The 53625-nt window shown below is 64.5% G+C and carries 58 protein-coding genes (2 of these 58 only partly in view); 25 read left to right on the top strand and 33 right to left on the bottom strand.

Annotated features, from left to right (window positions below; translation table 11 throughout):
* The 3 genes in view from BCCGELA001_RS16135 to BCCGELA001_RS16125 are tightly spaced (at most 29 nt apart) and all read left to right on the top strand, a layout consistent with a single transcriptional unit that may run on beyond the window.
* On the top strand, nucleotides 1-111 hold the 3' end of the coding sequence (locus BCCGELA001_RS16135) for a glycoside hydrolase family 172 protein (RefSeq protein ID WP_008552541.1). It extends 999 nt beyond the left edge of the window; 111 of the gene's 1110 nt are visible here — the last part of the coding sequence; its start codon lies off the left edge, out of view; it ends in the stop codon at nucleotides 109-111.
* A 29-nt stretch (nucleotides 112-140) separates the two neighbouring features.
* Nucleotides 141-1352: an acyl-CoA dehydrogenase family protein gene (locus BCCGELA001_RS16130; protein ID WP_060735775.1), complete on the top strand. Its 1212-nt coding sequence runs from the start codon at nucleotides 141-143 to the stop codon at nucleotides 1350-1352.
* 7 nt (nucleotides 1353-1359) lie between these two features.
* Nucleotides 1360-2253 carry an HpcH/HpaI aldolase/citrate lyase family protein gene (locus BCCGELA001_RS16125; protein WP_008552550.1) on the top strand — a complete coding sequence of 298 codons (894 nt, stop codon included), beginning with the start codon at nucleotides 1360-1362 and terminating at the stop codon, nucleotides 2251-2253.
* Nucleotides 2254-2278: 25 nt separating this feature from the next.
* On the opposite strand, the gene BCCGELA001_RS16120 is transcribed toward BCCGELA001_RS16125, so the two are convergent.
* Entirely contained in the window at nucleotides 2279-3187 is a 909-nt protein-coding gene (locus BCCGELA001_RS16120) for an amino acid ABC transporter substrate-binding protein (RefSeq protein WP_008552552.1), read from the bottom strand.
* 349 nt (nucleotides 3188-3536) lie between these two features.
* Here BCCGELA001_RS16120 and BCCGELA001_RS16115 point away from each other — a divergent pair, with 349 nt between their 5' ends.
* The 5 genes from BCCGELA001_RS16115 to BCCGELA001_RS16095 are packed head-to-tail and all read left to right on the top strand — an operon-like array spanning nucleotide 3537 to nucleotide 8050.
* The gene (locus BCCGELA001_RS16115) at nucleotides 3537-4331 is read left to right on the top strand and encodes an ABC transporter ATP-binding protein (RefSeq protein WP_236840874.1); all 795 of its coding nucleotides are present in this window, start codon (nucleotides 3537-3539) and stop codon (nucleotides 4329-4331) included.
* Nucleotides 4328-5071 (top strand): ABC transporter ATP-binding protein, encoded by a 744-nt coding sequence (locus BCCGELA001_RS16110; protein WP_060735773.1) that lies wholly within the window; start codon nucleotides 4328-4330, stop codon nucleotides 5069-5071. The genes BCCGELA001_RS16115 and BCCGELA001_RS16110 overlap by 4 nt, the downstream gene beginning before the upstream one ends.
* A complete protein-coding gene (locus BCCGELA001_RS16105; RefSeq protein ID WP_008552563.1) occupies nucleotides 5068-5922 on the top strand; it encodes a branched-chain amino acid ABC transporter permease in 855 nt (284 codons plus the stop codon). The genes BCCGELA001_RS16110 and BCCGELA001_RS16105 overlap by 4 nt, the downstream gene beginning before the upstream one ends.
* Complete coding sequence (locus BCCGELA001_RS16100; RefSeq protein WP_060735772.1) at nucleotides 5919-6890, top strand: branched-chain amino acid ABC transporter permease; 972 nt, start codon at nucleotides 5919-5921, stop codon at nucleotides 6888-6890. Before BCCGELA001_RS16105 ends, BCCGELA001_RS16100 begins: the two co-directional genes overlap by 4 nt.
* Nucleotides 6891-6910: 20 nt before the next feature.
* On the top strand, nucleotides 6911-8050 hold the full coding sequence (locus BCCGELA001_RS16095; protein WP_008552575.1) for an ABC transporter substrate-binding protein: 1140 nt from the start codon (nucleotides 6911-6913) through the stop codon (nucleotides 8048-8050).
* A 68-nt stretch (nucleotides 8051-8118) separates the two neighbouring features.
* On the opposite strand, the gene BCCGELA001_RS16090 is transcribed toward BCCGELA001_RS16095, so the two are convergent.
* From BCCGELA001_RS16090 to BCCGELA001_RS16075, 4 genes are read right to left on the bottom strand one after another with little or no spacing between them, the layout of a single operon-like run.
* The gene (locus BCCGELA001_RS16090; protein ID WP_060737681.1) at nucleotides 8119-9552 is read right to left on the bottom strand and encodes an amidohydrolase family protein; all 1434 of its coding nucleotides are present in this window, start codon (nucleotides 9550-9552) and stop codon (nucleotides 8119-8121) included.
* A gap of 16 nt (nucleotides 9553-9568) precedes the next feature.
* Nucleotides 9569-10594, bottom strand: a complete 1026-nt coding sequence (locus tag BCCGELA001_RS16085; RefSeq protein ID WP_060735771.1) for an ABC transporter substrate-binding protein — start codon at nucleotides 10592-10594, stop codon at nucleotides 9569-9571.
* 43 nt (nucleotides 10595-10637) lie between these two features.
* Nucleotides 10638-11414, bottom strand: a complete 777-nt coding sequence (locus tag BCCGELA001_RS16080) for an ABC transporter permease (RefSeq protein WP_008552589.1) — start codon at nucleotides 11412-11414, stop codon at nucleotides 10638-10640.
* Nucleotides 11414-12277, bottom strand: coding sequence for an ABC transporter ATP-binding protein (locus tag BCCGELA001_RS16075; RefSeq protein ID WP_083543511.1), 864 nt, complete (start codon nucleotides 12275-12277; stop codon nucleotides 11414-11416). The genes BCCGELA001_RS16080 and BCCGELA001_RS16075 overlap by 1 nt, the downstream gene beginning before the upstream one ends.
* Before the next feature lie 191 nt (nucleotides 12278-12468).
* On the opposite strand from BCCGELA001_RS16075, the gene BCCGELA001_RS16070 reads away from it, so the two are divergent.
* Nucleotides 12469-13227 carry a GntR family transcriptional regulator gene (locus BCCGELA001_RS16070; protein WP_008552593.1) on the top strand — a complete coding sequence of 253 codons (759 nt, stop codon included), beginning with the start codon at nucleotides 12469-12471 and terminating at the stop codon, nucleotides 13225-13227.
* Here BCCGELA001_RS16070 and BCCGELA001_RS16065 read toward each other — a convergent pair.
* Nucleotides 13224-13640 carry a hypothetical protein gene (locus BCCGELA001_RS16065; protein ID WP_008552595.1) on the bottom strand — a complete coding sequence of 139 codons (417 nt, stop codon included), beginning with the start codon at nucleotides 13638-13640 and terminating at the stop codon, nucleotides 13224-13226. The genes BCCGELA001_RS16070 and BCCGELA001_RS16065 overlap by 4 nt on opposite strands.
* A 148-nt stretch (nucleotides 13641-13788) precedes the next feature.
* Here BCCGELA001_RS16065 and BCCGELA001_RS16060 point away from each other — a divergent pair, with 148 nt between their 5' ends.
* Nucleotides 13789-15030 carry an amidohydrolase family protein gene (locus BCCGELA001_RS16060; protein WP_008552598.1) on the top strand — a complete coding sequence of 414 codons (1242 nt, stop codon included), beginning with the start codon at nucleotides 13789-13791 and terminating at the stop codon, nucleotides 15028-15030.
* Between the two features lie 226 nt (nucleotides 15031-15256).
* Complete coding sequence (locus tag BCCGELA001_RS16055) at nucleotides 15257-15577, top strand: hypothetical protein (protein ID WP_060737679.1); 321 nt, start codon at nucleotides 15257-15259, stop codon at nucleotides 15575-15577.
* Here the strand turns inward: BCCGELA001_RS16055 and BCCGELA001_RS16050 are convergent, their stop codons facing one another.
* The 6 genes from BCCGELA001_RS16050 to BCCGELA001_RS16025 all read right to left on the bottom strand — a co-directional run bounded on the left by BCCGELA001_RS16050 (nucleotide 15578) and on the right by BCCGELA001_RS16025 (nucleotide 20443).
* Entirely contained in the window at nucleotides 15578-16471 is an 894-nt protein-coding gene (locus BCCGELA001_RS16050; protein WP_008552600.1) for a DUF1932 domain-containing protein, read from the bottom strand.
* Entirely contained in the window at nucleotides 16471-17340 is an 870-nt protein-coding gene (locus tag BCCGELA001_RS16045; protein ID WP_008552601.1) for a hypothetical protein, read from the bottom strand. The genes BCCGELA001_RS16050 and BCCGELA001_RS16045 overlap by 1 nt, the downstream gene beginning before the upstream one ends.
* 19 nt (nucleotides 17341-17359) lie before the next feature.
* Entirely contained in the window at nucleotides 17360-18043 is a 684-nt protein-coding gene (locus tag BCCGELA001_RS16040) for a 4-carboxy-4-hydroxy-2-oxoadipate aldolase/oxaloacetate decarboxylase (protein ID WP_008552602.1), read from the bottom strand.
* Nucleotides 18040-18753 carry a PIG-L deacetylase family protein gene (locus tag BCCGELA001_RS16035; protein ID WP_008552603.1) on the bottom strand — a complete coding sequence of 238 codons (714 nt, stop codon included), beginning with the start codon at nucleotides 18751-18753 and terminating at the stop codon, nucleotides 18040-18042. The genes BCCGELA001_RS16040 and BCCGELA001_RS16035 overlap by 4 nt, the downstream gene beginning before the upstream one ends.
* 63 nt (nucleotides 18754-18816) lie before the next feature.
* On the bottom strand, nucleotides 18817-19701 hold the full coding sequence (locus BCCGELA001_RS16030) for an amidohydrolase family protein (protein ID WP_060735770.1): 885 nt from the start codon (nucleotides 19699-19701) through the stop codon (nucleotides 18817-18819).
* A 31-nt stretch (nucleotides 19702-19732) separates the two neighbouring features.
* Nucleotides 19733-20443: a TetR/AcrR family transcriptional regulator gene (locus BCCGELA001_RS16025; RefSeq protein WP_060735769.1), complete on the bottom strand. Its 711-nt coding sequence runs from the start codon at nucleotides 20441-20443 to the stop codon at nucleotides 19733-19735.
* 111 nt (nucleotides 20444-20554) lie between these two features.
* On the opposite strand from BCCGELA001_RS16025, the gene BCCGELA001_RS16020 reads away from it, so the two are divergent.
* Complete coding sequence (locus tag BCCGELA001_RS16020) at nucleotides 20555-21532, top strand: tripartite tricarboxylate transporter substrate binding protein (RefSeq protein ID WP_060735768.1); 978 nt, start codon at nucleotides 20555-20557, stop codon at nucleotides 21530-21532.
* 54 nt (nucleotides 21533-21586) lie between these two features.
* On the opposite strand, the gene BCCGELA001_RS16015 is transcribed toward BCCGELA001_RS16020, so the two are convergent.
* The gene (locus tag BCCGELA001_RS16015) at nucleotides 21587-22726 is read right to left on the bottom strand and encodes a mechanosensitive ion channel family protein (RefSeq protein WP_008552617.1); all 1140 of its coding nucleotides are present in this window, start codon (nucleotides 22724-22726) and stop codon (nucleotides 21587-21589) included.
* A 127-nt stretch (nucleotides 22727-22853) separates the two neighbouring features.
* On the opposite strand from BCCGELA001_RS16015, the gene BCCGELA001_RS16010 reads away from it, so the two are divergent.
* The gene (locus BCCGELA001_RS16010) at nucleotides 22854-24098 is read left to right on the top strand and encodes a DUF763 domain-containing protein (RefSeq protein ID WP_060735767.1); all 1245 of its coding nucleotides are present in this window, start codon (nucleotides 22854-22856) and stop codon (nucleotides 24096-24098) included.
* Nucleotides 24099-24133: 35 nt separating this feature from the next.
* Here the strand turns inward: BCCGELA001_RS16010 and BCCGELA001_RS16005 are convergent, their stop codons facing one another.
* The 7 genes from BCCGELA001_RS16005 to BCCGELA001_RS15975 form a co-directional block, all read right to left on the bottom strand.
* On the bottom strand, nucleotides 24134-24376 hold the full coding sequence (locus BCCGELA001_RS16005) for a hypothetical protein (protein WP_060735766.1): 243 nt from the start codon (nucleotides 24374-24376) through the stop codon (nucleotides 24134-24136).
* A gap of 29 nt (nucleotides 24377-24405) precedes the next feature.
* Complete coding sequence (locus BCCGELA001_RS16000; protein WP_060735765.1) at nucleotides 24406-24669, bottom strand: hypothetical protein; 264 nt, start codon at nucleotides 24667-24669, stop codon at nucleotides 24406-24408.
* Nucleotides 24670-24684: 15 nt separating this feature from the next.
* On the bottom strand, nucleotides 24685-24885 hold the full coding sequence (locus BCCGELA001_RS15995) for a hypothetical protein (RefSeq protein ID WP_060735764.1): 201 nt from the start codon (nucleotides 24883-24885) through the stop codon (nucleotides 24685-24687).
* Between the two features lie 11 nt (nucleotides 24886-24896).
* The gene (locus BCCGELA001_RS15990; RefSeq protein ID WP_060737678.1) at nucleotides 24897-25082 is read right to left on the bottom strand and encodes a hypothetical protein; all 186 of its coding nucleotides are present in this window, start codon (nucleotides 25080-25082) and stop codon (nucleotides 24897-24899) included.
* 144 nt (nucleotides 25083-25226) lie between these two features.
* Complete coding sequence (locus BCCGELA001_RS15985; protein ID WP_060735763.1) at nucleotides 25227-26498, bottom strand: cytochrome P450; 1272 nt, start codon at nucleotides 26496-26498, stop codon at nucleotides 25227-25229.
* Nucleotides 26499-26585: 87 nt separating this feature from the next.
* Nucleotides 26586-26909 carry a hypothetical protein gene (locus tag BCCGELA001_RS15980; protein WP_060735762.1) on the bottom strand — a complete coding sequence of 108 codons (324 nt, stop codon included), beginning with the start codon at nucleotides 26907-26909 and terminating at the stop codon, nucleotides 26586-26588.
* Between the two features lie 95 nt (nucleotides 26910-27004).
* Nucleotides 27005-27778 (bottom strand): ferredoxin--NADP reductase, encoded by a 774-nt coding sequence (locus BCCGELA001_RS15975; protein WP_008552631.1) that lies wholly within the window; start codon nucleotides 27776-27778, stop codon nucleotides 27005-27007.
* A gap of 157 nt (nucleotides 27779-27935) precedes the next feature.
* Here BCCGELA001_RS15975 and BCCGELA001_RS15970 point away from each other — a divergent pair, with 157 nt between their 5' ends.
* Nucleotides 27936-29132, top strand: a complete 1197-nt coding sequence (locus BCCGELA001_RS15970; RefSeq protein ID WP_060735761.1) for an amidohydrolase family protein — start codon at nucleotides 27936-27938, stop codon at nucleotides 29130-29132.
* Nucleotides 29133-29251: 119 nt separating this feature from the next.
* Nucleotides 29252-29941: a hypothetical protein gene (locus BCCGELA001_RS15965; RefSeq protein ID WP_008552637.1), complete on the top strand. Its 690-nt coding sequence runs from the start codon at nucleotides 29252-29254 to the stop codon at nucleotides 29939-29941.
* A gap of 13 nt (nucleotides 29942-29954) precedes the next feature.
* On the opposite strand, the gene BCCGELA001_RS15960 is transcribed toward BCCGELA001_RS15965, so the two are convergent.
* The 8 genes from BCCGELA001_RS15960 to BCCGELA001_RS15925 form a co-directional block, all read right to left on the bottom strand.
* On the bottom strand, nucleotides 29955-30410 hold the full coding sequence (locus BCCGELA001_RS15960; protein ID WP_008552638.1) for a MarR family winged helix-turn-helix transcriptional regulator: 456 nt from the start codon (nucleotides 30408-30410) through the stop codon (nucleotides 29955-29957).
* A 25-nt stretch (nucleotides 30411-30435) separates the two neighbouring features.
* On the bottom strand, nucleotides 30436-31140 hold the full coding sequence (locus tag BCCGELA001_RS15955) for an ABC transporter ATP-binding protein (protein WP_008552639.1): 705 nt from the start codon (nucleotides 31138-31140) through the stop codon (nucleotides 30436-30438).
* Nucleotides 31137-31928: an ABC transporter ATP-binding protein gene (locus BCCGELA001_RS15950; RefSeq protein ID WP_008552641.1), complete on the bottom strand. Its 792-nt coding sequence runs from the start codon at nucleotides 31926-31928 to the stop codon at nucleotides 31137-31139. Before BCCGELA001_RS15950 ends, BCCGELA001_RS15955 begins: the two co-directional genes overlap by 4 nt.
* Nucleotides 31925-33817 (bottom strand): ABC transporter permease, encoded by a 1893-nt coding sequence (locus BCCGELA001_RS15945; protein WP_060735760.1) that lies wholly within the window; start codon nucleotides 33815-33817, stop codon nucleotides 31925-31927. The genes BCCGELA001_RS15950 and BCCGELA001_RS15945 overlap by 4 nt, the downstream gene beginning before the upstream one ends.
* A gap of 148 nt (nucleotides 33818-33965) precedes the next feature.
* A complete protein-coding gene (locus BCCGELA001_RS15940) occupies nucleotides 33966-35168 on the bottom strand; it encodes an ABC transporter substrate-binding protein (RefSeq protein WP_008552646.1) in 1203 nt (400 codons plus the stop codon).
* Nucleotides 35169-35245: 77 nt separating this feature from the next.
* The gene (locus tag BCCGELA001_RS15935) at nucleotides 35246-35830 is read right to left on the bottom strand and encodes an amino acid synthesis family protein (RefSeq protein ID WP_008552647.1); all 585 of its coding nucleotides are present in this window, start codon (nucleotides 35828-35830) and stop codon (nucleotides 35246-35248) included.
* Nucleotides 35831-35845: 15 nt separating this feature from the next.
* Nucleotides 35846-36742 carry a UPF0280 family protein gene (locus BCCGELA001_RS15930; protein WP_008552649.1) on the bottom strand — a complete coding sequence of 299 codons (897 nt, stop codon included), beginning with the start codon at nucleotides 36740-36742 and terminating at the stop codon, nucleotides 35846-35848.
* Nucleotides 36739-38196, bottom strand: coding sequence for a hypothetical protein (locus BCCGELA001_RS15925; protein ID WP_008552650.1), 1458 nt, complete (start codon nucleotides 38194-38196; stop codon nucleotides 36739-36741). Before BCCGELA001_RS15925 ends, BCCGELA001_RS15930 begins: the two co-directional genes overlap by 4 nt.
* A gap of 267 nt (nucleotides 38197-38463) precedes the next feature.
* Here BCCGELA001_RS15925 and BCCGELA001_RS15920 point away from each other — a divergent pair, with 267 nt between their 5' ends.
* Nucleotides 38464-38946 (top strand): (2Fe-2S)-binding protein, encoded by a 483-nt coding sequence (locus BCCGELA001_RS15920; protein WP_008552652.1) that lies wholly within the window; start codon nucleotides 38464-38466, stop codon nucleotides 38944-38946.
* Nucleotides 38946-42473: a molybdopterin cofactor-binding domain-containing protein gene (locus BCCGELA001_RS15915; RefSeq protein ID WP_060735759.1), complete on the top strand. Its 3528-nt coding sequence runs from the start codon at nucleotides 38946-38948 to the stop codon at nucleotides 42471-42473. Before BCCGELA001_RS15920 ends, BCCGELA001_RS15915 begins: the two co-directional genes overlap by 1 nt.
* A gap of 238 nt (nucleotides 42474-42711) precedes the next feature.
* On the opposite strand, the gene BCCGELA001_RS15910 is transcribed toward BCCGELA001_RS15915, so the two are convergent.
* Complete coding sequence (locus BCCGELA001_RS15910; RefSeq protein ID WP_060735758.1) at nucleotides 42712-43680, bottom strand: catechol 2,3-dioxygenase; 969 nt, start codon at nucleotides 43678-43680, stop codon at nucleotides 42712-42714.
* Nucleotides 43681-44122: 442 nt separating this feature from the next.
* Here BCCGELA001_RS15910 and BCCGELA001_RS15905 point away from each other — a divergent pair, with 442 nt between their 5' ends.
* Complete coding sequence (locus BCCGELA001_RS15905; RefSeq protein WP_162492954.1) at nucleotides 44123-45862, top strand: ATP-binding protein; 1740 nt, start codon at nucleotides 44123-44125, stop codon at nucleotides 45860-45862.
* A gap of 117 nt (nucleotides 45863-45979) precedes the next feature.
* Here BCCGELA001_RS15905 and BCCGELA001_RS38340 read toward each other — a convergent pair whose 3' ends face one another.
* Complete coding sequence (locus BCCGELA001_RS38340; RefSeq protein ID WP_008552704.1) at nucleotides 45980-46147, bottom strand: hypothetical protein; 168 nt, start codon at nucleotides 46145-46147, stop codon at nucleotides 45980-45982.
* Nucleotides 46148-46324: 177 nt separating this feature from the next.
* Entirely contained in the window at nucleotides 46325-46468 is a 144-nt protein-coding gene (locus BCCGELA001_RS38335) for a hypothetical protein (protein ID WP_167520680.1), read from the bottom strand.
* Nucleotides 46469-46679: 211 nt separating this feature from the next.
* Here BCCGELA001_RS38335 and BCCGELA001_RS38330 point away from each other — a divergent pair, with 211 nt between their 5' ends.
* A complete protein-coding gene (locus BCCGELA001_RS38330) occupies nucleotides 46680-46835 on the top strand; it encodes a hypothetical protein (protein ID WP_008552708.1) in 156 nt (51 codons plus the stop codon).
* Between the two features lie 6 nt (nucleotides 46836-46841).
* On the opposite strand, the gene BCCGELA001_RS15900 is transcribed toward BCCGELA001_RS38330, so the two are convergent.
* The gene (locus tag BCCGELA001_RS15900) at nucleotides 46842-47465 is read right to left on the bottom strand and encodes a ParB-like protein (RefSeq protein ID WP_008552710.1); all 624 of its coding nucleotides are present in this window, start codon (nucleotides 47463-47465) and stop codon (nucleotides 46842-46844) included.
* 326 nt (nucleotides 47466-47791) lie between these two features.
* Here BCCGELA001_RS15900 and BCCGELA001_RS15895 point away from each other — a divergent pair, with 326 nt between their 5' ends.
* The 6 genes from BCCGELA001_RS15895 (at nucleotide 47792) to BCCGELA001_RS15870 (ending at nucleotide 52594) form a co-directional block, all read left to right on the top strand.
* Nucleotides 47792-48133: a hypothetical protein gene (locus tag BCCGELA001_RS15895; RefSeq protein WP_060735756.1), complete on the top strand. Its 342-nt coding sequence runs from the start codon at nucleotides 47792-47794 to the stop codon at nucleotides 48131-48133.
* A 222-nt stretch (nucleotides 48134-48355) separates the two neighbouring features.
* Entirely contained in the window at nucleotides 48356-48643 is a 288-nt protein-coding gene (locus tag BCCGELA001_RS15890) for an acyl carrier protein (protein WP_007592476.1), read from the top strand.
* A gap of 10 nt (nucleotides 48644-48653) precedes the next feature.
* The gene (locus BCCGELA001_RS15885; protein ID WP_008552714.1) at nucleotides 48654-49124 is read left to right on the top strand and encodes a 3-hydroxyacyl-ACP dehydratase FabZ family protein; all 471 of its coding nucleotides are present in this window, start codon (nucleotides 48654-48656) and stop codon (nucleotides 49122-49124) included.
* On the top strand, nucleotides 49121-50329 hold the full coding sequence (locus BCCGELA001_RS15880; protein WP_060735755.1) for a beta-ketoacyl-ACP synthase: 1209 nt from the start codon (nucleotides 49121-49123) through the stop codon (nucleotides 50327-50329). Before BCCGELA001_RS15885 ends, BCCGELA001_RS15880 begins: the two co-directional genes overlap by 4 nt.
* Before the next feature lie 46 nt (nucleotides 50330-50375).
* Nucleotides 50376-51653, top strand: coding sequence for a beta-ketoacyl-ACP synthase (locus BCCGELA001_RS15875; RefSeq protein WP_060735754.1), 1278 nt, complete (start codon nucleotides 50376-50378; stop codon nucleotides 51651-51653).
* A gap of 8 nt (nucleotides 51654-51661) precedes the next feature.
* Nucleotides 51662-52594 (top strand): lipid A biosynthesis lauroyl acyltransferase, encoded by a 933-nt coding sequence (locus tag BCCGELA001_RS15870; RefSeq protein ID WP_008552735.1) that lies wholly within the window; start codon nucleotides 51662-51664, stop codon nucleotides 52592-52594.
* A 101-nt stretch (nucleotides 52595-52695) separates the two neighbouring features.
* Here the strand turns inward: BCCGELA001_RS15870 and BCCGELA001_RS15865 are convergent, their stop codons facing one another.
* Nucleotides 52696-53625, bottom strand: partial view of a polyamine ABC transporter substrate-binding protein gene (locus BCCGELA001_RS15865; protein WP_060735753.1) — the 3' portion only. 198 nt of this gene lie beyond the right edge of the window; the window shows 930 of its 1128 coding nt (coding positions 199-1128); its start codon lies beyond the right edge, outside the window; the stop codon is at nucleotides 52696-52698.

The following is a 53625-nucleotide window of genomic DNA, read 5'->3' as shown; positions in this document are numbered from 1 at the left end:
AAATACCTTCCGTTGCAGGACGACATCGCCTCCGTGGCGTTCTGGTATCAGACGCTGCCGACCGCGCCCTTCCCCCAACTGCCAGGCCCCGACTATCTCGAGATCGGCTAGCCGCCGTCCATCGATCAAGGAGACCAGAGATGCTCTACCCGATGTCGCCAAAAGTCGTCGAGCTCAAGCGCAAGCTCGAGAGTTTCATGGACCGGCACATCTATCCGAACGAGGAACGGTTCTATCGCGAAGCCGAAGAGCTCGGCCCCTGGAAGGTCTTTCCCATCGTCGAGGAGCTGAAGCCATTGGCCCGCGCCGAGGGGCTCTGGAATCTGTTCCTGCCCGAGAGCCATCATGGCGCGGGTCTGACCAATCTCGAATATGCTCCTCTGTGCGAGGTGATGGGCCGCTCACATCTTGCGCCCGAAGTGTTCAATTGCTCTGCGCCCGACACCGGCAACATGGAGGTGCTGGAGCGCTACGGCTCGGAGAAGGACAAGGAGCGCTGGCTGAAGCCCCTGCTTGCGGGCGAAATCCGCTCCTGCTTCGCCATGACCGAGCCGGCAGTCGCGTCATCCGATGCAACCAACATCGAGAGCTCGATCGTGCGCGACGGCGACCATTACGTCATCAACGGGCGCAAATGGTACACGACCAACGCGACCGACCCGCGCTGCAAGATCTGCATCTTCATGGGCAAGACCGATCCGGACAATCCGGACCGGCACAAGCAGCAATCCATGATCCTGGTGCCGATGGACACGCCGGGCATCGAGGTGAAGCGTCCCCTGCCCGTGTTCGGCTTCTATGGTGTACCCGATCGCGCGTCCGAAGTGATCTTCACCAATGTGCGCGTGCCCAAGGAGAACATGCTGCTCGGCGAAGGCCGCGGCTTCGAGATCGCGCAGGGCCGTCTCGGCCCGGGCCGCATCCATCACTGCATGCGGCTGATCGGGCTCGCCGAACGCACCCTGGAAAAGATGTGCCGCCGCGTGCGCAGCCGCGTCGCCTTCGGCAAGCCGGTCTCGGAGCAGACCGTGACGCAGGAGCGCATCGCGGAAGCCCGCATCATGATCGAGCAGGCCCGGCTGCTGACGCTCAATGCCGCCTATGCGATGGACACGGTCGGCAACAAGGTGGCCAAGGCCGAGATCGCAATGATCAAGGTCGCCGTGCCCAACATGGCCTGCCAGATCATCGACTGGGCCATCCAGGCCCATGGCGGCGGCGGCACCTCGAACGACTTCGGACTGACACAAGCCTACGCCACCGCGCGGTTGCTGCGGCTTGCGGACGGCCCCGACGAGGTGCACAGGAACCAAATCGCGCGCTTCGAGCTGAAAAAATATTCGAACGCTTAGAAATTCGATGACCATTCCCGATCCCGACCTCCGTCGCACCTGGCTCTTCGGGCCCGGAGCGGATCGCGCTGCGCATCCGAAGATGCTGGACAGCGGCGCGGATGCTCTCATCGTCGATCTCGAGGACTTTACGCCTCCCGCACGACGCGGCGAGGCACGCAGCCTACTCAACGATTTCGTGCAAGAATGTCGCCGCCGGCAACGCCTAGCCGCCATCCGCATCAGTGTCTTGGAAACCGATGGGCTGCTGGATCTGGCAGCCGCCATGACGGCGCGTCCCGACGTCGTCGCCTATCCCATGAGCGATAGGGCGGCCCAAATACACGCCCTGGACGCAGCGATTTCGCATTGGGAAACCCAGCTCGGCCTCGATCAAGGCAGCACGGAAATCCTGCCCATCTGTGAGACGGCGTTGGGAGTGATCGAGGTTCGGACGATGGCCGCGGCCAGCTCCCGCATTCGATGTGCGTTGCTCGGAGCCGAGGATTTGGCCAATGACCTCTGTGCCGAGCGGGGCGCGGATGGCCTTGAACTCGACTACGCTCGAAGGCGCTTCATCTTGGAAGCACGCGCCGCAGGCATCGAGCCGATCGATGCACCTTATACGTTTAGCGACGTCGAGGGCGCCGTTCGCGAGGCAACTCTATCGCGTCGCCTCGGTTACCGTAGCAAATCCCTGATCTTGCCGGAGCATGCAAAGCGCCTCAATGATGTGTTCACGCCGGCAGTCGACGAGATCGCGCATGCTCTCGCAATCGTCTCGGGCTTCGAGGGCGCACGCAACCGAGGCGAGGATCGCGCGCTGGTGAATGGTCTGTGGGTAGAAGTGCCGACCTACCGCAACGCGTGCAGGCTGTTGGAGCGGGCACGTCGCTTGGGTGCGTACCCGAGCGAGCCCTAGCCCGACACTCCCCCTCGTCTCCGCATCAATTTACCGCATACACATCAGGATCCGCGCTCCAGCTCGGCTTCTTGAACGCGTTGCGCAAGGCGGGTGACATCGGGACGTTGTAGTTGAGGCCGTTCGGCGGCGTCGGCGATTGCAGCCATTTCTTGTAGAGCACCTCGATCTCGGGGCTGGCATAGAGCTCCGCCGTTGCGCGGTCGGCGAGTGCCTTGAACGGCGCATCCTCCCGTCGCAGCATGATGCCGTAGGGCTCGGGCTTGGAGAACGCCTCCTCGCTGATCATGTAGGCTTGCGGCTCCTTCGACCGTGCGATCGCAACCGCGAGCTGGACGTCGTCGAGCGCATAGGCCTGGGCGCGGTCGGTCTCCAGCAACAGGAACGCCTCCGCCTGGTCCTTGGCCGGCATCACGTTGATGCCGAGGTTGCGCTCGGTGTTGACCTTGGCGAGCTGCGTCAGATTGACCGAGCCGGCGACCGCAGCGACCGCCTTACCCTTGAGATCGTCGATGGTGTTGATCCTGGCGGCCTTCTTCGCCGCAAATCGGGTAGCGCTGAGGAAATGCGTGTTGGTGAAGGCGACTTGCTTTTGGCGGTCGGCATTGTTGGTCGTCGCGGAGCAATGCAGATCGAGCGTGCCGTTGACCATCAGCGGAATCCGGTTCGACGATGTCACCGCGAGCGTGTCGACGGCGATGTCTGGCATGCCGAGCTGCTTCTTCACGGCCTCGACGATCCCGAGGCAGATGTCCATGGCGAAGCCGACCGGCTTCTGGTTGCCGTCCAGATAGCTGAACGGGACCGAGGCCTCCTGATAGCCCAGCGTGATCTTCTTGGTCTCCTTGATCTTCTGAAGCGTGCCCGAGAGGTCTTGTGCTGAAGCTGCGCTCGCAAGACATGTCAGGGTCAGGAGAATGGTGGGAAGACGCATCGCAGGGCTCCTCAAGGGGTAATCGGCTGCGCCGCAGCGCAAAGGTTCATAGCCCACGGCCTCGGCGATCGCTAGACGAGGTTCCATCTACCAGCTATCGCGGCTTCATATATGTACCGCAGCGGGAGGCGGGGTTGCGCGGCCACGTCTGGGTTGAGCTCACTGCTGCGGACGCGCCTCTGGTCTGACAACCAGTCAGCACAAGTTTTCACAATTGCCGCGCAATACCTTGCCTCCCGCGAGGCCGCCTTACCTGCGATTTGATTCCGCATCGATTGCCGTGCGCTGCCCCGCCAAAAAGGACCGGTTGCCGCAAGCGCAGCCGGGACAACAAGGGATGGACGGCCGGGTGGCAAGTTCCGGGGAAACGCGTCGCGGCGCGAGCGAGGTGCTGCGCGTCGAAGGACTGACCGTGCAGTATGGCGCGCTCGTCGCCCTGCGCGACGTCAGTTGGTCCGTGCATAACGACGAAATCCTCGGCATCATCGGCCCGAATGGCGCGGGGAAGAGCAGCTGCTTTGCGGCCGTCACCAACGCCGTCACCCATCGCGGCCGCACCTTCCTCGATAGCAGCGACGTCTCGGCGCTCCGGACGTTCGACCTCGCCGGCCGCGGCCTGCGCCGGACCTTTCAGCAGAACTCGTTCTTCGGCGAACTGACCGTCCTGCAGAATGCCGTCTCGGCGATCTTCCGCGATTTCTCGACCAATCTGGCGACATCGCTGTTCGCACCCTGGCGCGAGGCGACCACGCGCCGCGCCGCCGAACTGGCGGCCGCGCAGTTGCTCGACTTCTTCGGGATCGCCCGGCAGTACCACGACCAGCTTCCCGGCGACATTCCCTATGGCGTGCAGCGCCTGCTGTCAGTTGCCCTCGCCTATGGGACCGGCGCAAAGGTGCTGCTACTCGACGAACCCGCGGCGGGCCTCAGCGGCGGCGACATGAAGAAGCTCGCCGACGTTCTGATCGGCCTGCGCAAACGCAACCTCGCCCTCGTCGTCATTGAACATCACATGGACCTGATCATGTCGATCGCCGATCGCATCGTCATGATCGACCAGGGCGCGATGCTGGCGACGGGAACGCCAGCCGAGATCCAACGCGATCCCCGTGTCCGCGAAGCCTATCTGGGGCGCGACGAATGAGCGGCGTGCTCCAGAGCGACAATCTGTCGGTCCGCTATGCCGGCAATGTCGCGGTCTCCGGCGTCAGCATCGGCGTGCCCGCGGGCCGCATGGTCGGTCTCGTCGGCGCCAATGGCGCTGGAAAGACCACGCTGGTCAATGCGCTGGCCGGCTGGTCGCGCGGGCGCGCCGTCGTCACGGGCGGCGTCCAGCTCGAAGGACGCAGCATCGAAAAACTTGCCGCACATGAGCGGGTGGCGCGCGGCCTGACGCTCGTGCCTGAGGGCAAGAACATCTTCGCAGAGCTGACCGTCGACGAGAACCTCGCGCTGGTGCGGCCGCCCGCGGACACCACCGGCCGGCACCTCTTCACCATCCCCGAGGTGTTCGAGTTCTTCCCGCGCCTTGCCGAGCGCCGCACGCACAAGGGTGCGGCGCTCTCTGGCGGCGAACGGCAGATGCTCGCAATCGGGCGCGCCCTCCTCGCCGGCCCGCGCGTGTTGATGCTGGATGAACCGTCCGCCGGCCTTGCGCCCAGGCTGATCACCGACCTGCTCACCCGCATCCGCTTGCTGGTCGATCGTGGCCTACCGGTGCTGCTGGTCGAGCAGAACGTCAAGGCCGCGCTGAAGGTGGTGGACCATCTCTATCTGCTCGAACGCGGCAAGATCGTCGGCGAAGGCCCCGCCCACGTGATGGCGGCCGATCACCGCATCATCGAGGCCTATCTCGGCACCATCGCGGATGGAGCGCCGGCATGAACATCGCGCAGCAGATCATAAATGGCATCGTGCTCGGCTCCGGCTATGCTTGCATTGCGCTGGGCTGGACCATCCTGCTCGGCGTTGCGCGCCTGGTGAATTTTGCCCACGGCCAGCTCTACATGCTCGGCGCCTTCGTCACCTGGTACGCCATCACGAAGCTCGGACTGCCCTACCCGGTCGCCATCCTCGTCGCGATCATCGTGCTCGGAATCATCGGTCTCCTGATGCAAAGCGCGATGATGCGCCTCGTCATGACGCAAAACCTGACCAGCCTGATGATCGTGACGCTGGGCCTCGGCTATGTCCTTCAAGGCGGCAGCGCGCTCATCTTCGGCGGCAATCCGCAGACGTTGCCGGGAACACTGGCACGCGCCAAGGTGGATCTCGGCCCCCTCTGGTTCACCTGGCAGGACGTGCTGGTGCTGGTCGTAACGCTTCTGCTCTATGGCGCGGTCTGGCTATTTACGCAGCGAACGCGGTTCGGCTCTGTCATCCGCGCCGTCGCGGAGGACCCGAAGCTCGCGGAGCTGTTCGGCATCAACGCGAAATTCGTCTATCTCGCCGTCTTCGTGTTCGAATGCTCGGCGGTGGCACTCGGCGCGGCGCTGGTGGCGCCCCGCTCGCCGATCCTGACCAGCATGGGCTTCAACGAGGTCATCATGACCTTTGTAGTGGTCGTGCTCGGTGGCATTGGCTCGATCGGCGGCGCGCTGGCGGCCGGCCTCGGGCTCGGCCTGTTCACCGCCTTCTTCGGCGCCTTCGTCTCGCCGGCCTATACGACGGCGGCGGCCTTTGCGCTGCTGCTCGCACTGCTTGTGCTTCGTCCCGCGGGGCTGGCGACCAAATGACCGCGATCGACAGCCCGCACCCCACCCCATTCCTGCGCTGCGCCGTGATCGCCGCCTTCGTCGTGATCGGCTTCCTCCTGCCGCGTCTGCTCGGCGGCACCCCGGTCGCCTATTCGACGCTGACCACGATCGCGATCTTCGCGGTGATGTGCTACGGCGCAGACATCGTCCTCTCCTATCTCGGCGAGGTCAGCCTCGGCCACACCGTGTTCTGGGCCATCGGGGGCTACGCGGCCGCAAACCTCTCGGTCAAATACGGCCTGAACGGATGGCTCACCGCGGCCTCGACGATCGCGCTGTGCCTTGCCGCAGCCGCCTTCCTTGGCGCCGTCACCTTGCGCACCCGCGAGTTCGTTTTCTCACTCGTCACCTATGCAGCCGCCGTCGTCGCCTACGAGATCGCCTTCAACTGGGACGCCATCGGCGGCTCCGACGGCATCGTCGGCATTCCGCCGCTGAAGCTGCCCATGCTGGTCACCAATTTCTCCGGCGCGATGCAGGAAGACCTCTGGCCGATCGCCTTCGTCCTGCTGCTTCTCACCCTCGCCTTCATCGCCCGCTTCCGTCGCTCGCGGCTTGGCACCACCGCATTGATGGTGCAGATGAACCCGGCGCTGGCCGCGAGCCTCGGCGTCGATCCGCGCCGGATCAGGCTCGCGGTGTTCGTGATCTCCGCGCCGATCACGGGCCTCGCCGGCTGGCTCTACGCCTATCAGCGCGCCTATGTCGGCCCCGACATGTTCGAATCCTACTTCCTCGTCATGATGCTCACGGCCATCGTGCTGGTCGGACGCCGCATCCTGCTCGGCCCCTTGATCGGCACCGCCCTCCTCATCGCACAGCAGAACCTGTTCTCGCTGGGCGGCGACTGGAACAAGATCGTGCTGGGAACGGTGCTGGCGCTGGTTCTGATCTTCTGGCCCGCCGGGCTCGTGGGCCTGTATCGCCGTATCATCAAGAAAACCTAAGACAACATTGGAGGAAGCGCATGCACAAGACGAAACTGGCTCTCGCGCTGCTGCTGGGGCTCGCAACTGCGCCCACGATGGCGCAGGACATCAAGGTCGGCACCATCTTTCCGCTCAGCGGCGGTGCCGGCCCTGACGGCCAGACCGTGACCAATGCGGTCAAGCTCATGGTCCAGCAGATCAACGACAAAGGCGGCCTGCTCGGGCGCAAGCTGACCGTGATCTCCAAGGACGACGAGAGCACGCCCGCTGTCGGCGTCAGTCGCGCCAACGAGATGGTCGCCGAGAAGGCGGACATCGTGATCGAAGGCTGGAATTCACCTGTTACGCTCGCGATGCAGCCGATCCTCGCCCGCGGCAACATTCTCGACTTCACCGCGGTTTCGAAGTCCGACCTGATCCTCAGCGGCGAGACCAACCCCTACGCGATGCGCATCAACAGCTCGAACGGCTTTGATGCCGAGGTCATCGCGAAATACGTCGCACAGACGATGAAGGCGAAGAAGGTCGCGTTCCTCACCCAGAACGACGTCTACGGCAACGGCTTCCAGACCGCCGTCGAGGCCGAGTTCAAGAAGATGAACTTTTCGGGTGAAGTCGTCATGACCGAAAAGTTCGCGTTCAAAGACACCGATTTCCGGGTCCAGCTCACCAATATCAAGGGCGCCAATCCCGACGCCGTCATCGTCACCAGTTCGTCGAATTCCTCGGGCCTTCCCGCGCTCGTCGAGCAGTACCGCCAGGCCGACATCAAATCCACCTTTGTCGGTGCCGTTGGCATCATGCTGAGCACCGTGTACAAGGTCGCAGGCGATGCCAACAACGGCGTGATCTCGGCGGACATCTTCTTCCCCGACCTGCCGCCGTTCACCACCATTCCGGAGAGCGTCGCGTTCGTGGCCGCCTACAAGAAGGCCTATGGCATCGCTCCCGATAAGAGCGCAGCCCTCGGTGCGGCGGCCGTGCAGGTGTGGGCTCAGGCGGTCGAACAGACAAAATCGCTCGATCGCAAGACCGTCGCCGAGGCGATCCGCGGCAAGGCCGTCAAGGGCACCGTGTTCGGCGATGTCCAGTTTCTGCCGAACGGCCAGATGCAGCCTCGCTACGTCGTGTTCAAGGTGGTTGACGGCAAGAACGCCAAGCTTGAGGCGTTGCAGTAGCGGCGACGCTCGATCTCTCCGGGAGCGCCCGCCTCGTCGTCAGGCGGGGCGCTTTCGTTTGCCACGTCCTATTCGCAGGTGACTTGCTGCTCGAACCAGTCGGAGAGGCGCTCCGACACGGACGGCCACATTCGCTGGAAGCTCCCAAACTTGCCGACATTGGCGCGGTACATGGCCCGCAACTCCTGTTCGATCCCCGGCAGGTCGACGCCCGCACAGACCCCATCCCTCGCGATCGTCTTGCCGGCGACGACCACCTCCTTCACCAGCGATGCGTTGCCCCGCGCGAACAGAAGCGCCATGGGATCGACCGGCATGATCCGGTCGCGATCGAGGCGGTCGAGATCGATCACGGCGTAGTCGGCGGGGTTGCCGATGGCGAGCTCTCCGCTCCCGGGCGCGCCGGTTGCGCGGCGCCCGTTGCGGATGGCGAGCGTAAACATCTCGGCGGGCGTCCAGTTCGGCTTGAAGCCGAGGCCGCCATGGACCATCTGCACCAGCCGCATCTCGCGCAGGATGTCGTCGTCCTCATCCAGCGCCAGGCCATCGACGCCCACCGCGATGGCGCAGCCGCATTGGTGTGCGGCGGAAATCGGCGCGAGGCCCGAGCGTAGATGCATGTTCGAACTGAAATTGGTGACGATACGTGCTCCCGAGGCCGCGATCATCTCCAGCTCATCCGGCCTGGCGTGGATGCAGTGCGCGAGCGTCAGCCGCTCCGAGAGGAAACCGATGTCGCGCAGCCAGCGCAGCATGTCCGGAAAATGCTGGTCGGCCCAGGCCCGCTGATACACGGTCTCCAACAGATGCATGTGGATGCGGCGGCCGGTCCGTGCGGAGTTCTCCGCTACCGCCTCCAGCAGCGGCTTCGAGCACCATTGCACGCCGGCAGGCCCGAGCTGAACGTCGACCATCGGGCCGGCGATGGCGGCGGCAATGGCGTTCGTGAGCTCGATGTATGCTCTCGGGGGCATCGGTGCGCGGACGAAGAGATCGTCGATGATCTTGCGGTCGTCGCGCGACAGACCCGAGAGCACCGGCTCGGCATCGCCATAGACGATCGGATTCTGGTCGCGCACGGCCAGCGCAAAGGCGATGCGGATGCCGACGTCGGAGGCGGCTCTTGCGACGGCCTTGGCTTCATCAACCAAGGGCATCGTGCCGCTCGGGCGGGTGTAGTGCACCATCATGGCCGCGCAGCCGGCCTTTGCGGACCGGGCCAGAGCGGAGGCTGCGGTGAGGTACGGATCGACCGGCGTGCCGAGCGCGGTCCGCAGGATCCAGCTTTCCAGGGGCATGCCGACCGCACCGAAGGACGACGCGGTGGCGCGGGCATGGTCATGAGCGTTGACGAAGGCTGGAATGACGAGGGAGCGCGGCCCCGGCGCCGCTCCTTCGGCGATCCCGGTGATGACGCCGCCGTCGTGCCGCAGCACGACGTTGTCGCTGACGCTGCGATCCGGGCCACGGAACAGGCTGGTTGCCGAAACCTCCGTGGCCATGAGCATCTCCCTGGGATCAGTTGGCAGTATAAACCAACTCCCGCTCCGCGCGCGGCGGCAGAAATTCGCGCGAGAACACTTCCGCGGGCGTCGGCGCGCGGGCGAGCTGGTAGCCTTCGACCACGATGCCGATGGCGCGCGTCATGCGGTCGTCCTTGATGTCGCCGATGCCGATCTCCTTCATCTCGGGCGAGACGATCAGCTTTTCGAAGGAGTATTGCAGCCGCCGCTTCTCGACATCCGCGTTGATGAGGTTGTCGTAGTTCACCGCCGCCTTCATCCCGGCATTCTGGTCCTTGGCGATGGCGATCGCACCCTTGTTGATGGCACGCACCAGGCCTGCGACGGCCTTCGGGTTCGAGGCGATCAGCTTGCGCGAGACCATCACGCCGTTGGAGTAGAGATCGAGGCCGTACTCACCGAACGAGAACCATCTGAAGTCCTTGTCCGGGTCCTGGCGGTTGAGCACCAGGTTGAAATAGCTGGTGATGTTGAAGACGAGGGCTGCGTCGATATCGCCCTTGATCAACATCGGCTCCTGCAGGTTCGGCGCCATGTTGGAGATCTTGATCTTCTCGCCGTCGAGTCCGTTCTTGCGTGTGAACACCGGCAGCAGGCGCGTCGTCGGCGTGCCCTGCGCGCCGCCGAGCGTGCGGCCTTCGAAATCCTTGATGGTATTGATGCCGCTGGTCTTCTTGGCGACGATCGCGAACGGCGGCTGGTTCCACATCATGTAGACCATGACGGGGGAATCCTGCGGCTTGGCCGAGGCGTTCTGGATGATGGCGTTGACGTCGCCAAAGCCTGCGTCATAGGCGCCGGACATGATGCGCGTGACGGTGGCGCCGGAGCCCTCGCCCTGGTCGATGACGACGTTGAGGCCTTCTTCTTTGAAATAGCCGTGGTCCTTGGCGTAGAAGAACGCGGCATCGCTGCCCTGCGTCTTCCAACCGAGCGTGAACTTGATCGTGGTATCCTGGGCCAGAGCGGCGCCCGTGGTCAGGGCCAATCCGACGAACGTGGCAGCGACTTTTCTCAACATCGAGATCTCCTCAGCTTCGTTGCGTGATGGTTGTTCGATCGGGTCAGGTGGCGATCACGTCGCTCTTGCGCGTGGCCCAGCCGGTGACGCGGCCCTCGATCAGCGAGAACACGACGTAGAGCGCGACGCCGAGGCCGGCGAGCACGAACAGCCCGGCGAAGACCAGCGGCACGTTGAAATTGGAGGACGCGGTCATCATGACGTTGCCGATGCCGCGGTTGGAGGCGACCGTCTCCGACAGCACCGCGCCGACGAAGGCATAGGAGATCGCAACCTTCAGGGAGGCAAAGAAGAACGGCATGGTGCGGGGCAAGCCCACATTCCAGAGGATGTCGAGCTTGCTCGCGCCGAGCGCCTTCAACACGTCCTCAAGTTCGGGCTCGGTAGTGGCAAGGCCGGTTGCGATGTTGACGACGATCGGGAAGAAGCAGATCGACAGCGCGGTCAGCACCGCCGGCACCGTGCCCGAGCCGAACCACAGCACGAAGATCGGGACGACCGCGACCTTGGGGATCGAGGAGAAGCCGATCAGCAGCGGATAGCAAGTGTCATAGGCGGTCTTGGACACGCCGATGATGGCGCCAAGGGCAACGCCGAGAGCCACACCGAGGACGAATCCGAACATCGTCGTAGCGAGCGTCTGCACGATGTGCGGCCACAGCACCGGAAAGCGCTCCACCAGGGTCACGAACACCTGCGAGGGCCGCGGCAGCACCAGATCGGACATGCCCGTCATCAGGCAGAACAGCTCCCAGGCGACGAAGAACAGCACGATCAATCCCGCCGACCACGCCTTCTGCCTGACATCGATCCCGAACATCAGCCTGCTCCCTGCTGGGTCGCGCTGCGCGCATCCTCGATGAAGGCGCGCAGCTTCTGGTTCAGCGCGACAAAGTCCGGCTCGAAGGTCATGGCGACCGTGCGCGGGCGCGCGAACTCGACGCGGCTGTCGTCGAGGATGCGGCCGGGACGTGCGCTCATCACGCAGATGCGGCTGGCGAGGAAACCAGCTTCGCGCAGATCGTGCGTGACCAGCAGCACCGTCGGCTTGTGACTCATCCAGAGCGTCTGGAGGATCGCCCACAGCTCTTCGCGCGTGAACTGGTCGAGCGCGCCGAACGGCTCGTCCAGCAGCAGCATCCGCGGCTCATGGATCAGCGCGCGGCAGAGATTGGCGCGCTGGAGCATGCCGCCGGAGAGCTGCCAGGGATAGCGGCTGCCGAAGCCCTTGAGGCCGACCTGCTCCAGCAGCGCATTGGCCTTGTCGCGGAACTCGGTCTTGCGCAGCTTGCGGAAATTCGAGCGGAACGGCTCGACGATCTTCAGCGGCAGCATGATGTTCCGCTCGATCGTCATCCAAGGCAGCATGGTCGGATTCTGAAAGGCCATGCCGACCCGCATCGCCCGCGCCGCCACCTCGCGGCCGCCGACGATGACGACGCCGCTGGTCGGCTGCACGAGGCCGCTGACGAGACGCAGAATGGTCGATTTGCCGCATCCTGATGGGCCGACCAGTGCGACAAACTCGCCCTCGGCGATCTTGAGCGTGGTCTTCGACAGCGCGGGCACGGCGCGGTCGCCGCGCCCGAAGGTGACGGAAGCCTCGGACAGCTCGATGGCGGTAGCCGCCCCGGCTTCGAGAACGGGCGGCCCGTCAAACTGGACGTTCGGTTGCATGCGCATCATGGGAAAAGTGCATGCAAGCTGGATGCCAGCGCGCATATCCCTCGAAATCAGCAGCTTGCCCGAGAGATCCAGCCGTTGAGCGGATTCGATTTAGGCAATCCGGACGTCGAACTGCATGCATTTGGAGCGCTGGATTGTGCCAGGATGTGCTAGGGAGAGGTTTCGACCGGTATCGCAAGGATTCGCCGATGGCGGCCCGCCCCAGCAGCAAAGCTTCTGAATCGTCGGACAAGGTTAGCGTGATCTGCCGCGCCCTGCGTCGCGCGATCATCGAGCAGGCGCTGGAGCCCGGCGCAAAGCTGCCGGAGGACGCGCTCGGTGACCGCTTCGGCGTCAGCCGCACCATCGCCCGCCACGCGCTCGGACAGCTCGCCGCCGAAGGCCTGGTCGAGCTCCGCCGCAACCGCATCGCGGTGGTGGCGACCCCGAGCTGGCAGGAGGCGCGCGATGCCTTCGACATCCGGATCCAGCTTGAAGGCCTCGTCGTCCGCCAGCTCGCCGGCAAGCTGAGCAAGAGCCAGATCGCCGAGCTGAATGCCCATGTCGACGCCGAGGACCGCGCGCGCGGCGGCACTGATGCGGCCTCGATCCGGCTCGCCACCGAATTCCACATCCTGCTCGCGCATATGACGAACAGTCCGATCCTGGTGCGCTATGTCAGCGAGGTCGCCTATCGCTGCTGCCTGACCCTGTCGCTCTACAGCCGGCCGCATTCGACCGAATGCGCCGTCAACGAGCACCGTGCCATCATCTCCGCGCTGGCCAGAGGCGACGAGACCAAGGTGATGGAATTGATGCACCATCATCTGGATTCCGTAGCCAATCGTGCGCTGGTGGCTCCCGCCCCGCAGCGCGGCCGCGATCTGCTCGATATCCTCGCGCCCTATGCCGACGAAGCGACGAGCGACCGTGTCGTCAAGCTGCCGAAGGTCGTCCGCAGGCGCTAAGCCTCGATCCCACGCTGGACCAGGATCCGCTCGGCACTGTCATTCCAGACGTCCATCTTCACGATCTGGCCGGCCCGGACCACGAAGCGATCGACATAGCGATTGCCTTCGAACGGCGTGCCGTCCATCCACTCGCCATAGAGCGTGCCGACGCTGTAGACGACGGTCTCTTCCGCCCCCGGGCATACGTCGAAGCGGTCCATCTTCTTCTTGACCCAGCGATAGCGCTTCGCGTTGAAGCCGGTCGGCCCGCGCGGATGATCGAACTCGCGTCCGCCGGTGAACGTGATCACCGCGCCCGGCTTCATATAGGCCGCAGCGGCGTCGGGATCCGGGATCATCGAGGCCGTGAGATAGGCTTCGACGATCTCGGCGTCAGTCAGCGGACGTTCGGCTTTTGCGGGGGTGGACATGGCGAATTCTCCGGGAAGACGACATCCTACAATCTTCGCTCCAGACTGTATGCACATTTTTTGAACAGTTTGATGCCAGAATTGCACACAATCTGGAGCTGCCCGCGCCGGCGGCTTCCGATAGTCTCTCTTGGCTGAGCCTGACTCCATGACCACCCAGACCGCCCTCGACCTGATCTTCCGCAACGCGCTGCTGCGATCATCCGCCGGCCCCGTCGATATCGGCGTGAAGGGCGGTCGCATCGCCGCGATTGAGCCGCGGCTCGTTTGCGATGCGATCGAGGTCGATCTCAGTGACAAGCTCGCCCTGCCCGGCTTCGTCGATACCCATATTCATCTCGACAAGGCCTGTCTGCTCGGCCGCTGCGGGCATGACCACGGCAGCGTCTCGGACGCCATCCGCGCCGTGGCCGCAATGAAGCGGGATTTCACCGTCGAGGATGTCTATGCGCGTGGCGCACGCGTGCTCGAACGTGCGATCGTGCACGGCACGACGCGCATGCGCACCCATGTCGAGATCGATCCGCGCATCGGCTTGCGCGGATTCGAGGCGGTCCGGGCGCTGAAGCGCGATTATGCCTGGGCGATCGATTTGTCGCTCTGCGTCTTCCCGCAGGAAGGCCTGACCAACGACCCCGGCAGCGAAGAGCTGCTGATCCAGGCGCTGCGCGACGGCGGCGAGGTGATCGGCGGTTGCCCCTACATGGACACGGATCCGACCGCCCATCTCGGACGCATCTTCGATCTCGCGCAGGAGTTCGATGTCGACGTCGATCTCCATCTCGACTTCGATCTCGATCCCTCCTGGTGGCATCTCGACGAAGTCTGCCGCCAGACCGAACGGCGCAATTATGGGGGGCGCGTGGCGATCGGCCACGCCACCAAGCTCTCGGCATTGCCACCCGAGCGCATGAAGTCCGCCACCGTTCAGTTGGCAAAAGCGGGCGTTGCCGTCACCGTGCTGCCCGCAACCGATCTCTATCTCATGGGGCGCGAAGCCACCCACAATGCGCCGCGCGGCTTGACGCTCGCCCACAAGCTCACCGGCGACGGCGTGGTGTGCTCGGTCGCCACCAACAACGTGCTCAACCCGTTCACGCCGTTCGGCGACGCCTCGCTGCTGCGCATGGCGAACTTCTACGCCAATGTCGCGCATGCCTCGGTCAGCGATTTCGACACCTGCCTCGATCTCGTCACGGAGCTGCCGGCCCGGCTGATGAATCTCCGCGAATACGGCATCAAGGTCGGCAACCCCGCCGATCTCATCGTGCTCGACACCCAGGACAGCCGCTTCGCCGTCGCGGAACTGCCTGAGGTCGTGATGGGCTTCAAGGCTGGCCGACAGACATTCGAGCGGCCGCGGCCGAATCTGTTCCGTCCGCGGAGCTGACATCGCGCGCCCGCGGCGACGTTTCATCCACCGGCAGGGCCGGCTCGCCGCTTTCAGCGGTAAGATTGTCGGGATATTGCCCGGCCATCGGCCGTTTCCGTCTTATTTTACCGCGATTTAGCCCGGTAGAATCCCGGTCCGTAGCGCCACGCGTTGCAAGACCCGCCGCACCGACCATAACTAGCACTTGCCCTGATCATTGCGTGCGATGGGGACGAGTATGGATATGTTCAGCGCATTCAGCAGCATCGACTATCATTCCATCAAGGCCGGAACGCCCGTCGATACCGCGGTGAGGCGGCTCGACGGCATCGGCCATGTTCTGTCGGATCTCGATATCTCGGGGATTCAGACGCTGGACGACGTCAACCGTACGCTCTGGACACTCGACGCCGCCAACAAATGCGTCCGCGCGGTGCTGGCGGAATTCCGCACGCAGGCGGCCGCGGAGCAACTCGTCCGCAAATCCAGATGTCTGATCGACCTGATCGAACGCGCGCGCGACCAGGTCGTCAGCTTTCAGGTCCGCGGCACGGTCTTGAGCTGATTATCTGATACGGTTGATCCTCGACAGTATCCGGTCCGCCTCGGTGCGCCAGTCGGCGCTGCGGGCGAACTCCTTGGTGCCCCGGGTGCCGAACAGACCTTCATCGGCGAGATCCGCCACCCAGGCCTGCCGCTCGGCCGTGCCTTGCGCGGACCACGGCGTCAGCCCCGCCTCGCGCACGGTCTCAGCAACTTCCCGCACCTCCTCGGCGCGGCGGCGGCCGTGCTCGATCACGCGTTGGAAGCAATAGGCGCCCTGCTTCTCCCAATCGATGCCGGGAAACGTTTCCGCGAGCGAGGCCAGCATGGCATCCTCGACACCATAGGCGCGCGCGGTGGTGAAGCTCTCGATGCTGCGGCACATCTTCACCGCGGAGGAGACGCCGAGCTTGTCGCTGGCAACCTTCGCCGCAAAGCCGATCGCATTCAGAAGCGGCTCCAGCTCTCGCGCGCCGGGGCCGCCGAGCAACAGAGGCACCTTGATGCGATAAGGCGGCACCGAGGTCATCACCGCGCCCTCGACATAGCGGCCGGCAGCGCCATCGATCAGCGCGGCGGCGCGCTGCTTGGCGCCCGGTGAGGCCGAATTGAAATCCAGGAACCAGGTGCCCTGATTGATTGCAGCCGCGCAGGCCTTTGCCACCGGCACGGCCTGGCTTGCCGTGACCGCGGAGATGATGAAATCGGACTTCCCGGTCAACTCGGCATGAGATGCCGCGAGTGTCACATCGAATTTCGCCGCGTGCTCCTTCAGGGGACCACCCTGCTCGCCGCCGAGCTTGATGTCGTAAGCTGAGACCTTGATGTCCTGCTGGCGCAAATCCTCGGCCAGGATCCGGCCGACTTCACCGTAACCGACCAACCCGATCTGCCAGCGCCTGGGATCACCTGCCATCAGTTCAATCCTCGTGTGGTCTCGTCGAAGAGCTCCTCCACCGCGTAGCGGCGCGGGATCAGCGCCTGCTGGAACGCGTAGTCGACGATCAGCTCGAGCGGCTTCCTGTTGGCTTCGACCCCGAACGGAATGAAGTCCGGCGAGACCGCTGGCGCCGCCTGATCCTTGTTCCGCTTGAGCAGATCATAGACGCCGGCGACCACGTCGGGGCGCGATCTTGCAAGCTTCTCGGTCACGACCACGAGATGATTGACCGGCACGACGCCGCGCCGGGCGTACCATTTGGCAGCCTCTGCAGCCGGATCAGGGAAGAGCGGCTTCAGCTTCGGACTATCAGAGGTCTCGCCGAGGACGGCGTCGAGCTCGCCGTCAAGCAGCATCTGCAAAATCTTCTTGCCCTTCGGCGCGCGCTCGGTGGTGTCGACATATTCGGCGACATGCGGATCCTCGAACGTGATCCACCGGATCTTGTCGAGATCGACGCCGTAGTCATTGGCGAGGATGCCCCTGATCCATGCACCCGTGGTGGTCGTGAAGGAGCGGATGCCGACGCGCTTACCCTCGAGGTCGGACGGCCCGAGCGCCCCGTGCGCCGGGTTGTAGAGCGCATAAGCGTGCTGGAAGCGGCCGAGCATGGTCGCCGGCAGCAGCACCAGCGGCTTGCCATGCGCCTTCGCCATCAGATAGGTGACGATTGCCATCTCGCAGACGTCGAAAGCCTGCTCGCGCACCATCGGCTTGAAGGCGGTGTTGGTCGGCGTGTACTCGACGAAGTCGAGGTCGAAAAGGTCGGAGCGAAGCTCGCCGCCCTTCACCGCCTTGACATGGGGATGACTGCCGAGCACGGCCTTCAGCTTGAGACGATCCATCCGCCCGCTCCGCTTGTCTTCAGACATCCTCGGGATTGTCGACGTAGACCAGCCCGGCCTTCGCCAGCGCCTCGCGCATGCCGTACATGTCGAGGCCGAGTTCGCCCGAGGCGAGGCGCGTGCGCTTGCCGCCTTCATCCGCGTTGCGCTTCTTCGCCTTCTCGGCGACCTCGGCCGCATGGCGCTTCGGCACCACGACGACGCCGTCATCATCGGCGACGACGATGTCACCTGGCTCGACGTTGACGCCGGCGCAGACCACGGGGACGTTCACCGACCCGAGCGTGGCCTTCACCGTGCCCTTGGCCGACACCGCGCGCGACCACACCGGAAACTTCATCTCATGCAGCGCTTTGACGTCGCGGCAGCCGGCATCGATGATCAGCCCCTGCACGCCGCACGCCTGCAGCGACGTCGCGAGCAATTCGCCGAACATGCCGTCGGTGTTGTCGGTGGTGCAGCCGACGACGAGGATGTCACCTTCCCTGCACTGCTCCACCGCGACATGGATCATCCAATTGTCGCCGGGCTGCGCCAGCACGGTAACGGCGGGTCCGGCAATCGAGGCGCCCGGCCACACCGGGCGCAGATACGGCTTCATCAGGCCGATGCGGCCATACGCCTCGTGCACGGTGGAGACGCCGTACTCCGCCATGCCGGCGGGATCGGCGCGCCTGATGTTGCGAATGACGACCGGCCTCATGCGAGTTCCTCCGCAACGGTCGGGAACAGGCGCTGATAGGCCTCGCCATAGGTCATGGGCACGCCGGTGTTGCGGCTGCCCTGGATGCCGCGGTTGAGCGCGACGCGTTCGTAATAGCCCCACAAATGCTTCTGTGCAGCGAGGATCTGGAACGCCTCGTATTTCTCCTTCCAGACCTCGTCGATCTTGAGGAGCAGGTCCGGCTTGTAGTTGCACTGCTCGGGCTGGTGCGGTTCGAACAGGAACACCGGCGGCGCCGAATATTTGTACTGCGCGCCGGGCTTGTGACCCATGGCCTGCGCGACCACGCGTGTCTCCTGCGCGAAATGCGCCGCGTTCGGGTGGTCGAAATTATAGGGGTCTTCCAGCGCGTGCGTCAGCACGAAGCTCGGATTGAGCTCGCGGTAGATGTCGACCATGCGGTCGAAATGCGCCTCGGTGAGCTTCAGCGGATAGTCGCCGCAGTCGAAGAACTCGATCTCCGCACCGAGCAGCTTTGCCGCCCGCTCGGCCTCGTCCTTGCGGCCGGCCTTGACCGATTCCAGCGTGGCGCCCTTTTCCTTCCAGGCGAACTGGCTTTCGCCACGCTCGCCGAACGACAGGCAGACGATCTTCATGCGATAGCCCTTCTTCGCATGCAGCGCGATGGCGCCACCGGCGCGCCAGACGAAATCGCCGGGATGGGCGGTGATCACGAGACCTGTCTTCATGGGTTACTCCCTTCGTTCTTGTGTATTGACCGGCGTCCCTGCGGCTCGCGGCAAGGGACGCTGCTACGCTTCAAACCCGAACAAGCGCGCGGGATTGTCGACCAGGATCTTCTGCTGGAACTCCGGCTCCGGCGCGAACAGCGGAATCAAATCGACGAGGTCGCCGTCATTCGGCATCACCTTGACGTTGGGATGCGGCCAATCCGTGCCCCAGATGACGCGATCCGGCGCGGTCTCGACGATCTTGCGCGCGAACGGCACTGCGTCGGTGAACGGCGGCCCGGCGGAGGACACCCGCTCCGCGCCGCAGATCTTGACCCAGCATTTCTCGTCGCGCTGCATCAGCTCGATGAGGATCCTGAATGGAAGCTGGTGGAGTCCTTCGGACGCCTTCACCCGGCCCATGTGGTCGATGGTGTAGCTCAGCGGCAGCTTGGCCAGCATGTCAGCATAGTCGGGCAAGTCGACCGCGTCGAAGTGCAGGTCGATATGCCAGCCGAGCGCCGCGACCATGGCGATGACGCGGTCGAACATGCGCTTATCGGGGACACCGCCGAGATGGCGGACGAAATTGAAGCGGCAGCCGCGGAAGCCGCCCTCGTGCAGCACGCGGAGCCCGCGCTCGGTGATGGTGTCGTCGATATTGGCGACCGCGCGATAGGCGCCATTGCTCTGCGCGATAGCGTCCAGCGCCACCGTGTTGTCGGTGCCATGCACGCTGGCATTCACGATGACGGCCCGCTCGACGCCGAGCTTGGCATGCAGCGTTCGGAAATCCTCCAGCGGCGCGTCTGGCGGCGTGTAGGAGCGGTCTGGTGCGTAAGGGTATTTTGCGCCGGGCCCGAAGATGTGGCAATGCGCGTCACACGCCAGCTTCGGCAGCCTGAATTTCGGCGTGCGCGTGTTTGGGTCGGGCGGCGGAATGGTCGGCGTGTACATCATCGTCATCAGTGAACCGCCGAAGCGAGCCGCTTTGCTCTTAAGACTTGCTGCCGACGACCGGCCGCCGCCGCGCCGGTGCGGCCTGATCTAGCGCCGGCGCCTGGAACGCGGCAACGGTGGCCTGCACCAACTGTTCGATGGCATTGGCGGCGTCGCCGCCATCAGCCTCGCCGCGCGACAGGCGCGAGACGCGCTCCGGCGTCACCAGCGAATAATAGAGCGCGCCGAGCAGAAAGTGACTGCGCCAGACGATGTCGGTGCGCGGGATATGCGGCAAGCTCTCGTGGATCGCATCGATGAAGGCATGGCTGGTGTCGTCAAAGGTCTGCGCGATGATCTTTCGCACGACCTCATTGCCTTCCGCCGACATCACGGCGCGCAGCCGCGTGAAGCGCGCCCCGCCGCCGGCAAGATCGCTGCCCGAGGTGAAGGCCGGCACCACATAGGCGCGCACCACCGCTTCGAGCCGGTCCTGCAGGTCGCGCACGCGCCTTGCGGCTGCGAGCAGCTCGGAGCGGCGCAAATTCATCGGCCCGCAATGGCGCCGATAGATTTCCAGCAGCAGACCGTCCTTGGTCTTGAAATGATAGGTCACGCTGCCGGCATTGGCGCCGGCAGCATGCGCGATGTCGCGCACCGAGACGGCGTTGAATCCGTTGGTGGCGAACAGCTCCTCGGCCGCGGCGAGGATCGCCTCGCGCATGTTCGGCTTGCGGGCCGTTTCCTTGCTGGTGGGCTTGCGTACCATGTGATTGTACTATCGTACAAAAAATCAGGTCTCGTCAACAAGAACTGCTGGCGTCGGAACGGCCGGGACATCGACCGGCAGGCGCGCGAATGCCCTTAAGGAGTGCTGAGAATGCTGGGTTTGAACAGGACAATCGGTTTGATGCTGGGTGCCGGCCTGTTGCTGGCGGGCAGCGCCGCGCAGGCTGCGGAAAATTACCCGAGCAAGCCGGTCCACATTCTGGTCCCCTATGCCGCCGGCGGTGCCGTCGACGTGCTCGCGCGCACGCTGGGCCAGGCACTGGCCAAGACCTGGGGCCAGCAGCCGGTGATCGACAACCGCCCCGGCGCCGGCGGCGTTATCGCCTCGCAGGCGCTGACGCAGGCCGCGCCCGACGGCTACACGCTGATCCTGGTCGCCAGCGGCCATCCGCTCAACCAGTTCATCTATCCGAGCGTACCCTACGACACGTTCAAGGATTTCACCGCCATCACCGAAATCGCCTCCTCCCCGCTGGCGATCGTCGTCGCCAAGGACAGTCCTTATAAGACGCTCGGCGATCTCCTGGCCGCGGCGAAGAAAGAGCCGGACAAGCTCTCCTACGGCATGTCCGGCAACGGCACCTCGGCGCATCTGGCCGGTGAGTTGCTCAAACACATGTCCGGCACCAAGATGGTCGCGATCCCCTACAAGGGTGGCGCACCGGCGCTGACGGCGGTGATCGCCGGCGAGATTCCGCTCAGCATCAACCCGCTTGCAGAAGCGATCGGCCAGCTCGAAGGCGGCCCGGTGCGCGCGCTTGCGGTGACCTCGGCCGAGCGCTCCAAGGCGCTGCCGAATGTGCCGACCGTCGCGGAAGCGGGTGTGCCCGGCTATGACGTCTCGGTGTGGTGGGGTGTGCTTGGCCCGGCGAAAATGCCACCGGAGATCGTGGCGAAGCTCGAAACCGATTTGAAGGCGGCGCTGCAAGACTCAAACGTGCTGTCGACGCTCGGCAAGATCGGCGCAACGCCGCTCGGCTCTTCGTCCAAGGATTTCGACGCCTTTATGCGCGCCGAAGCGACGAAGTGGGAGCCCGTGCTGAAGGCAGCCAACATTCGCGCGCAGTGAGGCTCCGTGGCGCGCAAAGACCGGCGCTCAACTAGCGAGCCCGGCCCGCGCTGTTCAATGTGCGCTCGCCCGCATTTTCTCAGGCGGGGCGGACCGCCGCGGGAGATCGGCAGCATCATCTCCCGACGGGATCAGGATCGCCCGCTCACGCGGCAGTGCCTCCGGCATCTCGTCTCGGATGAAGGCGATCAGCTTCTCCCGCATCTCGCAGCGCAGGTCCCAGGATTGCGGCGCATTGCGCGCGCTGACCAGCGCGCGCAATTCGATGGTGCGCGAATCCGCGTCGATCACCTGGAGATTGACCACTTCCCCGTCCCACAGCTTCGACTCCTTCACGGCGCCTTCCAGCCAGCGGCGGATGCGAGCCACGTCAGCACGGTAATCGACGTGGAGCGCGATGACACCGATCAGGGAGGCGGTATCGCGGGTCCAGTTCTGGAATGGCTTCTCGATGAAGTAGGACAGCGGCACCACCATGCGGCGCCAGTCCCAGAGCCGGATCACGACATAGGTCGCAGCGATGTCCTCGATCCACCCCCACTCGTTCTCGATGATCACGGCATCCTCGATGCGGATCGGCTGGGTAATCGCGATTTGCAAGCCCGCGATCAGGTTGCTGAGCAGCGGCCGTGCGGCGAGGCCGACGATGATACCGGCGGCGCCGGCCGAGGCGAACAGGCTGACTCCATATTGCTTGACCGAGTCGAACGTCATCAGCGCGGTGGACACCGTGATGATGACGATGATGGTGTCGGTGACGCGCTTGAACACACGGACCTGTGTGACGTGCTTGCGCGCCACGAAATTCTCGGTGACGTCGCGAAAGTTCTGGAGATAGCGCGCCGCGCTCATGTCGACGATCCGGATCGATATCCAGCCGATCAGCGCGATGAATGCGACCACGAAAAGGCTCGTCAGCGGCGTGCGAAATGCGTCACTTAGCGGCGCGAGCGGCAGCACCAGGGCGACGGCAGCGAGGCAGAGCGCGAGTTGGGCCGGACCGGCGGTCCTGTCGATGAACACGCTTAAGAGTGGGAGACGCGTTCCGAAGGCGCGATTGAGCAGCCAGGCGGCGAAGCGGTAAAAGGCAAGGGCCAGCAGGATCGCACCGGCAACCAGGCTGAGGCCGACGAACCAAGATGGTATCCAGCCGAACATCCCGTCGATTTCGGCTATGACGGCCTGCCAAGTCATTGCTGTCCCCATCAGTGCATTCGGGTAGTCCGCTCAACGTCTGCCGGGTCAGCTTGGCTCCCCCGTCCAGTGCAATGCAGCATTCCCCTGATGCAACCGTTGCGAAATGCGCTAGTTTACCGTGCTCATGACTCGACGTACCGGCAGCGCCGATCTTCCACTCCACACCGGCCGGGTTCCACCCTGGCTTGCGAGCCGCATGGCCTCGCTCGGTGCGATCGTCACGCAGGCGATTGTTCATCATTATGGCCGCGACGCGTTTCTGCAGCGCCTGTCACATCCTTTCTGGTTCCAATCGTTCGGCGCCGTGATGGGAATGGACTGGCACTCATCGGGGATCACCACCTCCGTGATTGGCGCGTTGAAGCGTGGCCTCGGGCCGCTCCAGGACGAGCTCGGCATCTATGTCTGCGGCGGGCGCGGCCAGCATTCGCGCAAGACGCCGGACGAGCTGTTGCAGCTCGGCGACCGCGTCGGTTTCGACGGCGCAAGATTGACCCGCGCTAGCCGGCTGGTGGCGAAGGTGGACAGCGCCGCGGTGCAGGACGGTTTTGATCTCTACCTGCATGGCTTCATTGTCACGGCCGACGGCAAGTGGACGGTGGTGCAGCAGGGCATGAACGGCGACAAGCGGCAGGCCCGCCGCTATCACTGGCATTCCGAGGCGCTGAAGAGCTTCGTCGATGCTCCGCACAGCGCGATCGACGGCCCGCAGCAAGGCGAGATCGTCAACCTCACCGACCATCGCGCCGACGTCTCGCGTTCCGCGCAGCTCGAGCTGTTGAGTGATCTTGGCCCCGATCGCATCGTCTCGGAGTTCGAACGGCTCACCGGAACCGAGCCGGCACAAGCCATGCTCCCGCACCTGATCATGCCCGCCCATCACGACGTGCGGCCCAAGGACGTGTTCGCGCGGCGCCTGCACGGCACGCTGGCTGCCGCGGCCGAGCGCGGCCCTGTCGATTTCCCGGACCTGCTGCTAACGCCAGGCGTCGGCGCGCGCACCGTGCGTTCACTGGCGATGGTCGCCGAGGTCGTCCACGGCGCGCCGTATCGGTTCAAGGACCCCGCGCGCTTCTCGCTGGCCCATGGCGGGAAGGACCGGCATCCCTACCCCGTTCCGATCAAGGTCTATGACGAGACCATTCGCGTGCTCAAGGGCGCGATCCAGAACGCAAAGCTCGGGCGCGACGAAGAGATGCAGGCGATCAAGCGGCTCGACGATCAGGCACGACGGCTGGAGCGGACTGCACGAGGGCCGTCGGTCCAGGCCTACATCGCCGGCGAGCGTGCCGCCTCGCCCGATCTCGACGGCCGCTCCGTGTTCGGCTGGGAACACGATCTTGCGGCCACAAAAAAGCGGACCGGCTGAACACCGGTCCGCAGTCGGTCGGGAGGAACGCTTTCTCAGGTCTCGTCAGTCTGCGGCTTGTCGTCGAGCCGGTTCGCTGCGTGGTCCTGATATTGTTCCGTCTGGATGGACTTGCCGTCCATGCCGCGGATGTCCGAATGCTGTTTCTTATCGCGGTTGGACAGGACCACGTTGTCTCCGATCATGTCCTTCGGCACGTCGGTCATTGCGCCTGTGCCGTCGCCCTTGCCATGCATGCCCGATCTGAAGTGCGTCTTGCTCCCATGCCCACCTGGCATCGGTTTCTCCTCTCTTGCGATGATCTCTCTTAGTGCTTCTGTTGCGCCGGCGTCGGTTTCGGCGGCTTGTGGCCGTGCTGGCCGGGATCGTTGTGCTTGTTGTGATCGCTCTCTTGATTGAGGCCGCCGCGGCTCACCGGGAATTCGCTCTGCCGGGCCTCGGGGCGGCCGCGATGGACGGCGGCTTCGCCGGGATTGCGACCGATGGCCTGCTCGAGCTCGCGCGCGTCCGGAACATCAGGCTTACGCTCGAGGATGCGAACCTGCTGCTCGTGTGTCTTCTTGCCTTGCATTCGGATCTCCAATCGTCACCTGCCACCGCCCTTGCCCGCCTCATCGTGCGCATGGTGGGAATCGTGCTCGCCTCCGCCGCCGGAGACGCGGCTGTGGCTGCGCTGCGGATTGTCGGCCGGCGGCTTCTTCACCTCCAGCGGCGCCTTCGCATTCTCATGCGAAGCACCGGGCCCGCCCTGACGAATGCTGTTGGGTGTCTTTGTGGATGTCGACATCACGTCCCTCCTCAGCGATCCTGCTGATAGCCTTGATTGGTCGTGTTCTGCTTGATGTTGCCCTGCTGTCCTTGCTGGTCCGGATTCTGCGCACGCTGCTGGCCGTGCGGTGTCTGATCAGCGGACATCGGCTTGCTGTCGCCAGTTCCCTTGCGGCTTTGATTGTCCGGCGGGACAGGTGGCATCTTGCTGGTCATGATCTCGTCTCCCGTTAAGACATCGATCTGCGACATCGAGAGTTGTGGAACCCGTCGCATCGATGTGCCAGTGACAACAGGACGGACGGCACACCGTTCCTGATCGATCAGGCCTCGCGAATATTTTCCGAAGAGACGTCGATCTCAGCTCGCCGCGGTGAGGGAACGATCAATGCCGGCTTCACTGCGCCCAATCGCCTGTGTTCCATGGCCCTCGGCTGCGACGGGAAGCTTTGCGATCGCGCGCAGGCCGGGCCGCCTGCGCCAATGGACCTCGGCGGGATCGACGGCCAGACCAAGCTTCGGCCACCGCACGAACAGCGCTTCCAGCGCGCAGGCCGCCTCGATGCGCGCGAGCTGATGGCCGAGGCAAAAATGAATTCCCGTTCCGAACGTCATGTGGCGGTTCGGCTTGCGTTCGAGATCGAGTCTCTCCGGGTGATCATGCATCGCCGGATCCATGTTCGCCGCCGCGAGCATCACCATGACGCGATCGCCCTTCTTCAGGCGCACGCCTTCGACCTCGACATCCCGCCGCACATAGCGCGGCTTGGAGAATTGCACCGGTGAGACGAAGCGCAGGAACTCCTCGACGGCGAGGCCGACGCGGCTCCAGTCCTTCTCGAGCCAATCGCGCACGCCCGGATTCCTGAGCAGCTCGTAAGCCGAGCCGCTGATGAGATGCGTGGTCGTCTCCGAGCCGGCCGCGAGCAGCAGAAACACCATCGAGACCATCTCGTCCGGCGTGATCTGCCCGCCCTCGCGCTCGACCTGGACCAGCTCTGCGATCAGCCCCTCACCGCCCCGTTCACGCGCGAGCTGCAACTGCCTTTCGAGATAGGCGCGCATCTTGCGGAACGCGAACAGCAGGCGGAAGAAGCTGACCACATTGGTCAGCGACGACATCGAGTTGGCCCAGGCGATGAATCGCGGACGGTCGGCCAGCGGCAGGCCCAAAAGCTCGGAGATCACCGCCAGCGGCAGGATGCGGGCGTAGCTCTGGACGAGGTCTGCCGGGCTTCCGTTCGCGAACAGCTCGTCGGCAAGGCCGTCGGCGATCGCGCGGATGCGCGGCTCCATCGCGACGATGGCGCGCCGACGAAAGGCCTCGTCCACGATGCTGCGCAGCCTGGTATGGTCAGGCTCGTCCATCGTCAGCATGTTGTTGGCGATGGTCCTGACGTATCTCGGCATCCACCAGCGCAGGCCGGCGACGTCGCCATCCTCCTTGCGTAGCGTGAAGGTCGCGCCGTCCTTCAGGACCTGTGCGGTGGCGTCATGGGTCGTCGTGATCCAGACATCGCCGATGAGCGGAAATCGCGTCGCGACCACGGGGCCTGACATGCGTAGCGTCGCGATCGCCTTGGGCGGATCGCGAAAGAAGGCCTCGCTGGTGAAATCGAGGCGCACTGTCATGGCATCACCGGGATGGTTGGCGGCGTCTCAACCAGATGGTGGGCGGCGCCGCCGGCGCAAGAGGAGCGAGCGCTTCGACAGGGGCGCCTATCCACGCCCCGGAGAGCGCTGGCCGGACTTGCGCTGCTGCTGCGTGTAAGCGTCCCAATGGCCCCAGCTGCCATTGCTGAGGCTTTGCAGGTCGGTCGCGAGCGGTCGGCGCGTGCGCTTATCGTGATCGGCGATGACGCGTTCGGACTGCGCGATCTTGCGCTTGAGTTCCGCGATGGTCTTCTGCGTCTGCCCGGTCCGCTTCGATGAAGCGATCTCGCCCATCGTGAAGCGCGCAGTCTCCAGCGCCTTCAACTCGGCGCGGTTCTTCTTCAACTGGACCCGGTGCCAGGCGATGTTGCTGTCGCTGTCCGCAACCATGTGGGAACTCCGCTGATTCGCTCCCACAGTGTATCAAGCGCCGAATCGGCGCCGCAACGGGCGGCGGGCGGCGAAAATGCGGTCTTATTGCGGACTTAGCGCTCGGCAAAGGCCTTTTCGACCACGAACTGGGCCGGCTCGCCATGATTGCCCTCGACGAAGCCGCGCTCGCCCAGCAGCACGCGGGTGTCCGCGACCAGGGCCGGGCTGCCGCAGATCATGACACGGTCGTGGGCGGCTTCCAGCGTCGGCAGACCGATGTCGGCGAACAGCTTGCCTGAGGTGATGAGGTCGGTGATGCGGCCGCGGTTGCGGAAGGGATCGCGCGTCACGGTCGGGGAATAGATCAGCTGGTTCTGGATGTACGCGCCGAGCAGTTCGTCCTTCGGCAGATGCTCGGTGATCATCTCGCCATAGGCGAGCTCCTTCACTTGGCGGCAGCCGTGCAGCAGCACGACCTTCTCGAAGCGCTCGTAGGTCTCGGGGTCCTTGATCACGCTCAGGAAGGGCGCAAGACCCGTGCCGGTGCCGATCAGGTAAAGGTTGCGGCCCTCTTCCAGATTGTCGATCACCAGCGTGCCGGTGGCCTTGCGGCTGACGATGATCTCGTCGCCTTCCTTCAGATGCTGGAGGCGCGAGGTCAGCGGGCCGTTAGGCACCTTGATCGAGAAGAACTCCAGCGTGTCCTCATAATTGGCGCTGGCGACGCTGTAGGCCCGCAGCAGCGGCTTCTCGCCGACCTTGAGCCCGATCATGGTGAACTCGCCGTTGCGGAAACGGAAGGTCGGGCTGCGGGTGGTCTTGAAGGAGAACAGCGTGTCGGTCCAATGGTGGACACTCAAAACGCTTTCCTGATTGAAATTGCTCATCACACCTTCCCTGTCGCTTCCAATGCGGTTCCGAGGCGGGCAGCTATGCGTCGTTTGTACACGATCATTCGTATACTAATGAATAATCCGGCTTGATCCCGCGGTCAAGGCTGCCCAAGATCGGAAGCGTTGCAGCTATGAATAAGGAGCCCTCTCCATGGCGCATGACGCACCCCAGGCCACCGGACCCTCGAAGCTGGTGATCCGGAATATCGGCCTGATCCTGTCCGGCGCCCTGGAAAAGCCGATCCTGGATGGCGACACCATCGTCGCCGAGAACGGCAAGATCACCGCCATCGGCCGCTACAAGGATCTCAACACGGAAGGTGCCACCACCATCGTCGAGGCCAACGGCACCACGGTCGCGCCGGGCCTGATCGACAGCCATGTCCACCCTGTCGCGGGCGACTGGACACCGCGCCAGAACCAGATCGGCTGGATCGACAGCAATCTGCATGGTGGCGTCACGACCATGATTTCCGCCGGCGAGGTTCACATGCCCGGCCGCCCTCGCGACGTCGTCGGGCTGAAAGCCATGGCGATCTTCGCCCAGCGCGCGTTCTGGAATCTGCGCCCCGGCGGCGTGAAGGTTCACGCCGGCGCGCCGGTGATCGAATGCGAGATGGTCGAGGAGGATTTCAAGGAGCTGGCGGCAGCCGGCGTCAAGCTACTCGGCGAAGTCGGCCTTGGCGGCGTCAAGGACGGCCCGACCGCGCGGAAGATGGTCGGGTGGGCGCGCAAATACGGCATCCAGAGCACCATCCACACCGGCGGCCCCTCGATCCCCGGCTCCGGCCTGATCGACAAGGACGTGGTGCTGGAGGCCGACACCGACGTGGTCGGGCACATCAATGGCGGCCACACCGCCCTCCCCGACGACCAGATCCGCTGCATCTGCGAGGGCTGCAAGCGGGGGCTCGAGATCGTTCACAACGGCAATGAGCGCTCGGCGCTGTACACGCTGCGGATCGCACGCGAGATAGGCGACCTGCATCGCGTCATCCTCGGCACCGACGCGCCCGCCGGGTCCGGCGTGCAGCCGCTCGGCATCCTGCGCATGGTCTCGATGCTGTCCTCGCTCGGCGAACTGCCGGCCGAGATCGCCTTCTGCCTTGCCACCGGCAACACCGCCCGGATGCGCCAGCTCGATTGCGGCCTGATCGAGGTCGGCCGTTCCGCCGACTTCGTCATCATGGACAAGGCGCAGCACTCGCCGGGCAAGAACATCCTGGAGAGCGTCCAGCTCGGCGACCTCCCCGGCATCGGCATGACCATCATCGACGGCATCGTGCGCACCCAGCGCAGCCGCAACACGCCGCCGGCAGGCAAGGTGCCGGAGGTGGTCGCGAAGTGAGGCAGCCGGAGCGCGCGGCGCTCCGCACGCCCCGAAGACGTTGAACGAATCTCCCGCTTGCTGCGTCAAATGCGGACAGCCCTTGCGAGGGCTGCCTTTTTCGAAGCTCCGAGGAGATCATGAAGAGTTCGTCGCGAATTGCCGTCGGCGCTGCCGGTGCGGTGGCGGGTTATATCGCGATCTTCTTGGTGTTCTCCCTTCTCGAGTTGGGCAACCGCGCCGACCCGATCACATCGGGCCTGCTGGCGCTGTTCGTTTACTGTCCCATGGGCGCGATCGGCGGCGCGGTGCTTGCCAGCAAGCTGGCGTTGCGCGCAGGCAAGGACCCAAGCCATGAAAGCGTCGCGCGCAACAGCCTGAAGTCCCTGGGCGTCGTCGCCTTGCTCTGCGTTGCCGGTATCGGTATCTACATTGCCTATGCTTATGCGACCGCGACGCCCTGGCTCAACCGTAACGGCGCCAATCCCCTGCTCATGTTCGAGGTCCGTTTTCCGGCAGGGGTAACGGTCCCGACATCAGCGCAGGGCATTACCATCGAATTGCAAACCGACCTCAACACCATGCCGGGCGAAGTGAACCCAGCCGCGTTCTATCGCGACGGCGACCAGCCCGTCATCGCAGGCGAAGTCGAACTTGCCTTCCGAACGTCGCACCGACAACTCGCCGTGGACATTCAGGGCCAGCCGAGCCGGATCTATCCGATCGATTTGACGGCCCGTGCGCCGCATACGCCGGAATTCGGCACATGGCGGCGTCTCAATGACGGCAGCGAAATCCGCTACCGCGCCAAATGGCCGGGCAAGACCTGATCTTCAGTCTTCGCTACCGCAGCTTGTTCAATAGCGTCATAAGCATCTCGCGCTCTTTCGCGTCGAGCGGCGCCAGCGTCTCCCGTGTGACCGCGAGCGCGTTCGGCGCCAGCTTCTCGGCAAGCTGCTGACCGGCGCGCGTCAGGCTGACCAGCAAGCGCCGTCCGTCCTCGGGATCCTGGCTGGTTTCGGTCAGGCCGCGCGCAGTCAGGCGGTCGATCACGCCCTTGATGGTCGCGACGTCCATCGCCGTGAGACGGCCGAGCTGGTTCTGCGAGCACGCTCCGGTCTCGGCGAGCTTCGACAGCGCCGCCCATTGTGTCGGCGTGAGGTTCGTGCCGATGTCGCGGGAGAAGATCGAGCTGTGGCGCTGCCAGACCTGCCGCAGGATGAAGCCAACCTGTTCGTCGAGAACGTAAGGCGGTTTTGCCGGTTTGACGCTCTTCTTGGCCGTAACGCTTCTCGCCATCCGTTCGCAGCCCCTTCCCCTTGCCTCACAACGACAGATGCGCGTCGCGGATATCCGGACGCGCGTCGAGCTCGGCCATGGTGCCGCCGAAGCAGATCCGGCCGCGCTCGATGATATAGGCGCGATCGGAGATCAGCCGCGCGAAATGCAGATTCTGCTCGGAAACGACGATGCTGACGCCTTCCTTCTTCATGGTCAGGATGGCGTCGACCATCTGCTCCACGATCTTGGGCGACAATCCTTCCGAAGGCTCGTCCAGCAGCACCAGCGACGGATTGCCCATCAGCGTGCGCGCGATGGTCAGCATCTGCTGCTCGCCGCCGCTCATGCGCCCACCCGGACGGTTCTTCATCTCACCCAGGTTTGGAAACAACGTGAACAGCTTCTCGCGCGTCCAATGCGGCGCGTTGGGACGTTTGGGCTGACGGCCGACTTCGAGATTTTCCTCGACGGTCAAATCCGTGAAGATGCGCCGCTCCTCCGGCACATAGCCGAGACCGTCGCGGACGATCTCGTGTGTCGGCTTCGACGAGACGTCCTTGCCCTCGAACATGATGCGGCCGGTGCGCTGGGCGACGAGGCCGACGATCGAGCGGAACGTCGTCGACTTGCCGGCGCCGTTGCGTCCGAGCAGCGCCACCACCTCGCCCTCGCCCACCTCGAAGCCGATGTCGAACAGGATATGCGCCGGACCGTAGTGGCTGTTGAGGTCTTGCACCGTCAGCTTCACATCGATGCTCCCTCGCGGTGGCGGGCATCGTAGACGAGGCCTTCGCCGAGATAGACTGCCTGCACCTGCGGATTGCCACGGACCTCGGCCGGCGAGCCCTCGGCGATCAGCGCGCCGCGATTGAGCACGATGATACGGTCGGCATGCTCGAACACCACGTCCATGTCGTGCTCGGTAAAGAGCACGCCGAGCGATTTTTCGCGCGCGATGCTCGCGGTCAGCCGCATCAGGTCGACGCGCTCGCGCGGCGCCATGCCCGCGGTCGGCTCGTCCATCAGCAGCAGCTTGGGCTGGTTGGCGAGCGCGACCGCAAGCTCGAGCCGCTTGAGATCGCCATAGGCGAGCTCGCCGCAGGGACGGTCGGCGTAGCCACTCATGCCGACCAGTTCGAGCAGACGGCCGGCCTCGCCACGGTCGAACTTGGGCGCCGAGCCGAACGGATTGAACAGCTGCCTCCCGTACGAGATCAGCGCGACCTGCACGTTCTCGCGCACGGTCATGGTCGAGAACGTAGCGGTGATCTGAAACGTGCGCCCGACGCCAAGCCGCCAGACCTCGCGCGGTTTCCTGCCAGTGATTTCTTCGCCGAGCAGGCGAACATGGCCGGAGTCCGGCTTGTTCTGGCCATTGAGCATGTCGAAGCAGGTGCTCTTGCCGGCGCCGTTCGGGCCGATCAGCGCCAGGATCTCGCCGGCGCGCAGCGAGAACGAGACGCCGCGCACGGCATGGATGCCGCCATAGGATTTGGTCAGGCCTTCGACCGCGAGAAGTGGAGGTGCAACGCTCATTCGGCAGACTCGATCGGCTTGGCGAGCAAGGGAGATCCCGGCGGCGATGACGGCTTCCTGCGGCGCTGCACCAGCATCTCCAGCGTGCCGACGATGCCCTTGGGGAAGACGACGACGATCAGCATGATGAAACCGCCGAGCACGAGCTTCGACAGATCGGTCTGGCTGACCAGCCAGATGTTCAAGGCCTTGTAGACGATGGCGCCGATCACTGCGCCCGAGACCGTCTCGACGCCGCCGAGCAGCACCATGACCAGCGCGTCGACCGAGAGGGATATGCCGAGATTGTCGGGGAAGACGCTGCCCTTGAGATAAGCGAACAGTGCCCCGCCGATGCCGGCGGTCGTGCCCGCGATCACGAAGGCGGTCCACTGGATGCGCTTGGCATCGATGCCGATGGCCTCGCTGCGCAGCAGCGAGTCGCGCGTGGCCCGGAGCGCATAGCCGAACGGCGAGAACACCATGGCCCGCAGCGCGATGGTCACTAGCGCAGCGACCCCGAGCGACAGCCAGTAGAAATGCGACGGGCTCGCCGCCCAGCTCGACGGCCAGAGGCCGAGAATGCCGTTGTCGCCGCCGGTGACGTCCACCCACTGGAATGCGATCGACCACACGATCTGCGCGAACGCCAGCGTCAGCATCGCGAAATAGACGCCAGAGAGCTGCACCGCGAAGAAGCCGAACACAGCCGCGCCCAGACAGCCGAGCAGCGGACCGAGCAAGAGGCACACGATCATCGGCAGCCCCGCCATCTTGGCGAGGAAGGCGATACCGTAGGCGCCGAGCCCGAAATAGGCGGCGTGACCGAACGAGGCGAGCCCGCCGACCGACATCAGGAAATGCAGGCTGACCGCGAAGATCACGAAGATCGCGATCTCCGAGCCGACGGTCAGCAGATAATTGCCGGCGAACAGCGGCAGCGTCGCCGCGACGACGAGCGCCGCAAGCGCCGCCATGCGCTCGTTCGACGTCAGCGGCCGCCAGGGATTGACCGTGAGGCCCGGCGTCTTGCGCGCTGGCGCCTCCGGCTTGCCGAACAGGCCCCAGGGACGGACGATCAGCACCACGGCCATCACCAGGAAGACCAGGATGATGGAGATCTTCGGGAAGATCAGGATGCCGAAGGCATTGAGCTCGGAGACCAGCACGGCGGCGACAAACGCGCCGACGATGCTGCCGAGGCCGCCGATCACGACCACGACGAAAACTTCGACGATGATGCGCAGGTCCATGGCGTGATGCACGGCATCACGCGGGATCTGGAGCGCACCGCCGAGGGCGGCAAGAAAGACGCCGACGGCGAACACTGATGTGAAGAGCCACTTTTGATTGACGCCGAGCGCAGCCACCATGTCGCGGTCCTGCGTCGCCGCGCGCACCAGCACGCCCCAGCGCGTGCGCTGGAACAGCAGCCAGAGAATGCCGAGCACGACCGGACCAAGCACGATCAGGAACAGGTCATAGCTCGGGATATTCTGGCCGAAGAAGTCGATCGCGCCCCTGAAGCCTGGCGCTCGGCGGCCGACGAGATCGTCTGGTCCCCAGATCAGCACGACGAGGTCCTCGACCATCAAGGTGAGACCGAAGGTTGCGAGCAGCTGGAATAATTCGGGTGCATGATAGATGCGTCGCAGCAGCACCATCTCGACGACGACGCCGATCAGCGCCACCACCAACGCGGCCACCACGATCCCGCCCCAGAAGCCGAACGCGCCCGAAAGCCGCTCGGTCAGCGTGAAGGCGATATAGGCGCCGACCATGTAGAAGGCGCCATGCGCGAAATTCACGATCCGCGTCACGCCGAAGATGATCGACAGGCCCGACGCCACCAGAAACAGCGACGCTGCGCTGGCGAGACCGGTCAGAAACTGTACGACATAAAAGGCCATCGGCGGTCCGGGTTGGGTGAAGTCGTAGGGTGGGTTAGCCCTGCAGATGCGCTGAGCGCATCTGCTCGGCGTAACCCACCATCTTTTCTCGTGTGGTACCGAAGGGGTGGGTTACGCCTTCGGCTAACCCACCCTACGGCAGCGAAGATCAGTCCTTCGGGCGCAGCTTGGCGACTTCGGCGTCGCTGGGCAGATAGTCGGCGCCCTTCTTGTAGCTGGAGTCCACCATTACGCCCTTGCCGTCCTTCAGCGCGGTCTTGCCGACATAGGCACCGAGCGTCGACTGGTGATCGATCTTGCGGAAGGTGATCTCGCCGAAAGGCGACGGCATCGACAGGCCCTCGGCCGCTGCGATCAGCTTCTCCGGATCGGTCGAGCCGGCCTTGGTCAGGATCGCGGCCGCCGACTTGATGGTCTGGTAGCCGACGATCGAGCCCAGGCGCGGGTAGTCGTTGAACTTGGCCTGATACGCCTTCAGGAACGCGTCATGCTCGGGCGTCTTGATCGAGTACCAGGGATAGCCGGTGACGATCCAACCCTCGGGCGTCTCGTCCTTGAGCGGATCGAGATACTCGGGCTCGCCGGTCAGGAACGAAACCACCTCGCGTCCCTTAAACAGGCCGCGGGTATTGCCCTCGCGCACGAGCTTGACGAGGTCGGCGCCGAAGGTGACGTTGAGGATCGCTTCCGGATTGGCGGCGGCAACCGCCTGCACCACCGGACCCGCGTCGATCTTGCCCTGCGGCGGCCATTGCTCGTCGACCCACTGGATATCAGGACGCTTCTCCGACATCAGCTTCTTGAACACCGCGACCGCCGACTGGCCGTATTCGTAGTTCGGCGCGATCGTTGCCCAGCGCTTTGCGGGCAGCTTGCTGGCGGCTTCCACCAGCATCGCCGCCTGCATGTAGTTGGAGGGGCGCAGGCGGAAGGTGTATTTGTTGCCCTTGGACCAGGTGATCGCGTCCGTCAGCGGCTCGGCCGCCAGGAAGAACACCTTCTTCTGGTTGGCGAAGTCGCTGACGGCGAGGCCGATATTCGACAGGAACGTGCCCGCGAGCATCGCCACGCCTTCGCTCGAGACGAGCTCGTTGGCCGCGGTCTGCGCATCCGCCGGCTTGCCGCCGTCGTCCTTGGAGATGACGACGAGCTTCTTGCCGTTGATGCCGCCAGCCGCGTTGACCTCCTCGACGGCGAGTTGCCAGCCCTTACGGTAAGGCTCGGTGAAGGCCGGCAGCAGCGAATAGCTGTTGATCTCGCCGATCTTGATGTCCTGCGCCAGGGCCGAATGAGCCATGCCGCCCGCCAGAAGCGCGAAGGCCGCGCCGACGAAAATATTTCCTGCTCGCATCCCAACCTCCAGTTTTGAACGCCTAATGTCTTTCGCGCACGACCGGGGAGAACCTGTGCCCGGCTCTCCGGATCGTGTCATCTCAAACCGTCTTCACCCTTGATCTCCGCAACCGTGAGCCCGCCGACTCGCGGCAATGGACGGCCACTGTCGGTGACGGCGACCGCGACCATGATCTCGTTGGCACGCGGCGCGTCGTTGATCTGTACCTCCATGCCGTCGAAATGGCTGCGGACGAAAGCTGCGTCCTTGTGACCCAGCGGGATGTCGAGCGTCGTACCTGGACCGCTGCGCTTCTTCGACGACGGGATCAACGCCGCCCCCTTGCTCAGGACCTTGCGCACCGGCGCTCCCATCTTCGGGTGCAGGATCGCCGCAGCATGTTCCAATTCGCCGTTTTCGCCGACGGCCGCGGCCTTGCCGTAGCTCTGCGCCTTGGCACCGTCGATGCCAAGCGCGGTCACCGCGCGCTTCGACAACAGCTCGCCGAGCTCCTCGCCGATGGCGATCAACGGCGAAAGGTCTTCGACATATTTTCCAGCGAAGGGATTCTCGATCACGGCGATCGCCGCGGCGCGCCGGGTCGGTGGCGAGACCTGGCGGCCCATCTCCATCTGCGTCTCTTCGACGACGGTGACGATCTTGCGGATGATCGCGTTCATGTTTCGCTTCCCCGTTCAGGCATCGACCGCGTTCTCCAGCACAAGTAGGCGCGTTCGTTGCTCTTCTATATCCTTAGGTCCGATGACGAGCATATCACCACAAAGCTGCAACACGGCACCTTCGATCAATCCGCGATCGAACACTTGCCGTGCACATTCCGCGCCATATTCCAGCGCTGCTGCGATCTCGTCGTGCGACAACGCGCCGACATCGCGGGTGACGAGGCGCGTGCCGAGATCGCTGTCGGACTGAATCTCGTTGGCAGGCGCGCGGATGATGGCCTTGTGCCCCGGCAGATCCACGGCATTGGCGATGATCGTGGCCGCCGCATCGGCTTGCGACGCCGTCGCCGCCAGCACAGTCACCGCGTCGGCAATGCCGAGCGAAAAGCTGCGGCCGTGACGTCCGCTGGTCGCAACACCCCCCACGGGATCACCGGAATCCACCCGCATCGTCCGCATCACGCCGAAGCGATCCGGCCGGTCCATCAGACCGACCGAGAAATGCTCACCGTTGCCAAGATGAAGCGCGATGTCGCCGCCATTATTGACATAGGCCCGATCGAGCGTCGCGGCGTCGAGCATCGCGCCAAGGATCTCCTCGGCGACGCTGCCGGCAACTGCAGCCATCGGCGTGATGAAGCAATCGCCTCCATAAGGCGCGACCGCGGCGTGCATCCGCCGCGCCACAATGCCCTTCAGCAACGACCGCTGCCCGGCGGCCGCCCGCAGCTCCGGCAATTCCGCGCAGAGCTCGTCGAGCAACCCGGTGAACCGCCGCGCCGCGGCCTCATAGGCCGCACGCACTTCGCCTGCTGCTCCCCTCGCCTCCACGACCAGATCGATCGGACCATCCTGCAAATGCAGCCGCCGGCCATCAGACAGCAATGCGATTTGCGGGAGCCTGGTCATGCCCGCGGTCCCGGAATGGGGTTCTGCCAGGGCAGCTGGCGGATGTCGTCTCCGGCCTGCACCTCGGCGAGCGGCTTCACGTAATCCATGTGCCCGCCAAGCGCTGCATAATCCGTCAGTTTCATCGTGAACTCGATGGGCGCGACCAGCGCCGGCGTCGGAACATAGCCGAACGCGCCGGCCGGCATCTGCGTCACATCGACCATGTAGGTGATGCCGCCGCCCGGCCAGACATAGACTGGGGCGCCGCCGCTGGTGACGCGCGTCAGCGCGTCCTTCACCGAACGCGTCAGCCGCACCGGATTGTCGGTGACGCCTGCGCGCAAGGAGCCGCCGGCGCCGGCCATGAACAGCACCGTGCACAGCGCCGGCTCGCAATTCTCCTGGATGCGGTCGACCGAGGATTTCAGGTCGGCAGGCATCTCGGTTTCGACCGGCTTCAAGGCCTCGTCGAGCACGTAATAAGACGAATGCTCGCCGGTGGTTGAGACCATCAGCATGGTCAAACCCGGCTTTGCCTCCTTGGCATCGAACGGCCCGAGGATGGCGAGCGGATCGGAGATGTTGGTGCCGCCCCATCCCGTGCCGGGGTCGGCGACCTGGAAATAACGGCCTGGGGTCGAACGCCGGCCCTTCATCTTGATGCCGGTATCGGCGATGTCGAGCAGCTTGCCGGCCTGATGCTCACTGAGCACGCCGGTGATGTGGTCGTCGACCACGACGACCTCGTCGACCTTGCCGTGCCATTGCTTGGCGAACATGCCGATCGTCGCCGAGCCGCAGCCGACCCGCATGCGCTCTTCCTTCACGCCGTTGACGATCGGCGGCTGGCCGGCCTGCACCACTACGCTCGCGCCGCCGTCGATGGTCAGCTCCACGGCCTTGCAATTGGCGAGATCCATCAGCGTGTCACAGGTGACGCGGCCCTCCTTCTTGGAGCCGCCAGTGAGATGATGCACGCCGCCGAGCGACAGCATCTGCGAGCCGTATTCGCTGGTCGTGACGTGGCCAACCGCCTCACCCTGCGCGCGGACGGTCGCAGTCTCCGGACCGAGATAGCGGTCGGTGTCGATCTTCACCTTGATGCCGCAATAGGAGAAGATGCCTTCGGTGACGACGGTCACCATGTCGACGCCGTCGACCTCAGCGGAGACGATGAACGGCGCCGGCTTGTAGTCGGGATAGGTCGTGCCCGCGCCGATCGCGGTCACGAAGGTCGAAGGCTCGTGGACGATCTTGCCGTCCCAGTCTTCGGTGCGGTTGAACGGGACGAGCTTGCCGCCATGCGAGACGGTGCGCTCCAGGATCACGTGCGGATCGACGCGAACGAGCTTGCCGTCGTGGTTGGCATAGCGGTCGCAGGCGCCCGCCGCGCCCGGCTTGATGTAGCACATCACCGGACAGGCATCGCAGCGGATCTTGTCGATGACAGCGCTCGTTGTTTCCATCACCATGTCAGAGCCAGCGGACACCGCGGTTATCATTCGTATACGAACGATGTTGCGCGCGGTCCCCGATGCTGTCAAGCGGCGGTGCGGCGCAAAACATCCGGCTGCCGCATAAAACCTCAATTGCCTATCCGCTCTGTCCACAAACAAGGCAGTCGCGCTGCAGTGCGGCATGCACGGCTTGCACGTTTGTGTACAAACGGTATCGTCGCGACATCGATTTTGCGAGCATGTGGATTTGACAGCACTTGGCCCGCGGGCTTGGGAACGAGGATGACGCACGCACCGATCCGCCTCACCGTCAACGGCGGGATCCACGAGGTCACTGCAGCGCCGCAGACGCCGCTGCTCTATGTGCTGCGCAACGACATCGCGCTCAACGGCCCGAAATATGGTTGCGGCTTAGGTGAATGCGGCACCTGTACTGTCCTGATCGACGGCGCGGCGGCACGTTCGTGCGTGATTCCCATCAGTGGCTGCGCCGGCCGCGACATCGTGACGCTCGAAGGCCTCGGCGACCGCGACAGACCGGACGTAGTGCAGCAGGCCTTCATCGACGAGCAGGCCGCGCAATGCGGCTATTGCCTGAACGGGATGATCATGACGACCAAGGCGCTGCTCGCGATCAATCCGAGACCGACCGAACAGGAGGCGCTTGCGGCCTTGCGCTACAATCTCTGCCGCTGCGGCACGCATGTCGAGATCCTGCGCGCGGTGATGCGCGCATCCGGCCAGCTCACCGAGGCGTCTGATTGATGGCCTCCCCTATTCCGAACGGAGCAGAGCGGCCGTCCGGCTCGCTCGTCGTCGTCCGCACCGTGGACGAGGTCACATCCGAAACCTTCATCCGCATCACCGCGGATGGATCGGTCACGGCCTACAACGGCCATGTCGATCTCGGCACCGGCATCCGCACCGCGCTTGGCCAGGTCGTCGCCGAAGAGTTGGACGTGTCCTTTGCCCGCGTCGTCGTCGTGCTCGGCGATACCGCCCTGGTGCCGAACCAGGGCGCGACCATCGCAAGCGAGACCATCCAGATCACGGCCGTACCTCTGCGCAAGGCCGCCGCCCAGGCGCGGCACTTTTTGATCGCGCGCGCGGCCGAACGGCTGGAGCTGCCGGAGACCGACCTCAGGATCGAGGACGGCCTCGTGCGCGGGAACGACAATCGCAGCGTCAGCTATGGCGAGCTGATCGGAGACGAGACCGTTCGCCTCGAGCTTGCCGACGATGTCGCGGTGAAATCCGTCGGCGACTACGCCATCGTCGGACAATCGGTACCGCGCGTCGACCTGCCCGCCAAGGCCACGGGCGAACTGACCTTCGTGCACGATATCCGAGTCCCCGGCATGCTGCACGGCCGCGTGGTACGTCCGCCCTATGCCGGCGTCGATGCCGGTCCTTTCGTCGGCACCAGCCTCATTGCCGTCGACGAGTCCTCGGTGCGCGACATTCCCGGCGTCAAAGCCGTGGTCCGGATCGGCGATTTCGTCGGCGTGGTCGCCGAGCGCGAGGAGGATGCGATCCGCGCGGCGGAGCAGCTTGAGGTGAGCTGGGAGCCGACGCCTGATCTCACCAATCTTGCCGATGTCGAGACTGCACTCCGCGCCAATCCATCGACGCCGCGAACGCTGATCGACAAGGGCGATGTCGATGCGGCCATTGCCGCCGCGGCCAAGCCGATGCAGCGCACTTACATCTGGCCGTATCAGATGCATGCCTCGATCGGTCCCTCCTGCGCCGTCGCCGACTTCCAGGACGGCAACATCCGTGTCTGGTCGGGCACGCAAAACCCGCACGTTTTGCGCGCCGACCTCGCGCTGCTGGTCGAGCGTCCCGAGAGTGAGATCGAGGTGATCCGGCTGGAGGCCGCGGGTTGCTACGGCCGCAACTGCGCCGACGACGTCACTGCTGATGCCCTGTTGCTGTCGCGCGCCGTCGGCCGGCCCGTGCGCGTGCAATTGACGCGCGAGCAGGAGCACGCCTGGGAACCCAAGGGGACCGCACAGCTCATCGACGTCAATGGCGGGCTCGATGCCAATGGCGGCATCGCCGCCTACGATCTCGCGACGCGCTATCCCTCGAATGCCGCACCGACGCTGGCGCTGCTGCTCACCGGTCGGATCTCGCCCGAGCCCGCCGTGCTCCAGATGGGCGACCGTACCGCGATCCCGCCGTATGATTACGACAACATGCGTGTCGTCGCCCACGACATGCCGCCGATCGTGCGCGCCTCCTGGATGCGCGGCGTCTCGGCGCTGCCGAACACTTTTGCGCATGAGTCCTACATCGACGAGGCTGCGACCGACGCTGGCGTCGACCCGATCGAGTATCGCCTGCGCTACCTGAAGGACCAGCGCGCCGTCGATCTCGTCAATGCGGTCGCCGAACGCGCCGGCTGGAAGCCGCGTCCCGTGCGGGAGGAGAAGGACGGCGACATTGTGCACGGGCGCGGCTTTGCCTACGCGCTCTACGTTCATAGCAAGTTCCCCGGCTATGGCGCAGCGTGGTCGGCCTGGATCGCTGACGTCGCCGTGAACAAGTCAACCGGCGATGTCAGCGTGACGCGCGTCGTCGCGGGACAAGACTCCGGCCTGATGATCAATCCGGACGGCGTACGCCACCAGATCCACGGCAACGTCATCCAATCCACCAGCCGCGCGCTGATGGAGGAGGTCTCGTTCGAACGCGGAGCAGTCGCGGCGCGCGAATGGGGCGCCTATCCGATCATCCCCTTCCCAGACGTGCCCAAGATCGACGTGCTGATGCTGCCGCGTCAGGATCAGCCGCCGCTCGGCGTCGGCGAATCCGCCTCGGTGCCGAGTGCGGCGGCGATCGCGAACGCGATCTTCGATGCCACCGGCGTGCGCTTTCGCGAGCCGCCATTCACGCCCGAGCGGATCCTGAAAGGGCTACACGGCGAGGCCGTGGCGACGCCGCAGGCGCTGCCCGCTCCTGCCCCGCAACCATCTCGCATCTGGGACAATCCCTTCGCCAAACGCGCCGGCATTGGCGCGGCGATTGCAGCCGTCTGCACCGCCGCAATCGGAATCGGTGCTGCCCTCCTGCCCGGCCGGTCCATCGCGCCGATCGCACGTCCCGATGCCTCGGTTTACTCCGCCGCGACCATCGCGCGCGGAGAGATGCTCGCTGCGCTCGGTAATTGCGCGGAGTGCCACACCAGTCTCGGCGGTGCGCTCAATGCCGGCGGCCGTGCGTTGCAGACGCCGTTCGGCACGATCTACGCGACCAACATCACACCTGACGTCGAGACCGGCATCGGCGCCTGGTCCTATCCCGCGTTCGAGCGCGCGATGCGCGACGGCCTGCATCGCGACGGGCGACAGCTCTATCCCGCCTTCCCCTACACGCACTTTGCGAAGACTAGCGACGCCGACATGCAGGCGCTCTACGCTTACCTGATGGCCCAGCCGGCGGTGCGGGCGACGGCACCGGCGAACAAGCTCGCCTTTCCGTTCAATCTGCGCCCGCTGCTCGCCGGCTGGAATGCGCTGTTTCACCAGACCAAGGACTTCAAGCCGGATCCCGCGAAGTCCGAGCAATGGAATCGCGGTGCCTATCTCGTCGAAAGTCTCGGCCATTGCAGCGGCTGCCATTCGCCGCGCAATGCGCTTGGTGCCGAGCAGCGCGAGGCCTATCTCGCCGGCGGCTTCGCCGAGGGCTGGGAGGCGCCGGCGCTGACGTCGCTCTCACGCGCACCGATCCCGTGGAGCGCGGACGAACTCTTCGCTTATTTGCGCACCGGCCATTCGCGCTATCACGGCGTCGCGGCCGGTCCCATGGCGCCGATCGTAAGAGACCTCAAAGCCCTGCCCGATGAGGACATCCGCGCGATGGCAGTCTACCTCGACTCATTCAACGATGCTGGCTCCGACCGGCAAGCGCAGGATACGCTCGCCGCAAAATTCGAGAGCGCGACGCAAGTCACCGTTGCTTCGTCCACCGGCGCGCGGCTCTATCAGGGCGCCTGCGCCGTCTGCCACGAAGTCGGTGGTTTGCCGCTGTTCGGCACAAGGCCCTCGCTCGCGCTCAACAGCAATCTGCACAGCGCGACATCAGACAATCTCGTACAGGTGATCCTGCACGGCATCAGTGAACCGGTGTCGAGCGATCTCGGCTACATGCCTGCCTTCAGAAACAGCATGAGCGACGCGCAGCTGGAGGAGCTCGTCACCTTCCTGCGCAGGCAGTTCGCGCCGGACAAGCCGGCCTGGACCGGTGTGCGCGAGACGATCGCGCGGGTGCGATCGTCGGCGCATTAATGCAATACAAGGAACGCGCAGCTGGAAGCTCGCGTGCGGCCATCCTTCGAGACGCCCGCCTTCCGGCGGGCCCTCAGGATGAGGACGGAGTGCATGGCAGCAGTTCGATAGGCAAAGCTGCCGTTTAGCCTCATCCTGAGGAGATCGCGAAGCGATCGTCTCGAAGGACGAGGCGCTTGCTCAAACCTCGCCAAGCTCATACGGAGAGAGCGCTGGTATCGGTCAAGTCGGCTTTAACTCAGCTGTGCTTCTTCATCTCAACCGGCGGTGTGCCATGGGTGTGGAAGGACTCGATCGTCTTCAGCCCCCAGGCCTGGCCCTTCTTGCGCTCCTCTTCGGTCCACACGATCGGCTTCCAGTCGGGCGCGAGGATGAGGCGCGCGCCGGCATTGGCGACCTCGACGCGGTTGCCGCCGGGCTCGTAGACATAGAGGAAGAAGGTCTGCTGGATCGCGTGCTTGTGCGGTCCCGTCTCGATATGCACGCCGTTCTCCAGGAAGATGTCGGCGGCGCGCAGAATCTCCTCGCGGCTGTCGAGCGCGTAGGTGACGTGGTGGAAGCGGCCGGGCGTGCCGGAATGATCGAGCGAATATGCGAAGTCGTAGCTCTTGTTCGACATCGTCAGCCACATCGCAGCTTCTCGGCCGTCGTTGAGCACGATCTGCTCGGTGAGCCGGCAGCCGAGATGATTCTCGAAGAACTCGCGGTTGGCCTTGATGTCGACGGCGAGGCAATTGAGATGGTCCAGCCGGCGGACGTTGATGCCGCGCGCGGGAAAGCGTTGCGCCTGATTCTTCAATGCGGGCTTCAGCTCCGGCGGCGCCTGATACCATTCGGTCTCGTAGTAGAGCTCGACGATGTGGCCATCGGGGTCGCGGCAACGGAAGGTCGGCCCCTGCCCCATGTCACCGTCGGTCCAGCCGATGTCGAAGCCGGAGCCCTTGAGCGCGGCGACGCGGCGCTCCAATGCCTGCTGACTACGCGCGCGCAGCGCCATGTGCTCCATGCCCGATGTCTTCGAAGCCGTGAGCTTGAGCGAATAGCGCTCGTAATCGTCCCAGCCGCGCAGGTAGACCGATTCGCCCTTCTGCCCGCTGACGGTCATGCCCATGACGTCGACGAAGAATTTCAGGCTCTCCTCGGGCTTGGGCGTCAAGAGCTCCATGTGGCCGAGATGCGCGAGATCGAGGATCGGTTCGGGCTGCATGGTTTCCTCCAAACTTGGCTGCCGAGCGTGACTGCGAGCCGCGGGGCCACGCAATCGACGCGGGACTGCAACGCGCTCACGCCCGGCACGGCACCGAAGCCACCGGACTATTTGTACTAATGTACAAATGATTAGTTCTCGTCAACAAATCAAACTGCTTGCGAATGGGCACGGCTCGCCCACCCCAGCGATGACAGGGTTCCACGAGCGGCGGGGCCTGACTGCCCGAATGGTAAAGTCTTCCTAAATGCTTTCCGCTCTCCCGGGGCTTGGAAATGCAGCTTTTCGCGCCATTCCCGCCCAAAAATATGCGTGGGGAACCAGCCCTCCCGCGCAATTGCCGCAGATTTAACGAAGCAGCTGCAGCAGCGGCTTAACCGTTTGTGCAGCCACGGCCGCGCATAGTTCGGGCTAGTCCTTGCTCTTCTCAGGTTCATCCATCGTGACATCCTTTGGACGCGTGATTTCGGTTCGCGGGTCGCTGGCCCGGGTCGGGCTTCTGGCGGAAAGCCGGATGCCGGTCTCGGAGGTTCGGGCGACCGTCGGCCGCTTCGTCAGTATCCGCTGCGCTAGCTCGGTCATCGTCGCGATGATCACCGAGGTCTCCTGCGAAAACCTGTCGGGCAACGACAATTACATCGCGATCGCCTCGGTCGACCTGCTCGGCGAAATCCTCAATGCCGCCGACAAGGCCAAATTCCAGCGTGGCGTCACCAATTATCCGACCATCGGCGATGCCGTCGACCTGATCACGAGCCAGGAGCTGCGCACGATCTACGCGCCGACCGGGTCGGACCAGATCAATGTCGGTTTCCTGCAGCAGGACCGTTCGGTCGTCGCCTATGTCGACGTCGAGGAAATGCTGTCCAAGCACTTCGCGGTGCTGGGATCGACCGGCGTCGGCAAATCGACCGGCGTCTCGCTGTTGCTCAACGAGATCCTGAAGGCACGGCCGAACCTGCGCATCTTCCTGCTCGACGTGCACAACGAATATGGCCGCTGCTTCGGCGACCGCGCGCTGGTGCTCAATCCGCGGAACCTGAAGCTGCCGTTCTGGCTGTTCAATTTCGAGGAAATCGTCGACGTGCTGTTCGGCGGCCGCGCCGGCGTGCCCGAGGAGCTCGACATCCTCGCCGAGGTGATCCCGCTCGCCAAGGGCGTCTATACCCAATACCAGAACGCCGACCGCATCGGTCTCAAGCGCATCGATCCCAAGCAGATCGGCTACACCGTCGACACGCCGGTGCCCTATCGCCTGGTCGACCTCTTATCGCTGATCGACGAGCGCATGGGCAAATTGGAAAATCGCTCCTCGCGCATCATCTATCACAAGCTGATCTCGCGCATCGAGGCCGTGCGCAACGACCCGCGCTACACCTTCATGTTCGACAATGCCAATGTCGGCGGCGACACCATGGCCGAGGTCATCAGCCATCTGTTCCGCCTGCCGGCCAACGGCAAGCCGATGACGGTGATGCAGCTCGCCGGCTTCCCGGCCGAGGTCATCGATTCCGTCGTCTCGGTGCTGTGCCGCATGGCCTTCGATTTCGGCCTGTGGAGCGACGGCGTCTCGCCGCTGCTGTTCGTCTGCGAGGAAGCGCACCGCTATGCCTCCGCCGACCGCAACATCGGCTTCGGCCCGACCCGCAAGGCGGTGTCGCGCATCGCCAAGGAGGGCCGCAAATACGGCGTCTATCTCGGCCTGATCACGCAGCGGCCCGCAGAGCTCGACGCCACCATCATCTCCCAGTGCAACACGCTGTTCACGATGCGCCTTGCCAACGACCGCGACCAGGCGCTGCTGCGTGCCGCCGTGTCGGACGCCGCCGCGAACCTGCTCTCCTTCGTGCCTTCGCTCGGTACCCGCGAGGTGTTGGCCTTCGGCGAAGGCGTCGCACTGCCGACGAGGCTGCGCTTCAAGGAAGTGCCGCCGCATCAATTGCCGCGCGGCGAGGCCACCATCTCGAGCGTGCCGTCCGTCACCTCCGGCCACGACATGCATTTCGTCGGTGCCGTGCTGGAGCGCTGGCGCGGCGCCACCTCGCAGCGCGACGTGCCGAACGATCCGGTGTTCTCGGCGCCGCCCGCCAAGACGCTTTCCAACGTCGAGGCCCCGATGCTGCAGCCCTCGATGGGCCTCGATCCCGATCGCTTCTCGCTGCTGAAGAAGCCGTTGCGGTAAGCCGCTGATGTCCCGGACGCGCAGCAGCGTGCACGCTGCTGCGCAGAGCCGGGACCCACGCCAAGATCGCTACGCCTGAGAATCTAGCCCTCAGCGCGGCTCACGCTCTCGTGCCGCTCACGTCTTCCGCCGCAGGCTCCAGAGGCTGCCGGCGAGCAGGACGGCCGTCACGAGCAGGATGGCGACGAAGGTCTGGATGATGGTGAAGTTCAGTGCATCCCGCGCGACGAACAGCGCCGTGATGGCGCCGGCAACAACGAATAGAAGGCGTAGGATCAGGCTCATCGTCGCGTCTCCGGCTCAGCATGACCGGAGCCCGCGTGCTCTCGCATTGGCCGCAATGCGCTTCTCGCCCCTCATGCGTCGCCATCGTAGCCGTCCAGGCCGGCAGGGATTTGCGACACATCAAGAGTCCCAGCGCCAATCTGACGCGGAATTGAAACCAAGCCGGCGGATGCGGCTCTAGCGCTTGCTCATCAACGCGAGCGCCGGCGCAAAGCGCTCGGAGAACGTCAGCGTCTTGGCGTGGTGAACCGCCGCGAACGATGCCGAAATCCCTGCTGAAGCGACCGCGAGCAAGGCAATGGCGAAAACCAGACGGCGCATGTTGGCCTCCTGTGTCAGCTCGACTACCACAAAGAGATGGGCCCGCTCTGTTTCAGGACGGTTTCATCGCCACGGAAGTTGGTTTCGCTCAAGCGCCTGTGATGGGATCGGGCTTATCAAAGCCGGGGCCGTAACCAACTAACAAGTATCGCCGCTGTCTTGCGGCGGCCGCAGCATCTGCTGACAAGTGGAGTGATCAAGGACTGCTCAAATGAACGTCGTGATCCGAAAGCTCAATGGTCTATGGCACCTCATCGTCGGATCGTGTCAGATCCGAACGCCGTTCTTGGAAACCCAGGACCGCGCCCTGGTCGTGAATTATGCCCGGCGCGTCTATCCCGGCGCCAAGATCTTCCAGCGCGACTGATCGCGCCTAATCGTCGTCCGCCGGTCCGCACCAGCCCGGCAGATAGATCGCATCCTGGCTTTTGGCCGAAGCCATGGCCTTCTCGATGGCCTTGCCGAAATCGGCATTGATCAGCTTGCGCGAGAGCTTTCGGCGCAGATAGTCGGCCCACAGGAATTCCGAGAACGGCGTCGTATCCTTGGCGAAGCCACCGATGCGGCGGAGCTCGCCCGCAAGACTGCGAAAGGGGTCGTCCTTGAGGTCGGCGACCGATTTCGGCAGGTCGCGGAACGGCCGCCTCTCGCCTTTGGCATCGTAAGGGTAGACCCAGCGCTTGTTGTCCATGACGCCCCAGAAGGCCTCGCGCTCGACCATTCGGAGGTCGCCGATCACGGTCACCAGCACCTCCTTGACGCCCTCGTCGTGCAGCGCGCGGCCGAGATGGTGGTGATCGATGACGTAATAGCGCTCATCCGGCCCGTACACGACGGGAATCATGTGCTTGCCGAGCAGGTCGGCCTGCTTCTTCCCGTCGTGCTGACGCCAGCGCTTGCGTTTCTCCTTGACCTCGCGCATGCCGACCGTCATCTGCGTGGGCCGAAGCGACAGGATCGGGACCGGATGCACTCTCGGCTCGCGTGGATTGGTCATGGTCGAACGGTCCCTTACATCGTTGCAGTCGGCGGATCGGTTCCCTGGACTATGCCATGGGCCTTGGGGCAGCAAAACGTGTTGGGTTGTGCGCGGAGATCACAAGCCGATGTGGTCTGCAATGCAGAGGCGCGAGCGTCCCGGCCATTGTTGCGACGAAACCCCGCGCTTTCCCGACAGCGTTGCAGCCGGCCCCGCGGGCATTGAGCAGGCGCTATGCAAAATAGTGCGAACAGACAATACACGTCCGCGTTGAGAAGATTTTCTGCAACGGGTTCGTCACGTGTGCTATCTAAAAATCGCTGCTTCGGAGTGATCCTCGCCCCATGAAAACCCAGCGGCCCATAAGCTCTGATGACGAGCACCGGGTGCTCCAGTTCAGGCCGCGCACCTCGCCTTCCCCCACCATTCGCCGGGGCAGCGGCACTGTGCAGCCACTGCGCTCCGCGCCTGAGCCGCTCGACCTGTCCCGCTACGAGCAGCCCCGCAGTGAACCAAACGAATATCGCCATCGCATGCTCGCGAACATCGCGGCGCTCGCCTTCACTATTGCCCTGACCGCGATCGGGATCTGGCTCGCGGTGAGCATCGCCGAGCTGCGCCGGACCCAGGATTGCGTGCTGATGGGCCGCCGAGACTGCCTCAAGATTACGACACCGCACATTTAGGTCAGGCTCGCCGCCCGTCCCTCGCCGGGAGGAGCCGCGGCAGGCATCCCCAGCCCTGTCCCTCCGCTTGCCCGGCTCCATTGAACTCAGGGCGGCGCTCCGATATACGGGCTTTCGACCCGGCCAGAGGGGGGTTAGAGGGCGTCATCAGGGCGCGATGCCCACCCACCCGCGCCACTCTGGAAATCTGACAAATATCCCCAATATATCAAAGGCTTAGTGATGTCTTCCACATTCGATCAGGTCGCCACGATCATCGCTGAAACCTGCGACATCCCGCGCGACACGATCACGCCGGATAGCCATGCCATCGACGATCTCGGCATCGACAGCCTCGATTTCCTCGATATCGCCTTCGCGATCGACAAGCAGTTCGGCATCAAGCTGCCGCTGGAGAAGTGGACCCAGGAGGTCAACGACGGCAAGGCCACCACCGAGCAGTATTTCGTATTGAAGAACCTGTGCGCGCGCATCGACGAGCTCGTCGCGGCCAAGGGCGCGAGCGCCTAAGCGCGCAGCCATGCAACTCGAATACTTCCACATGATCGATCGGATCGTCGACCTCAACGTCGACGAGAAGACGATTGTCGTCGAGGCCCAGGTTCCGAACGCAAGCACCATCTTCGAGGGACACTTCCCGGGTTATCCCTTGATGCCCGGCGTGCTCCTGATCGAATCGATGGCACAGGCTTCGGGTTGGCTGCAGCTCGGAATGCTGAAGTTCGAGCGCATGCCGATCCTCGCCGCCGTGAAGGAGGCCAAGGTCCGCGGCTCGGTTTTCCCCGGTGACGTCATGAGTATCGAGGCGATCCTGTCCCATCAGGGTTCGGGTTATGCAGTGACCGAAGCCAAGATCCGGGTCGGCGGCAAGCTGCGCGCCAACTCGACCCTCACCTTCACACAGATCCCGTTCCCCAATGCGGATATGCGCGGACACATGGACGCGATCGCCAAACGCGTCGGCTTTCCGCAACAGGCCGTATCGCCATGACTGACACTCCCGTTACGACGTCCGGCCAGACGGAAGTCTGGATCACCGGCATTGGGCTCGCCACCTCGCTCGGCGAGGGGCTGGACGCCAACTGGGCCGCGCTCCAGGAAAAGCGCATCAATGTCGACGAGAAGGGCTTTGCGCCCTACGTCGTGCATCCCTTGATGCCGGTGTCTTTCGACAGCCAGATTCCGAAAAAGGGCGATCAGCGCCAAATGGAAGCCTGGCAGCGCATCGGCACCTACGCCGCCGGCCTGGCACTCGATTCCGCCGGGATCAAGGGCAACAAGGACATCCTGTCGAAGATCGACATGGTGATCGCCGCAGGCGGCGGCGAGCGCGACCTCAACGTCGATACCGGCGTGCTCACCGCCGAGGCCAAGGGCGCCAACGCGCCCGGCTTCCTCAACGAGCGGCTGATGAGCGATCTCAGGCCGACGCTGTTCCTGGCCCAGCTCTCCAACCTGCTCGCCGGTAACATCGCCATCGTGCACGGGCTCGGCGGCACCTCGCGCACTTTCATGGGCGAAGAGGTGGCCGGCGCCGACGCCGCCCGCATCGCGCTGGCGCGCATCGCCTCGGGCGAGAGCGACATCGCGCTGGTTGGCGGCTCGCACAATGGCGAGCGCAAGGACCTGCTGGTGCTGTACGAATTCGGCGACTTCAATCTGAAGGACAAGTTCGCACCGGTATGGGGGCGCAAGGACCATCCCGGCTTCGCGCTAGGCTCGGCCGGCGCGTTCCTGGTGCTGGAATCGCGGGCGCATGCGGAAGCACGCGGCGCAAAGCCGTTTGCGAAGCTGTCGAGCGTCGTTGCAGATCTGGCGCGCCGAAAGCAGGCTGGCGAGATGACGGCGACGCTGGAAAAGCTTTGGGCCAAGCTGCCGAAGCGCGGCGGCAAGGGCGCCATCATCACGGGCGCGACCGGCGCGGAGCCGGCGACGAGCGAGGAGCGCAGCTTCCTGAAGAACCATGCGGAGCTCCCGGTGCGCTCGACCGGCACGATGTTTGGCCACACCATGGAGACGCAGTTCCCGCTCGGCATCGCGCTCGCCGCGCTGGCGATCTCGCGCGGCGCGTTGTTCCCGCCGAACGATTCCACGGGCACCGAGATTGAAATGCAGGGCGCGCCCACCCAGATTGTTGTGGTGGGAGCCGGACACTGGCGCGGCGAAGGCATGGCGCTGGTCGAGGCGGTGAGCTGAAGCGCGTCGCGCTTTGGCCGATGCTAAGCTCTATCGGGGGATCGACATGACTGCACCACGCGACAAACTCGGGCGTCCCGTCGTCGTCGTCACCGGCATGGGCATCATGACCTCGCTCGGCGCCGGCAAGGCCGACAATTGGGCTAGGCTCGTCGCCGGCGAATCCGGCATCCGCACCATCACGCGCTTTCCGGTCGACGGGCTGAAGACCACGATGGCCGGCACCGTCGATTTCGTCAGCGTCGATCCGTTCTCCTCCACTGCCCTTTCCGAGCGGATGGCCGAGATCGTGACCGAGGAAGCGCTCGCGCAGGCCGGCATCGGCGCCAAGGCCGATTTCCCCGGTCCCCTCTTCCTCGCGGTCGCTCCGGTCGAGGTCGAATGGCCGCAGCGCCGCGAGCTCGGCCGCGCCGTCGGTGCGCTCGACTTCAACTATGACGATTTGCTGCGCATCTCCGGCGGCGGCAAGTACAGCGCCTATCATCACCGCTTCATGTTCGGCTCGGTCGCCGCGCACCTCGCCGAGACCTTTGGCACCAAGGGCTCGCCGATCTCGCTGTCGACCGCGTGCGCGTCCGGAGCCACGTCGATCCAGCTCGGTGTCGAGGCAATCCGGCGCGGCGAGACCGATGCCGCGCTGTGTGTCGCGACCGACGGCACCGTGAATCCGGAAGCGCTGGTGCGCTTCTCGCTGCTCTCGGCGCTGTCGACCCAGAACGATCCGCCGCAGGCAGCCTCCCGCCCCTTCTCGAAGAATCGCGACGGCTTCGTCATGGCGGAAGGCGCCGGTGCGCTCGTGCTGGAAAGCTATGAGGCCGCAACTGCGCGCGGCGCAAAGATCCTCGGCGTGATCGCCGGCTGCGGCGAACTCACCGATTCCTTCCATCGCACCCGCTCGTCTCCCGATGGGAAGCCGATCATCGGCTGCATGAACAAGACGCTGGCCGATGCGGGCATGACGCCCGACCAGATCGACCACATCAACGCGCACGGCACCGCGACGCCCGAAAACGACAAGATGGAGTTCAACACGACCTCGGCCGTGTTCGGCGAGCTCGCGCAGAAGATTCCGGTCACCTCGAACAAGTCGATGGTCGGCCACACCATCTCCGCCGCCGGCGCCGTCGAGGCGATCTTCTCGCTGCTTACGCTCGAGCATCAGCGCATCCCGCCGACGATCAATTACGAGACGCCGGATCCGACGATTCTGTTCGACGTCGTCGGCAACAAGGCGCGCGATGCCCGCGTCACCGCCGTGATGTCGAACTCGTTCGGCTTCGGCGGCCAGAACGCCTCGCTGATCCTGACCCGCGAACCGGCCTGACCGGACGCATGTCGCTGCTTCCTGCGAGGATGAAGGCCCGCGCGCGGGAAGCTGCAAAGTCGATCGGCGGCAGCCTGATCGGCGCCGCCACCGTCGGCATGCTGCGCACCACGCGCTATTTCGATCCGGCCAAGACCTCGGATTTCTTCGCGCGGGCTGTCAAGCTGATCGGGCCGCGCCTGCGCGAGCACCGCATCGGCCGCGCCAATCTCACCGCAGCCTTTCCGGAGAAATCGCCGGAGGAAATCGAACAGATCCTAATGGGCGTCTGGGACAATCTTGGCCGTGTCGGCGCCGAGTTCGCCCATATCGACCGCGTCTGGGACTACGACCGCGACCACCCGGAGAGCAGCCGGATCGAATTGTCGCCGCGCAGCATCGAGCTGTTCGACCAGATCCGCGACGACGGCAAGCCGGCGCTGATCTTCGCCGCGCATCTCGCCAATTGGGAGGTGCCGGCCCTCGCCGCCGTCGCGCACGAGTTGGATACCGCGATCCTGTATCGCCGGCCGAACATCGCCTCCGCCGACCGCATCATCCAGGAAATGCGCCAGGTCAACATGGGCACACTGATCCCGGCGGGCCGCGACGCGCCGCTGCGGCTCGCGCAGGCGCTGAAGGACGGCAAGCACGTCGCCATGCTGATCGACCAGTATTTGACCGCCGGCGTCGAGGTCAGCTTCTTCGGCCGCAAGACCCGCGCCAATCCGATGCTGGCGCGGCTCTTGCGCCAGGTCGAGTGCCCGATCCACGGCGTCCGCATCATCCGCCTGCCCGGCGGCCGCTTCCGCGGCGAGCTCACCGAGGAGATCCAGCCGGTGCGCGACGCCGACGGCAAGATCGACATCCAGGGCACGACGCAGGCGATCACCAGCGTGGTGGAGAGTTGGGTGCGCGAGCATCCCGAACAGTGGCTCTGGCTGCATCGCAGGTGGCGGTAAGGCTCCGTCATTGCGAGGAGCGAAGCGACGAAGCAATCCTGAGTGCCTCCGCGGAAAGTTGCTGGATTGCTCCGCTTCACTCGCAATGACGAGAATGCGCGCTACCTACCCGTCTTCACCTTGGTCCAGAGCCGATTGATGATGCGCTGGGTCGCCGGCTCGCGCGCGGTGATGACGAACAGTTTTGAAAGCGTCGCCTCGTCCGGATAGATGTTCTTGTCGTTCAGGATCTTCGGATCGACCAGCTTCTGGCTGGCGAGGTTGCCGCTCGCGTAGGACAGGAAGTCCGAGTTCTTGGCCGCGACCTCCGGACGATAGAGATAGTTGATCAGCTCGTAGGCTTCCTTGACGTTCTTGGCATCGGCAGGAATCGCCAGATTGTCGAAGAACATCTGCGCGCCCTCTTTGGGAACCGCGTAGCCGATCTCGACACCACTCTTGGCCTCGGCCGCACGGGCGCGGGCCTGCATGATGTCGCCGGACCAGCCGACCACGAAGCAAATCTCGCCGGTGGCGAGGGCGCTGAGATATTCGGACGAGTGGAACTTGCGCACCGACGGGCGAACCTTGGCGACGGCGTCAGCGGCCTTCTCCAGGTCCGCCTGCTTGGTCGAGTTCGGATCGAGCCCGAGATAGTTCAGCGCCGCCGGGAAGATGTCATCCGCGGAGTCGAGCATGTGCACGCCGCAGTCCCTGAACTTGGCGAGGTTCTCCGGCTTGAAGACGATGTCCCAGCTGTCGATCTTGGCGTCGGGTCCGAGGATCTGCTTCACCTTGGCGACGTTGTAGCCGATGCCTGTCGTGCCCCACATGTAGTTGGCGGCATAGTCATTGCCGGGATCGTAGGTCGCGAGGTGCTTGGTCACCATCGGCCAGGCGTTGGCCAGATTCGGCAGCTTCGTCTTGTCGAGCTTCTGGAAGATGTTGGCCTTGATCTGGCGCTGGAGGAAATACGCCGTGGGCACCACGACGTCGTAGCCGGACTTGCCGGCCATGAGGCGCGTTTCCAGCGTCTCGTTGGCATCGAAGGT

This window comes from Bradyrhizobium sp. CCGE-LA001 (assembly GCF_000296215.2).
Classification (GTDB): domain Bacteria; phylum Pseudomonadota; class Alphaproteobacteria; order Rhizobiales; family Xanthobacteraceae; genus Bradyrhizobium.
This window is presented reverse-complemented; position numbering and strand designations above follow the sequence as displayed.

What these genes read in the sequence shown, in the direction of transcription:
- BCCGELA001_RS16130 (WP_060735775.1), top strand. Translation starts at nt 141, where the DNA reads ATGCTCTACCCGATGTCGCCAAAAGTCGTCGAGCTCAAGCGCAAGCTC.
- BCCGELA001_RS16125 (WP_008552550.1), top strand. Translation starts at nt 1,360, where the DNA reads ATGACCATTCCCGATCCCGACCTCCGTCGCACCTGGCTCTTCGGGCCC.
- BCCGELA001_RS16120 (WP_008552552.1), bottom strand. Translation starts at nt 3,187, where the DNA reads ATGCGTCTTCCCACCATTCTCCTGACCCTGACATGTCTTGCGAGCGCA.
- BCCGELA001_RS16110 (WP_060735773.1), top strand. Translation starts at nt 4,328, where the DNA reads ATGAGCGGCGTGCTCCAGAGCGACAATCTGTCGGTCCGCTATGCCGGC.
- BCCGELA001_RS16105 (WP_008552563.1), top strand. Translation starts at nt 5,068, where the DNA reads ATGAACATCGCGCAGCAGATCATAAATGGCATCGTGCTCGGCTCCGGC.
- BCCGELA001_RS16100 (WP_060735772.1), top strand. Translation starts at nt 5,919, where the DNA reads ATGACCGCGATCGACAGCCCGCACCCCACCCCATTCCTGCGCTGCGCC.
- BCCGELA001_RS16095 (WP_008552575.1), top strand. Translation starts at nt 6,911, where the DNA reads ATGCACAAGACGAAACTGGCTCTCGCGCTGCTGCTGGGGCTCGCAACT.
- BCCGELA001_RS16090 (WP_060737681.1), bottom strand. Translation starts at nt 9,552, where the DNA reads ATGGCCACGGAGGTTTCGGCAACCAGCCTGTTCCGTGGCCCGGATCGC.
- BCCGELA001_RS16085 (WP_060735771.1), bottom strand. Translation starts at nt 10,594, where the DNA reads ATGTTGAGAAAAGTCGCTGCCACGTTCGTCGGATTGGCCCTGACCACG.
- BCCGELA001_RS16080 (WP_008552589.1), bottom strand. Translation starts at nt 11,414, where the DNA reads ATGTTCGGGATCGATGTCAGGCAGAAGGCGTGGTCGGCGGGATTGATC.
- BCCGELA001_RS16075 (WP_083543511.1), bottom strand. Translation starts at nt 12,277, where the DNA reads ATGCGCATGCAACCGAACGTCCAGTTTGACGGGCCGCCCGTTCTCGAA.
- BCCGELA001_RS16070 (WP_008552593.1), top strand. Translation starts at nt 12,469, where the DNA reads ATGGCGGCCCGCCCCAGCAGCAAAGCTTCTGAATCGTCGGACAAGGTT.
- BCCGELA001_RS16065 (WP_008552595.1), bottom strand. Translation starts at nt 13,640, where the DNA reads ATGTCCACCCCCGCAAAAGCCGAACGTCCGCTGACTGACGCCGAGATC.
- BCCGELA001_RS16060 (WP_008552598.1), top strand. Translation starts at nt 13,789, where the DNA reads ATGACCACCCAGACCGCCCTCGACCTGATCTTCCGCAACGCGCTGCTG.
- BCCGELA001_RS16055 (WP_060737679.1), top strand. Translation starts at nt 15,257, where the DNA reads ATGTTCAGCGCATTCAGCAGCATCGACTATCATTCCATCAAGGCCGGA.
- BCCGELA001_RS16050 (WP_008552600.1), bottom strand. Translation starts at nt 16,471, where the DNA reads ATGGCAGGTGATCCCAGGCGCTGGCAGATCGGGTTGGTCGGTTACGGT.
- BCCGELA001_RS16045 (WP_008552601.1), bottom strand. Translation starts at nt 17,340, where the DNA reads ATGGATCGTCTCAAGCTGAAGGCCGTGCTCGGCAGTCATCCCCATGTC.
- BCCGELA001_RS16040 (WP_008552602.1), bottom strand. Translation starts at nt 18,043, where the DNA reads ATGAGGCCGGTCGTCATTCGCAACATCAGGCGCGCCGATCCCGCCGGC.
- BCCGELA001_RS16035 (WP_008552603.1), bottom strand. Translation starts at nt 18,753, where the DNA reads ATGAAGACAGGTCTCGTGATCACCGCCCATCCCGGCGATTTCGTCTGG.
- BCCGELA001_RS16030 (WP_060735770.1), bottom strand. Translation starts at nt 19,701, where the DNA reads ATGACGATGATGTACACGCCGACCATTCCGCCGCCCGACCCAAACACG.
- BCCGELA001_RS16025 (WP_060735769.1), bottom strand. Translation starts at nt 20,443, where the DNA reads ATGGTACGCAAGCCCACCAGCAAGGAAACGGCCCGCAAGCCGAACATG.
- BCCGELA001_RS16020 (WP_060735768.1), top strand. Translation starts at nt 20,555, where the DNA reads ATGCTGGGTTTGAACAGGACAATCGGTTTGATGCTGGGTGCCGGCCTG.
- BCCGELA001_RS16015 (WP_008552617.1), bottom strand. Translation starts at nt 22,726, where the DNA reads ATGACTTGGCAGGCCGTCATAGCCGAAATCGACGGGATGTTCGGCTGG.
- BCCGELA001_RS16010 (WP_060735767.1), top strand. Translation starts at nt 22,854, where the DNA reads ATGACTCGACGTACCGGCAGCGCCGATCTTCCACTCCACACCGGCCGG.
- BCCGELA001_RS16005 (WP_060735766.1), bottom strand. Translation starts at nt 24,376, where the DNA reads ATGCCAGGTGGGCATGGGAGCAAGACGCACTTCAGATCGGGCATGCAT.
- BCCGELA001_RS16000 (WP_060735765.1), bottom strand. Translation starts at nt 24,669, where the DNA reads ATGCAAGGCAAGAAGACACACGAGCAGCAGGTTCGCATCCTCGAGCGT.
- BCCGELA001_RS15995 (WP_060735764.1), bottom strand. Translation starts at nt 24,885, where the DNA reads ATGTCGACATCCACAAAGACACCCAACAGCATTCGTCAGGGCGGGCCC.
- BCCGELA001_RS15990 (WP_060737678.1), bottom strand. Translation starts at nt 25,082, where the DNA reads ATGACCAGCAAGATGCCACCTGTCCCGCCGGACAATCAAAGCCGCAAG.
- BCCGELA001_RS15985 (WP_060735763.1), bottom strand. Translation starts at nt 26,498, where the DNA reads ATGACAGTGCGCCTCGATTTCACCAGCGAGGCCTTCTTTCGCGATCCG.
- BCCGELA001_RS15980 (WP_060735762.1), bottom strand. Translation starts at nt 26,909, where the DNA reads ATGGTTGCGGACAGCGACAGCAACATCGCCTGGCACCGGGTCCAGTTG.
- BCCGELA001_RS15975 (WP_008552631.1), bottom strand. Translation starts at nt 27,778, where the DNA reads ATGAGCAATTTCAATCAGGAAAGCGTTTTGAGTGTCCACCATTGGACC.
- BCCGELA001_RS15970 (WP_060735761.1), top strand. Translation starts at nt 27,936, where the DNA reads ATGGCGCATGACGCACCCCAGGCCACCGGACCCTCGAAGCTGGTGATC.
- BCCGELA001_RS15965 (WP_008552637.1), top strand. Translation starts at nt 29,252, where the DNA reads ATGAAGAGTTCGTCGCGAATTGCCGTCGGCGCTGCCGGTGCGGTGGCG.
- BCCGELA001_RS15960 (WP_008552638.1), bottom strand. Translation starts at nt 30,410, where the DNA reads ATGGCGAGAAGCGTTACGGCCAAGAAGAGCGTCAAACCGGCAAAACCG.
- BCCGELA001_RS15950 (WP_008552641.1), bottom strand. Translation starts at nt 31,928, where the DNA reads ATGAGCGTTGCACCTCCACTTCTCGCGGTCGAAGGCCTGACCAAATCC.
- BCCGELA001_RS15945 (WP_060735760.1), bottom strand. Translation starts at nt 33,817, where the DNA reads ATGGCCTTTTATGTCGTACAGTTTCTGACCGGTCTCGCCAGCGCAGCG.
- BCCGELA001_RS15940 (WP_008552646.1), bottom strand. Translation starts at nt 35,168, where the DNA reads ATGCGAGCAGGAAATATTTTCGTCGGCGCGGCCTTCGCGCTTCTGGCG.
- BCCGELA001_RS15935 (WP_008552647.1), bottom strand. Translation starts at nt 35,830, where the DNA reads ATGAACGCGATCATCCGCAAGATCGTCACCGTCGTCGAAGAGACGCAG.
- BCCGELA001_RS15930 (WP_008552649.1), bottom strand. Translation starts at nt 36,742, where the DNA reads ATGACCAGGCTCCCGCAAATCGCATTGCTGTCTGATGGCCGGCGGCTG.
- BCCGELA001_RS15925 (WP_008552650.1), bottom strand. Translation starts at nt 38,196, where the DNA reads ATGGTGATGGAAACAACGAGCGCTGTCATCGACAAGATCCGCTGCGAT.
- BCCGELA001_RS15920 (WP_008552652.1), top strand. Translation starts at nt 38,464, where the DNA reads ATGACGCACGCACCGATCCGCCTCACCGTCAACGGCGGGATCCACGAG.
- BCCGELA001_RS15915 (WP_060735759.1), top strand. Translation starts at nt 38,946, where the DNA reads ATGGCCTCCCCTATTCCGAACGGAGCAGAGCGGCCGTCCGGCTCGCTC.
- BCCGELA001_RS15910 (WP_060735758.1), bottom strand. Translation starts at nt 43,680, where the DNA reads ATGCAGCCCGAACCGATCCTCGATCTCGCGCATCTCGGCCACATGGAG.
- BCCGELA001_RS38340 (WP_008552704.1), bottom strand. Translation starts at nt 46,147, where the DNA reads ATGAGCCTGATCCTACGCCTTCTATTCGTTGTTGCCGGCGCCATCACG.
- BCCGELA001_RS38335 (WP_167520680.1), bottom strand. Translation starts at nt 46,468, where the DNA reads ATGCGCCGTCTGGTTTTCGCCATTGCCTTGCTCGCGGTCGCTTCAGCA.
- BCCGELA001_RS38330 (WP_008552708.1), top strand. Translation starts at nt 46,680, where the DNA reads ATGAACGTCGTGATCCGAAAGCTCAATGGTCTATGGCACCTCATCGTC.
- BCCGELA001_RS15900 (WP_008552710.1), bottom strand. Translation starts at nt 47,465, where the DNA reads ATGACCAATCCACGCGAGCCGAGAGTGCATCCGGTCCCGATCCTGTCG.
- BCCGELA001_RS15895 (WP_060735756.1), top strand. Translation starts at nt 47,792, where the DNA reads ATGAAAACCCAGCGGCCCATAAGCTCTGATGACGAGCACCGGGTGCTC.
- BCCGELA001_RS15890 (WP_007592476.1), top strand. Translation starts at nt 48,356, where the DNA reads ATGTCTTCCACATTCGATCAGGTCGCCACGATCATCGCTGAAACCTGC.
- BCCGELA001_RS15885 (WP_008552714.1), top strand. Translation starts at nt 48,654, where the DNA reads ATGCAACTCGAATACTTCCACATGATCGATCGGATCGTCGACCTCAAC.
- BCCGELA001_RS15880 (WP_060735755.1), top strand. Translation starts at nt 49,121, where the DNA reads ATGACTGACACTCCCGTTACGACGTCCGGCCAGACGGAAGTCTGGATC.
- BCCGELA001_RS15875 (WP_060735754.1), top strand. Translation starts at nt 50,376, where the DNA reads ATGACTGCACCACGCGACAAACTCGGGCGTCCCGTCGTCGTCGTCACC.
- BCCGELA001_RS15870 (WP_008552735.1), top strand. Translation starts at nt 51,662, where the DNA reads ATGTCGCTGCTTCCTGCGAGGATGAAGGCCCGCGCGCGGGAAGCTGCA.